46 protein-coding genes and 1 rRNA gene (1 of these 47 running past the window's edge) are annotated in these 57671 nt (G+C 31.4%); 37 read left to right on the top strand and 10 right to left on the bottom strand.

Annotated elements, in window-relative coordinates:
* The 5 genes from JHL18_RS16130 to JHL18_RS16110 all read left to right on the top strand — a co-directional run.
* Positions 1–526, top strand: the 3' portion of a protein-coding gene (locus JHL18_RS16130; protein WP_200271039.1) for a bifunctional 4-hydroxy-2-oxoglutarate aldolase/2-dehydro-3-deoxy-phosphogluconate aldolase. The gene continues 119 nt to the left of window position 1, outside the view; only the last 526 of its 645 coding nucleotides appear in the window; its start codon lies off the left edge, out of view; it ends in the stop codon at positions 524–526.
* 4 nt (positions 527–530) lie between these two features.
* Positions 531–1535: a sugar kinase gene (locus JHL18_RS16125; protein WP_200271038.1), complete on the top strand. Its 1005-nt coding sequence runs from the start codon at positions 531–533 to the stop codon at positions 1533–1535.
* Between the two features lie 372 nt (positions 1536–1907).
* The gene (locus tag JHL18_RS16120) at positions 1908–2810 is read left to right on the top strand and encodes a glycyl-radical enzyme activating protein (RefSeq protein WP_200271036.1); all 903 of its coding nucleotides are present in this window, start codon (positions 1908–1910) and stop codon (positions 2808–2810) included.
* 5 nt (positions 2811–2815) lie between these two features.
* Positions 2816–5221 (top strand): glycyl radical protein, encoded by a 2406-nt coding sequence (locus JHL18_RS16115; protein ID WP_200271034.1) that lies wholly within the window; start codon positions 2816–2818, stop codon positions 5219–5221.
* A 77-nt stretch (positions 5222–5298) separates the two neighbouring features.
* Complete coding sequence (locus JHL18_RS16110) at positions 5299–5976, top strand: fructose-6-phosphate aldolase (protein WP_200271032.1); 678 nt, start codon at positions 5299–5301, stop codon at positions 5974–5976.
* A gap of 172 nt (positions 5977–6148) precedes the next feature.
* On the opposite strand, the gene JHL18_RS16105 is transcribed toward JHL18_RS16110, so the two are convergent.
* On the bottom strand, positions 6149–6382 hold the full coding sequence (locus JHL18_RS16105) for a hypothetical protein (protein ID WP_200271030.1): 234 nt from the start codon (positions 6380–6382) through the stop codon (positions 6149–6151).
* A 342-nt stretch (positions 6383–6724) separates the two neighbouring features.
* On the opposite strand from JHL18_RS16105, the gene JHL18_RS16100 reads away from it, so the two are divergent.
* Positions 6725–7552: a DUF5700 domain-containing putative Zn-dependent protease gene (locus JHL18_RS16100; protein WP_200271028.1), complete on the top strand. Its 828-nt coding sequence runs from the start codon at positions 6725–6727 to the stop codon at positions 7550–7552.
* A 151-nt stretch (positions 7553–7703) separates the two neighbouring features.
* Here JHL18_RS16100 and JHL18_RS16095 read toward each other — a convergent pair whose 3' ends face one another.
* The gene (locus JHL18_RS16095) at positions 7704–8765 is read right to left on the bottom strand and encodes an oxidoreductase (protein ID WP_200271026.1); all 1062 of its coding nucleotides are present in this window, start codon (positions 8763–8765) and stop codon (positions 7704–7706) included.
* A 128-nt stretch (positions 8766–8893) separates the two neighbouring features.
* Here JHL18_RS16095 and JHL18_RS16090 point away from each other — a divergent pair, with 128 nt between their 5' ends.
* On the top strand, positions 8894–9277 hold the full coding sequence (locus tag JHL18_RS16090; protein WP_200271024.1) for a winged helix-turn-helix transcriptional regulator: 384 nt from the start codon (positions 8894–8896) through the stop codon (positions 9275–9277).
* Between the two features lie 36 nt (positions 9278–9313).
* Here the strand turns inward: JHL18_RS16090 and JHL18_RS16085 are convergent, their stop codons facing one another.
* On the bottom strand, positions 9314–10159 hold the full coding sequence (locus JHL18_RS16085; RefSeq protein ID WP_200271023.1) for a type II CAAX endopeptidase family protein: 846 nt from the start codon (positions 10157–10159) through the stop codon (positions 9314–9316).
* 453 nt (positions 10160–10612) lie between these two features.
* On the opposite strand from JHL18_RS16085, the gene JHL18_RS16080 reads away from it, so the two are divergent.
* From JHL18_RS16080 to JHL18_RS16045, 8 genes are all read left to right on the top strand, one after another.
* Complete coding sequence (locus JHL18_RS16080) at positions 10613–11311, top strand: NAD(P)H-dependent oxidoreductase (RefSeq protein ID WP_200271022.1); 699 nt, start codon at positions 10613–10615, stop codon at positions 11309–11311.
* A gap of 24 nt (positions 11312–11335) precedes the next feature.
* Complete coding sequence (locus JHL18_RS16075) at positions 11336–11815, top strand: WapI family immunity protein (RefSeq protein ID WP_200271021.1); 480 nt, start codon at positions 11336–11338, stop codon at positions 11813–11815.
* Positions 11816–12266: 451 nt separating this feature from the next.
* A complete protein-coding gene (locus tag JHL18_RS16070; RefSeq protein WP_200271020.1) occupies positions 12267–12800 on the top strand; it encodes a GNAT family N-acetyltransferase in 534 nt (177 codons plus the stop codon).
* A gap of 231 nt (positions 12801–13031) precedes the next feature.
* Positions 13032–14105, top strand: a complete 1074-nt coding sequence (locus JHL18_RS16065; RefSeq protein ID WP_200271019.1) for a hypothetical protein — start codon at positions 13032–13034, stop codon at positions 14103–14105.
* A 228-nt stretch (positions 14106–14333) separates the two neighbouring features.
* On the top strand, positions 14334–15398 hold the full coding sequence (locus JHL18_RS16060; protein WP_200271018.1) for an ROK family protein: 1065 nt from the start codon (positions 14334–14336) through the stop codon (positions 15396–15398).
* 551 nt (positions 15399–15949) lie between these two features.
* A complete protein-coding gene (locus JHL18_RS16055; RefSeq protein WP_200271016.1) occupies positions 15950–16717 on the top strand; it encodes a prolipoprotein diacylglyceryl transferase in 768 nt (255 codons plus the stop codon).
* A gap of 103 nt (positions 16718–16820) precedes the next feature.
* Positions 16821–17414, top strand: coding sequence for a hypothetical protein (locus JHL18_RS16050; protein WP_200271014.1), 594 nt, complete (start codon positions 16821–16823; stop codon positions 17412–17414).
* 67 nt (positions 17415–17481) lie between these two features.
* A complete protein-coding gene (locus JHL18_RS16045) occupies positions 17482–17928 on the top strand; it encodes a GNAT family N-acetyltransferase (RefSeq protein ID WP_200271012.1) in 447 nt (148 codons plus the stop codon).
* A 154-nt stretch (positions 17929–18082) separates the two neighbouring features.
* Here JHL18_RS16045 and JHL18_RS16040 read toward each other — a convergent pair whose 3' ends face one another.
* Positions 18083–18562 carry an NUDIX domain-containing protein gene (locus JHL18_RS16040; RefSeq protein ID WP_200271010.1) on the bottom strand — a complete coding sequence of 160 codons (480 nt, stop codon included), beginning with the start codon at positions 18560–18562 and terminating at the stop codon, positions 18083–18085.
* Positions 18563–18976: 414 nt separating this feature from the next.
* Between JHL18_RS16040 and JHL18_RS16035 the strand changes: the two genes are divergently transcribed.
* The 8 genes from JHL18_RS16035 (at position 18977) to JHL18_RS16000 (ending at position 26966) form a co-directional block, all read left to right on the top strand.
* Positions 18977–19246, top strand: coding sequence for a CD3324 family protein (locus JHL18_RS16035; RefSeq protein ID WP_200271008.1), 270 nt, complete (start codon positions 18977–18979; stop codon positions 19244–19246).
* A 230-nt stretch (positions 19247–19476) separates the two neighbouring features.
* Complete coding sequence (locus JHL18_RS16030) at positions 19477–20565, top strand: nucleotidyltransferase domain-containing protein (protein ID WP_200271006.1); 1089 nt, start codon at positions 19477–19479, stop codon at positions 20563–20565.
* 162 nt (positions 20566–20727) lie between these two features.
* On the top strand, positions 20728–21186 hold the full coding sequence (locus JHL18_RS16025) for a GNAT family N-acetyltransferase (RefSeq protein ID WP_200271004.1): 459 nt from the start codon (positions 20728–20730) through the stop codon (positions 21184–21186).
* Positions 21187–21391: 205 nt separating this feature from the next.
* Positions 21392–22246, top strand: coding sequence for an Hsp33 family molecular chaperone HslO (locus JHL18_RS16020; protein ID WP_200271002.1), 855 nt, complete (start codon positions 21392–21394; stop codon positions 22244–22246).
* A gap of 40 nt (positions 22247–22286) precedes the next feature.
* Entirely contained in the window at positions 22287–23027 is a 741-nt protein-coding gene (locus tag JHL18_RS16015; protein ID WP_200271000.1) for a MerR family transcriptional regulator, read from the top strand.
* 227 nt (positions 23028–23254) lie between these two features.
* A complete protein-coding gene (locus JHL18_RS16010; RefSeq protein ID WP_200270998.1) occupies positions 23255–23515 on the top strand; it encodes a YkuS family protein in 261 nt (86 codons plus the stop codon).
* A 381-nt stretch (positions 23516–23896) separates the two neighbouring features.
* Complete coding sequence (locus JHL18_RS16005) at positions 23897–25534, top strand: hypothetical protein (protein WP_200270996.1); 1638 nt, start codon at positions 23897–23899, stop codon at positions 25532–25534.
* A gap of 148 nt (positions 25535–25682) precedes the next feature.
* Positions 25683–26966, top strand: a complete 1284-nt coding sequence (locus JHL18_RS16000) for an MFS transporter (protein WP_200270994.1) — start codon at positions 25683–25685, stop codon at positions 26964–26966.
* A gap of 89 nt (positions 26967–27055) precedes the next feature.
* Here JHL18_RS16000 and JHL18_RS15995 read toward each other — a convergent pair whose 3' ends face one another.
* Together JHL18_RS15995 and JHL18_RS15990 are read right to left on the bottom strand one after the other, a co-directional pair.
* Positions 27056–28147 carry a YncE family protein gene (locus JHL18_RS15995; protein ID WP_200270992.1) on the bottom strand — a complete coding sequence of 364 codons (1092 nt, stop codon included), beginning with the start codon at positions 28145–28147 and terminating at the stop codon, positions 27056–27058.
* Between the two features lie 153 nt (positions 28148–28300).
* On the bottom strand, positions 28301–29047 hold the full coding sequence (locus tag JHL18_RS15990; protein ID WP_200270990.1) for a YiiX/YebB-like N1pC/P60 family cysteine hydrolase: 747 nt from the start codon (positions 29045–29047) through the stop codon (positions 28301–28303).
* A gap of 424 nt (positions 29048–29471) precedes the next feature.
* Between JHL18_RS15990 and JHL18_RS15985 the strand changes: the two genes are divergently transcribed.
* Complete coding sequence (locus JHL18_RS15985) at positions 29472–32477, top strand: carbohydrate-binding protein (RefSeq protein WP_200270988.1); 3006 nt, start codon at positions 29472–29474, stop codon at positions 32475–32477.
* A gap of 149 nt (positions 32478–32626) precedes the next feature.
* On the opposite strand, the gene JHL18_RS15980 is transcribed toward JHL18_RS15985, so the two are convergent.
* Positions 32627–32773 (bottom strand): hypothetical protein, encoded by a 147-nt coding sequence (locus JHL18_RS15980; RefSeq protein WP_200270986.1) that lies wholly within the window; start codon positions 32771–32773, stop codon positions 32627–32629.
* Between the two features lie 63 nt (positions 32774–32836).
* The gene (locus JHL18_RS15975) at positions 32837–33727 is read right to left on the bottom strand and encodes a helix-turn-helix domain-containing protein (protein WP_200270984.1); all 891 of its coding nucleotides are present in this window, start codon (positions 33725–33727) and stop codon (positions 32837–32839) included.
* Positions 33728–33797: 70 nt separating this feature from the next.
* Here JHL18_RS15975 and JHL18_RS15970 point away from each other — a divergent pair, with 70 nt between their 5' ends.
* Positions 33798–34769: a type 2 periplasmic-binding domain-containing protein gene (locus JHL18_RS15970; protein ID WP_243277898.1), complete on the top strand. Its 972-nt coding sequence runs from the start codon at positions 33798–33800 to the stop codon at positions 34767–34769.
* 62 nt (positions 34770–34831) lie between these two features.
* The gene (gene uvrA, locus JHL18_RS15965) at positions 34832–37699 is read left to right on the top strand and encodes an excinuclease ABC subunit UvrA (RefSeq protein ID WP_200270982.1); all 2868 of its coding nucleotides are present in this window, start codon (positions 34832–34834) and stop codon (positions 37697–37699) included.
* 111 nt (positions 37700–37810) lie between these two features.
* On the opposite strand, the gene JHL18_RS15960 is transcribed toward uvrA, so the two are convergent.
* On the bottom strand, positions 37811–38440 hold the full coding sequence (locus tag JHL18_RS15960; protein WP_200270980.1) for a hypothetical protein: 630 nt from the start codon (positions 38438–38440) through the stop codon (positions 37811–37813).
* Positions 38441–38704: 264 nt separating this feature from the next.
* Positions 38705–39442 (bottom strand): AraC family transcriptional regulator, encoded by a 738-nt coding sequence (locus JHL18_RS15955; RefSeq protein ID WP_200270978.1) that lies wholly within the window; start codon positions 39440–39442, stop codon positions 38705–38707.
* Positions 39443–39830: 388 nt separating this feature from the next.
* Here JHL18_RS15955 and JHL18_RS15950 point away from each other — a divergent pair, with 388 nt between their 5' ends.
* From JHL18_RS15950 to JHL18_RS15900, 11 genes are all read left to right on the top strand, one after another.
* The gene (locus JHL18_RS15950; protein WP_200270976.1) at positions 39831–42110 is read left to right on the top strand and encodes a glycoside hydrolase family 65 protein; all 2280 of its coding nucleotides are present in this window, start codon (positions 39831–39833) and stop codon (positions 42108–42110) included.
* Between the two features lie 254 nt (positions 42111–42364).
* Entirely contained in the window at positions 42365–45856 is a 3492-nt protein-coding gene (locus tag JHL18_RS15945; protein ID WP_200270974.1) for a PAS domain S-box protein, read from the top strand.
* Positions 45857–46009: 153 nt separating this feature from the next.
* Positions 46010–47413: a M24 family metallopeptidase gene (locus tag JHL18_RS15940; RefSeq protein WP_200270972.1), complete on the top strand. Its 1404-nt coding sequence runs from the start codon at positions 46010–46012 to the stop codon at positions 47411–47413.
* Between the two features lie 354 nt (positions 47414–47767).
* Positions 47768–49270: a xylulokinase gene (gene xylB, locus JHL18_RS15935; protein ID WP_200270970.1), complete on the top strand. Its 1503-nt coding sequence runs from the start codon at positions 47768–47770 to the stop codon at positions 49268–49270.
* A gap of 541 nt (positions 49271–49811) precedes the next feature.
* Positions 49812–50960, top strand: coding sequence for an ROK family transcriptional regulator (locus JHL18_RS15930; RefSeq protein WP_200270968.1), 1149 nt, complete (start codon positions 49812–49814; stop codon positions 50958–50960).
* Between the two features lie 204 nt (positions 50961–51164).
* Entirely contained in the window at positions 51165–51812 is a 648-nt protein-coding gene (gene fsa / locus JHL18_RS15925; RefSeq protein ID WP_200270966.1) for a fructose-6-phosphate aldolase, read from the top strand.
* Positions 51813–51821: 9 nt separating this feature from the next.
* A complete protein-coding gene (gene tkt, locus JHL18_RS15920; RefSeq protein WP_200270964.1) occupies positions 51822–53837 on the top strand; it encodes a transketolase in 2016 nt (671 codons plus the stop codon).
* A gap of 140 nt (positions 53838–53977) precedes the next feature.
* Positions 53978–54601: a DUF4867 family protein gene (locus JHL18_RS15915; protein WP_200270962.1), complete on the top strand. Its 624-nt coding sequence runs from the start codon at positions 53978–53980 to the stop codon at positions 54599–54601.
* Positions 54602–54650: 49 nt separating this feature from the next.
* The gene (locus JHL18_RS15910) at positions 54651–56123 is read left to right on the top strand and encodes an L-fucose/L-arabinose isomerase family protein (protein ID WP_200270960.1); all 1473 of its coding nucleotides are present in this window, start codon (positions 54651–54653) and stop codon (positions 56121–56123) included.
* A gap of 647 nt (positions 56124–56770) precedes the next feature.
* On the top strand, positions 56771–56965 hold the full coding sequence (locus JHL18_RS15905; RefSeq protein WP_200270958.1) for a hypothetical protein: 195 nt from the start codon (positions 56771–56773) through the stop codon (positions 56963–56965).
* A 504-nt stretch (positions 56966–57469) separates the two neighbouring features.
* Positions 57470–57671 (top strand): 16S ribosomal RNA (locus tag JHL18_RS15900); the annotation flags it as partial.

The following is a 57671-nucleotide window of genomic DNA, read 5'->3' as shown; positions in this document are numbered from 1 at the left end:
AGCTATAGAAGTAGCATATACCAATAAATTTGCTAATGATATTATAAAAGAATTGTCTGATAAGTATAAGAATGATGATGAAGTAGTAATAGGGGCTGGAACGGTTTTAGATCCAGAAACAGCAAGACTTGCAATTTTATCAGGAGCAAAATACATTGTATCTCCATCCTTCAATGAAGATACAGCAATACTTTGCAATAGATATAAGGTTCCATACATACCAGGAGTTATGACAATAAATGAAATAGTTAAAGCTCATGAAATTGGTGTGGATGTAGTTAAAGTATTCCCTGGTAATGCTTTTGGACCATCATATATAGGAGCTATAAAAGGACCGCTTCCATATGCAAACATTATGGTAACTGGTGGAGTAAATTTAGACAATATAGATGTATGGAAGAAAGCCGGTGTTGATTTAGTTGGTATCGGTGGAGAGCTAAATAAGCTTGGCGAAGACGGAAAGTTCGATGAAATAACAGAGCTTTGCAGTAGATACGTGGATAAGTTTAATGAGGTGAGAGGTTAGTCTTATGAGAATAGCTGGTTTTGGAGAGATAATGCTGAGATTATCTACAAATAAGGGTATGATGATTACTAGTTCTAATTCCTTCAATGCTCATTACGGTGGAGGAGAAGCAAATGTACTTATTTCATTATCTAAATTAGGTGTTGATTCAAGGTATATATCTAAAGTTTCAGATGATTCTATAGGTGATGCAATAATTAGTTATCTAAATAGTCATAGAGTTGAAACTAGTTTTGTTACTAAGGGAAAAGATAGAACAGGTATTTACTTTTTAGAAGTAGGAAGTGGAAACAGAAGCTCAAAGGTAATATATGATCGTAGTAATTCGGCTTTTAGTAAAATAAAGTTTCATGAAATAGATATTAAAGCAGCCTTAAAAGACGTAGATGTATTTCATTTTTCAGGTATAACCTTAGCTCTTTCAGAAGAATTAAGAAAGTTAACCTTGGAAATATTAAAACACTGCAAAGAAAATAACATATTAGTAAGCTATGATTCTAATTATAGGGCAAAGCTTTGGAGTTTAGAAGAAGCAAGTAAAGCAACCTTCGAGGTACTACCTTATATTAATATATTGTCTGCTGGAATATTAGATGCCGAAAATATTTTGAACATGAACTGTGAATATAAAGATAAATATGAGAAATTAAAGTATTACTATGATGAAATAACTGAGAGATATCCAAATATAAAACATATCTTCTCTTCAGTTAGAGAAATGCAGTCAGTGTCAGTTAATTCACTTCAGTGTAATTACTATACTAATAAAACACTTTATTCATCAAAGGTACACACTATAGACGATATAGTAGATAGAGTTGGTGGTGGTGATGCATTAACTGCAGGTATGCTTTACTGCATATTAAATGATAAAGAACCAAAGTATGCAGCAGAATTTGCTACCTGTGCTTCAGTTTTGAAACATAGCATACATGGTGATGCTAATCTGGTCTCAAGGATAGATATAGAAGGATTAATGGACAAGGGAATAGGTAGAATAGAGCGTTAGTTATTTAGGATTTTTGGAATGAAGTTATTAATAAACCATCATAATTTTTTTGAATTGTGATGGTTTGTTTTTTTATTTTTTATGAATTCTTTTTGAAAAAAGAATTTATAACATTAAAATGAGTAAATACAAACAATAATGAATGATAATAAAATTTTAGAGGTGTCTAAATATAGTTATACACGAAAAGAAAACGATTGTAGTTCGGTAATAAGCAAAGATATTTATACAAAAATATTATTGACTATTACAGTGTGATAATATAAAATGAAGTTAAACAATAACAAATAATAATAAATGATAAAGATATGATAATGTAATAAATATAACTATGTTTTTACCAAAAGACCAGTGAGAGGGGGACTTACTACTATGATAAAAACTACCGTGTGTGAGATTGAACATTATGCAGTTCATGATGGACCAGGAATTAGAACTGTTGTATTTTTGAAAGGATGTCCACTAAAATGCTTATGGTGCAGCAATCCTGAAACTCAAAAAAGAGAAAATGAACTTTATTATAATAATTCAACTTGTGTTTTGTGCAAAAAATGTATACATGCCTGTGACTACGAGGCTTTAAGTTCTGATGAAAAAGCTATAGTTATAGATAGGAATAGATGTATAGCTTGCGGAAAGTGTACAGATGTGTGCCCTACAAACTCTCTTAGACTTGTGGGTAAAAACATGGAAGTAGAAGAAGTGTTTAAGGAAGTATTAAAGGATGTTTTATTTTATAGACAATCTGGCGGTGGAGTAACAGTATCTGGTGGAGAAGTTCTCATGAATGCTGACTTTGCAATTGAGTTATTTAAACTCTGCAAAGATGAGTTCATACACACTGCCATAGAGACTACTGGTTATGGAAGCTTTGAAAAACTTAAGGAGTTAAGTGACTACACTGACCTCATTCTTTTTGATGTGAAACATTCAGATGATAGAGTTCATAAAGAGCTCACGGGAGTTGGAAATGTTTTAATACAAGAAAACTTAAACAAATTATCAAAGCTTGGCAAAGAAATCATTATAAGAATACCTTTAATCCCAGGACTTAATGATGAGGAGGAAAATATTAAAAATACTGTTGAAATAGCTAAAGCTAACGGTATTAGAGAAATTCATATTCTTCCATATCACACCTTAGGATTAGATAAATATAGAAGACTTAAAAAAGATTATAAATTGACTGATATAAAAAAGCATGAACCTGAATATTTAGAAAGCTTAAGGAAGCTTGTAGAAAATTCGTCAATAAAATGTATTATAGGGGGATAACATTTATGAAAAATTTTGTACTTCAAAGTGAAAGAATTAAGAAGCTTAGAGAATCAGTGCTTTCTCAAACACCAAGTGTATGTATAGAAAGAGCAAGGTATATAACTGAAGCATATAAGGAAAACGAGGCACAGCCTGTTTATATAAAGAGAGCTAAAGCAGTGGAAAAGATTTTAGAAAACATGAGTATTTATATTAAAGCTGGTGAACTAATAGTAGGAAATCAGGCTTGTGAAGAAAGAACTGCTCCAGTATTTCCGGAGTATGCAGTAGATTGGATAGAAGATGAACTTTTAGAAAAAGGTAATTTTAATAAAAGAGATGGGGACAACTTCTATCTTCCAGAAAAGCATAGAGATGAACTTTTAGAAATAACAAAGTACTGGAAGGGCAAGACTTTAAAAGATAAATGTATGGCAGTAGTACCTGAAGAAGTTAAGACAGGTTTCGAGGTTAAGGTTATACATGGAGAAGGAAATATGACTTCAGGTGATGGTCATATTGTTCCAGACTTTGAAAAAGTAATTAAACTTGGTCTTAATGGAGTTATAAAGGAAGCAGAAGATAGACTTAAAAGAATAGATATAAGTGAAAATGATGCTTTAAAAGAAAAAGCATTTCTTGAAGCTATAATTATAACAAATAAAAGCGTAATAGCCTTTGGGAAAAGATATTCTGAGCTTGCGAAAGAATTAAGCTTATCAGAAAAAGATGAAAGCAGAAAGGCAGAGCTTTTAAAAATTGCGAAAGTATGTGAAAGAGTACCTGCTGAGCCTCCAACAAGTTTCTATGAAGCTGTTCAGATGGTATGGTTTATTCACTTGGCTATTCAAATAGAAAGTAATGGACACTCTGCATCATTAGGAAGAACAGATCAGTATCTACATTATTTCTATAAAAATGATATATCGAATGGAATTATTACGAGAGATTTTGCTAAAGAATTATTACAATGTTTATGGATAAAGCTTTACTCTATATTAAAGATAAGATCCACCTCACACTCAGGTTATGGTGCTGGTTATCCAACTTACCAAAACGTTACGATAGGTGGTTCAAATGCTGATTATTCAGATGCCGTAAATGATTTAAGTTTCTTAATTCTTGAAAGTGTTGGGGAGGCAAAGCTTACTCAGCCAAATCTTTCAGCAAGAGTTCATACTAACACTTCTGAAAAATTCATAAGACAATGTGCAGAAGTTGTAGCTACAGGCTTTGGAATGCCAGCGCTTCATAACGATGAGATAATAATTCCAGCACTTCTTGCAAAAGGTGTAGAGTATAAGGATGCTTTTAACTATACAATGGTTGGATGCGTGGAAGTAGCAGTGCCAGGAAAATGGGGCTATAGATGTACTGGAATGACCTTCTTAAATTTAATTAAAGCTTTCGAACTTACTTTAAATGATGGTTATGATAAGAGAACAGGACATACTATGCTTTCTGGTAATGGGTCACTAAAAGATTTTAAGACTTATGAGGACTTGTGGAAAGCATGGGAGAAAAATATTGAGTATTATACAAAGTTATCTATTGTTTCAGATAAAGTTGCAGATACCAATCTTTTAGAATTCCCAGATATATTATGTTCATCTTTGATTGACGATTGTATTGAACGCTGCAAAACTGCAAAAGAAGGGGGAGCTGTTTACGATATAGTAGCAGGTCTTCAAGTTGGACTTGCAAATGCAGCTAACAGCTTTGCAGCTTTGAAAAAAGCGGTTTATGAAGATAAGCTTCTTACACTAGAACAGATTATAGAAGTACTAGATAATAACTTTGAAGGTGAAGAAGGAGAAGGAATTAGAAAGCTTCTAGAGAATATAGCTAAGTATGGAAATGATGAAGATTATACAGATAATATAGCTGTAGAAGTTTATAATACTTATATTAAAGAAATTAATAAGTACAAGAACACTAGATTTGGTAAAGGTCCAATAGGCGGTAATTACGGATTGTCTACTTCAGGTATCTCGTCAAATGTTCCAATGGGATGTGTTACAGGAGCAACTCCAGATGGAAGAAAAGCTTGGACTCCAGCAGCAGAAGGATGTTCTCCAGTTCAAGGCACAGACTTTAAAGGACCAACTGCAGTACTAAAGACTGTATCAAAGCTTCCTAATATATTAATGACCGGTGGGCAATTATTAAATGTAAAGTTCTCTCCAGATCTAATAAACAATGAAGTAGGATTTCAAAAGTTTGTTATGCTAATAAAGAGTTTTATTGCTATAAAGGGCTGGCATATTCAGTTTAATATAATATCTGTTGAAACCCTAAAGAAAGCTAAAAAAAATCCAGAAGAATATAGAGATATCATTGTAAGGGTCGCTGGATATTGTGCACAATTTGTAACCTTGGATCCGACTACTCAAGATGATATAATAAGTAGGACAGAACAAAAGTTTTAATGCAATTTAAAATTTCTGAAAATATCAACCTAAAATATTTAAGTAACATCAAATAAATTTAACGGAGGAATAAGAATATGAAATTCATAATAGACTTTGCAAACTTAGATCAAATTAAGGAAATGTACGAATATTATCCATTAGAAGGGGTTACAACTAATCCTTCAATATTAGCAAAGGAAGGTAAAAATCCTTACGAAGTATTAAAGGCTATAAGAGAATTTATAGGAACAGAGGCAGAACTACATGTTCAAGTGGTTTCTTTAGATGCAGAAGGCATGATTGAAGAGGCACATAGAATTCAAAAAGAATTAGGTGCGAATACTTATGTTAAGATACCAGTATCAAGAGAAGGCTTAAAAGCAATAAAAGCCCTTTCAGCTGAAGGTGCAAATATAACAGCAACAGCTATATACACACAAATGCAGGCTTATCTTGCAGGAAAAGCAGGCGCTCACTACGCAGCACCTTATGTAAATAGAATCGATAATTTAGGTGCAGATGGAGTGAAGGTTGCAAAAGACATTCACGATATATTTAAGAAAAACGGATTAAAGACAGAAGTTCTTGCAGCAAGCTTTAAAAACTCACAACAAGTTTTAGAACTTGCAAGATACGGAGTTGGAGCAGCAACAGTAGCTCCAGATGTTATAGAAGGCTTAGTAAAGTTGGACTCTGTAACAGCTGCAGTAGCTGCATTTACAAAAGACTTTGAAGGTTTATGCGGTGAAGGAAAGACAATGGTAGATTGTTAATATCTTTTGTGAGATTGAAGTGTTAAGTTAAATTAGATTTATATATCAGATGCTATAATTATGATACTGTATGATATTTAGCAACTCAGAATACTTAAGAGAATAAATTTATATAAAGAAATCCACCTGGCTTTGCATTTACTTAACAGGTGGATCTTTTCAATGATTAAGACTAATTTTTCATTTTTTTTGCAAATAATGTAGTAGAAATAGTGGCCAATATTAAGGTAGGTATAATATTAATAGAAAAAGTCCTTATATAATACTCTCTAAGTTTGTCGGAAAACATTGCGTTTTCATCCCAATGAATTTGAACAAAAACATTATTTGATATGTATCCAACAATTAGATATGTAACAATAGAAGTAATGATGAAAGTTAAAAGAATTCGTATTTGTTTATTCATTTTACTCACCTCTAAATATAATTTCCTCGATGAATCTAAAATGTAAATCTTATTATAGTATATAAGCTTCTGGAATAATTTACAAGTGTATTTTTTGCAGTTTTGTCCTACGAAACTATGTGGAAAATATAGTTTTTCATTGCATTAAATGGTATGATATGTACTTAGGTATTATTTTGAGTCTAAGGATTGAAGTGGTCTGCCTGATTTGATGAATAGATATTCTATTTCCATTATAAAAATCACATAAATAATCTACTTAACTATTAATAGTATCTTATTTGGAACTGGTATATATATTTTAGTGAAAAATTAATGAAATTTTGGTTTTGGGGGTAAAAAATGAAACTGAATACAGAAATTGTTGATTGCTACTTAGCAGGTAATAATATAGAAAAGTTTAAAGAACATTGGATTTATAAGAGTATTGGTAAGGGAGAGTTTAAGGGGAAAAATATTTTTGTAAAGCCTGATTTAGAAAATAGTGAAAAGATTAAAAGAATATATGATGAAATAAAGCAATGTTTGATGCAGTTCGAGCCATTTAATAGGGAACTCTGGGATAAGCTCTTTAAGAGTTGGAACTCAATTTTAGAAAGTGTAGAAGTATATTTAATTGTTGGCTTGCCTGAGCCTAACGATGCTACAGTTATTAAGAATCCAGATGGAAATAATGTTGTAGTTTTAGATTTGGGTTGCTGGGCTAAGTACATAGGCAAATATGATATAACACAGTTAGTTAGAAACTTACTTACCCATGAATGTGGACATATTTGTATACAGGCAGAAAAGCCAATTATAGATATGGATTATGAAAGTGGGGATTATTTAAAGAAGCTTAATTCATTAATATTTAATGAGGGATTAGCACACCTATTATCCTTTTGTGAAGATATTAATAGTTATGATTGGAATAATGTAAGAATAAGTGAAGTAAAAGCAAAAAGCTTATCAAAACTAAAGCAAGCTATACAGGAAGTAGAGAAGGAAAAACAAGAGTTATATATATATGATGCTGAATTTGGAGATTATTATGAAAAATTTGGTTGTATGATTGGGATGTGTTATTTCATAGATATCTATAAAAGTGGGACAATTGGTGATTTGGTAAAGGATTATATTGATGGACATAAAACTATTATTTCGAAGATACTAGATTTCTATATATAAGCAAGTAATTGGGAAAGCATTATATCTATACTATAATATTCAATTATTATATGAAATTGAATATAAGTCTATTTTGAGGTTTTCAAATAAAATAAACACAATCATACTAAAAACTCTGCTAAAAAAAGCAGAGCTTTTAAAATTAATTGTATTATTTTTGTTCTTTATTTCTATCGAATAGAACTTTTCCAGGACAAACTTGAGACTGGCCAAAATACTTGCATTTTGCACAGCTCAAACAAGCTCCAGTATCGTTTCCTTCTTTAGCGTCATTTGCCCAGTTAGGGTTTATAAGCACACCTCTACCGATATCTATTATATCAACATTAGTTTCATTAAGTATATCTTCAGCTAGAGCAGGAGACTTAATGCTATTAACTGCGAAAACTGGAACTGAAACCACTTCTTTTATTTTCTCTGCAGCATATACCGTATGAGCATATTTATATCCTTCAGCTATATTTACAATCTGCTCGCTCATAAATCCGAAAGAAACATCAAGGAAGTCTATTCCGTTAGCATCTAGAATTTTAGCGTAGTGTAATCCGTCTTCTAGAGCTGGTTCGAAACCTGCTAAACGAATTCCAATAACAAATTCTTTTGGAGTAACATTTCTGATTCCATTTATGATTTCTAGTACAAACTTTTCAGGATTGATACCATATTCGTCAGTTCTCTTATTCACATTTTTATTTAAGAACTGGCTTATTAAGTAGCCATGACAACCGTGAAGTTCAATACCATCGTATCCAGCTTTATAAGCTCTTGCTGCAGCTTCAATGAAATCCTTTTGAATAGATTTTATATCTTCTGTAGTCATTTCACGGCCTATAACAGTTCTAAAAGGTCCTTTATATTCGCAGGCACTTGGACATATAGGATTTTCTGATATTGAGGTTACTCCTGCATGATGAATTTGGATAAATATTTTACTTCCTTCTTCATGAACTGCATTAACAATTTCTTTTAGTCCTTCAATTTGTTCATCTTTCCAGATTCCAAGTTGTTTTTCCATTAGTCTGCCATCTATGTTAACACAAGTAGCTTCTTGAATTATTAGTCCTGCGCCACCATTAGCTAATTCTCTATAGCGTTCTATATTTCCTGAGGTTACATATCCATCTTCTGCTAGTCCAATAACCATTGGAGGAACAGCAATACGATTCTTTAGTTTTACGTCTTTAATACTAAACTCTGAGAATAACTTAGTCATTAATCCACACTCCTATCTAACTATTCATTTACAGTTAATATATTATTTGATATGCTACTATTATATTTTACTAAGGAACAAAATAACAAGTACGCACATTTTTGTGCCTTAGCTTAGGGGTGGTAACTATGAAGGATTGTTTAAAAGAAATATCAGTTGTAGATCATGAGGAGTGCCCAGTTCTTCAAGCGCTTGAAATCATAGGTGGGAAATGGAGATTACCTATAATATGGGTGATTTCTGCTGAAAAAAGCATCAGATATAATGAACTTAAGCGAAAAATACCAGGAATCACTAATATTATGCTTACTCGTTCATTGCAAGCACTAGAAGAATATGGGCTCGTAAAAAGGATAGAATATAACAAAATTCCTCCACACGTGGAATACTCTTTGACAGAAGCTTGCTATGAACTTTTGCCTGCTTTAGTAATTATAAATCAGTGGGGGAAAAAGATGTTGCCCACATTTAATAAAGCCAATGAGGATAAGAAAATATCAGTAAGTAAGTAGCCTAAAATGTATTTGAATTTTAGGCTTAAACGGAACTTAATTTTGAAGAGTCTTTGGCATGCTTTTTGTCTTTAAAAAATAAAATAAAATAAAAAGTAAGAGTAAATATGCTACTGAAACTAATATAAAAAGGCTTTGTGTTAAATAATCTAGATCAAATTTTGAACTGATTTCGAAAGTAAAAACACTAGGCTGGCTTTTGGGACCTACAAGATTCATAAAAAAGTCTGTGGCAAAGTGTAATCCAATTGACATATATAAGGATTTTGTTTTCATATAAAGGTACCCTAAGGCAATGCCTCCAAGAAGTACAGAAGACAATTGGTAAAGGCTATTATACCTAGTGCAATGGAAAATCATAAAAATTAAAGAGCTTGCTAAAAGACCGAACATTTTTCCTTTATATCTTCCTAAATAATTAAGTAAAACTCCTCTGAAAAACACTTCTTCGCATACTGCTGCAAAAAGTGCTCTAATACACATGCTTATTACAAAAAATAAAACTATTTTTGAATCATAGTATTTGAAACTGGTGCCTTCAAAAAAAGCAATTTTAAGCAAAAATATCAATGAGTATATTAGCAAAGTTCCTATAAAGCCTATTAATACTCCTTTAAATACAGATCTACCAATAGCTCTATCTGCACCGAGCCCTATAGAACTAAAGACAACACCTTTACTATATTTTCTAAGGATTATAAGTTGAACAATAAATATTGTAGCTTCCAAAAGCACATTTCCAAGTAAACTATCGTTTAGTATATTTAATCCCAGACTTCTCATTAATGACAGTACTAATTCTAAAGCGACTATGGCTATAATTGTAAGTACTAATGATTTTATGACAATGCTCAAGTTTTGATTAACTTTTATCTTCTTCATCTCTACTACCTTTCGTAATATATATTTGCCATTTCGTAATGAAATTTATATTTTTAAACTCTTGCAGCACTTCACAACCACTTAATTTAAACAATATTTTTATACATAGTTTGTAATCAAAGCTTCTTAAAATTAAAAGATTATAAAATTATAAGAATTTATAGGAAAAATGCAGGTTTGCAGATTGTAGTGCAAATTGGAGTTTAAACAAATGCAATTTTAATTATAATATTAGAATTCTAATATTAGCTATAAAAATATGATGAAATGACTAATTATATATCTATGTTGAGCATTTTAAATTTTTCAATCGTAAATTGATAACTATTCCAATAATATGGTGATTATTCCTATAGTTGGTGTGATATAATGCTTATATATTTAATCGGAGTAGTAAATTAGCTTTTAAATAGAAATATATACAAAATAAATTAAAGATTAGGGGATAGTAGTGTGAAAATAGTAGTTTTACATGGGCAGATGCATAAGGGCAGCACGTATAACACCACAAAACTTTTTTTAGACAAACTTTCGGATAATAACTCTGAGATAGCAGAATTTTTTATGCCAAAACATACACCAGGTTTCTGCATAGGTTGTTTTAATTGTTTCACTAAAGGAGAGGATACATGTCCTCATACTGAAACGGTACAACCTGTTGTAAAGAAAATGGAAGAAGCAGATTTAATAATTTTAGAATCCCCTTGCTATGTATTTGGAATGAGCGGTCAACTTAAGACATTCCTTGACCATATGGGATATCGATGGATGTCTCACCGCCCCCATGAAAAGATGTTTAGTAAAATTGGATTAGTTATTTCAACTGCAGCTGGTGCAGGCGCAAAAAAGGTTACAAAAGATCTAAAAAACAATTTATTTTATTGGGGAGTACCTAAAACCTATTGTTATGCTAAAACTGTTGGAGCTTCAAGTTGGGAAGCTGTAAAAACAGATAAAAAGAAGCAAATAGAAAGTGAAGTTACAAAGTTAGCTGAAAAGATATCGCGTGAAGTTTGCAATGTAAAGCCAGGAATAAAGACAAAGGCTATGTTTAAAATAATGAAAATGAGCCAAAAGTCAAATGATTGGAATGCTACTGATAAAGAGTATTGGATAAAAAAAGGCTGGATTAATGGAAAGAACCCTTGGTAGGGGAGAAGTGGAGCTGTAATTAGTATGGTTAAACTAGAAGAAATATATAGGAAATCTCCGTTTGCTGAGTTAAAAGCAAGTGATGGATCTTCAAAAATAGTAATCTATACGTACGGATATCAATATCCTAAAGCTACAACTAAGTGGGATGGAGACTGGTATATGAACTATATTTTGTTAGTCATCAATGGAGTTACTGCCGAGCTTGATAAACCAATAATTGAAGGTAGAGTTTTAACTAATCTATTAAATGAACTTATTAGATTTAAAAAGTTTGAAATTATTGATGTTTTTTCATCATTTACAGAGCCTGAATTCAGTTTTTGTTTATCTAATGATTTATTAATAGATAAAAGTATTTTGGTATCAGGAGAACTAATTGAATATAAAGTTAATACAAATAAGGTAAAGATTAAGTTTGAGTTTAAAACTAATTTGGATTTACTTGAGGAGTTTATAATTGGAATACAGCGAATTCTAGCTGTGTTTCCATCAAAATATTAATTATAATTGAAAGCGGTGTAAGGATGAAAAAATTGTAGAGCATATTTTTTGTATGCAGTAGTATTTTTCCGTTACATCGCACTAAGCAATAAGTTATTAATATCTATTGATAAAGAAAAGTAGATGACGTATCAAATCATGCCAGTGATTTTGTTTATAATATCATAAAAGTTGTAGGAAGCACTGAATTATTCAGAAATGAATTTATAGTGTTTTCTTTGCTTCTAAATACAAAAGGTTTATTAACCATTCGATTATCTCAGATTTATTGTACTGTTAATCTTCTTTGAAAGCTCAATTGTTAAGCAAATAATTATATATAAAAATACGTAGTAAAGCATTGGTTTATGGAAAATACTGCAATTAAATAGTATAATTGTAAGTAGTAGATAAAGAATGTTGATAGCTGTGTAGTAATACACAATACATGCCATGTATTGGAGGGATAATATTGTCGGAGTTTTTAAAAGAAAATCAAAACCTTGTGATTAGAAGTGCACGTACTGAAGATGCAGTAGAATTAAATGAATTTTACAGAAACATAATTTTAGAAACTGATCATTTCGGTTATGAAGTTGACGAGTTTCAAATTACCGATGAACAACAAGAATATACTATAAATATGTTTAATCAAGCAGATAATGCAATTCTACTAGTAGCAACTTTAGATGATAAAATTGTAGGGGATTTATCTTTCAGAGCAGGTGCTTCAAGGAAGTTTCAGCATGTTGGTGAATTTGGTATACAAGTTTTAAAAGATTATTGGAACTTAGGGATTGGAAAGGAACTTATTAAATGTTTAATAAATTGGGCAAAAGAAAATGAAACTATTTATAAAATAAGTTTAAGGGTAAGAGCTGATAATCAAAATGCAATACATCTATATAAAACATTAGGATTTATGGAAGAAGGTATTTTAAAAGGAGAAATGAATTGCAATGGAATACTTTATGATTTGATATATATGGGGATTGTAGTAGATTAATCATGTATTTTACAGTAAATCAAGCCATATAAGTTAAGATGAATAGTTAACAAGATTAAAATGAGATACTAAATTGTTTTAAAATATAAGAAGTACTAAATAAAGGGTTAATTATATACTAATTTCATAATTTGTTATAATCTAATTTATCTGGAAGTTAATAAAATTGCGAAATACTTGTACATAAGCTAAAATATTAATTATCATTAAATATAATAACAGGGAGAACTCATGAAAAAGAAGAAGATTAAAATTATTGTAGTTTCACTAATCTTAGTAGCTTTGGCTGTTCCTACTTCTGTATATGGATATAATTATCATTCATATGAGGTAAATTTGAAAAATGCAGAAACATTATTAGCTGATGAAAAATATGATGAATCAGTGAAAGCTTTTCAAAATTTGAAATCAAGTAAATTCTCTAATCGCGATGCTTCACTTATTGAAACCAAGGTTAAATTAATTTTAGAATTAAAACAATCAAAAGAGGTTTTTGATTCGGCTGTAAAGCTTTTAGATGAAAATAAGTATATAGAAGCCATTAATAGTTTTAAAAATGTAAAACAATCAGACAAAAACAGATATGATAAGGCCCAAGAAAAAGTTAAAGAGGCCACTAATCTTTACATAACTGACAATCTATCAAAAGCTAAAACAGAAGCGGATAAAAAGCTATATGATAAGGCTATCACATTTATTAATACTGTGTTAAGCATTGAACCGAAAAATGAAGAAGCAAGTGATTTAAAAGTTACTTATAATAAAGAACTTCAAAGTATAAAAGAAGTTGAGGCTAGTAAACAAGCCGTGGTTCAGGCTTCCAAAATACAGCCAGTAAATACAAAAGAAAGTGATGGAACAAAAAGTAGTTCAGTAAATTCTACATCTTCAAACAAAAGTTCATCTAGCAGTAATTCTCAAAATACCACTACCTCAAAACCAACAAGTAACACTACAACTTCTACAGATAAGTCAGGGTATACCGTAACCTATAATGATAGTTGGTTTAGAGTTCATTTAAATTCTGGTGTTGCAACTCCAGAAGGTTTTGGAATTCAGATTATCCAAGAAAGTTCACAAGTTGCAGGTATATACTACAACTTTCTGGGAAACAATGTAAAGTATCAAATAACGTTTCATTTGCCAAAAGGTGATTTTAAAGTTAGTGGTATATCATCTGGTGAGTTTCACTTAATTCCATCTGATGAGGCTGGTCTCACTAAGGGGCAGACCTTAACTGGTGATATAAGTGCTGTTTATAAGGGAAAAACATATACTGGATCTTTTTCAAGAGTTATTAACTAGTATATATGAATAATAAATTCAAGAACGAGAGCTAATATTTAACACCGAGATACCTAGAAATAGGGACTCGGTATTTTTTTTATATTAGAGTTTCATATATTTGAAAATAGTTTTCAGATTGAAGAGATACATCTTTATTAAAGCTGATTGAAATATAATAAGAAAAGAGTTACACTTATATCAGATACTTTTATAAGTATCTGATATAAGTGTAATGGAGATGATTTTATGGGAAGTATTACAGGGAAACCAACTACAATGAAAGAAATTAATATAGGTTTAATTAAGAAAGCGCTTAAAGATATAGGAGCAGCAACAAGAGCTGAGCTATCAGAAAACACTGGAATAAGTCAAACCACGGTGAGATCATTATTAGAAGAACTGCTGGATAGTAATGAAGTAATTAGATTAGGATTAGATAAATCTAGTGGGGGAAGAAGAGCTGAAAGATACGCCTTAAATTTGAATGAAAGTTTAGTGTTATCCTTTTATATAAGAGATAAACATATTGATTACGTTGTATCAAATACATCTCGTGAGATTATTAAAGATGAATGCATCGATATAGAAAGTACAAATTACCTTTCTGAGATTGAAAAAATCATTGAGAACATTATAAAAAGTGATATGGCTATTAAGGCAATAGGAATTGCTGTGCCTGGGGTAGTAGATATAGATAAGCGAAAGTATTTTTATGGTAAGAAACTATCAGGCTGGGAAGAAAGTAATATTGGAGAATATATAGAGGATAAATATAATATTCCTGTAGTACTTGAAAATGACTTGAATGCAATTGTATATGGATATGGAGTTCAGCTCATCGACAAACTTCATGTAGATGATTTAGACATATTAAATATGATATATATACATTTCACAAACGCAGGTGTGGGATCTGGGATTATCGTAAATGGTGAACTTGTACACGGAGGTAATAATTTTGCTGGTGAACTAGGTTTTATTCCTATAGGTAATGATGGTCAATATCTACAAGCACTAATTGAAAGCAATCCAGAAGATATTAAATATGTAGATGCCGTTTCTCGACTAATTGCAACCGTGAACTGTGTTATAAATCCTGATATAGTAGTTATAGGTGGAGAAGACTTTAGAAATGACCTTACTAATTCAATAATAGAAAATAGCAAAAAGTATATTGCTAATAATATTATTCCAGAAATTTTCTTAGCAGAAAATAGTAGAAGAGATTGTATTACTGGTATCGTTGAACTTACTATAAAACTAATGTATTCAGGTATTAGGCTCATTGATAATGGGAGAAAAAATAGATAAGTATGTATAACTTAATAATCCATTAAATCTATATGACAAAGAGTATATTGGATATATTAAAGAGCTGAAACTTTAGTAATATTAACAGACTTTTATTTATTTAAAAAGATCAATGAAGCACATTTGTAGGATACTTCAAGAAAATCAGCATTTATGATTGTTCTGAAGAGAAAACGAGAGAAAATACTGTATTCCTGATGAGTTAGCCAATAAAATGGACAAATTATTACTTTCTTTGTGATATTCACCTGCAAGTTTCCTCATGTAAACTTGGAAAGGCAGATGCGCAAAAATCTCACTGAAAAAAATGCTTAAGTGAGATTTTTTGTATCTTTAAAAAGCAATAAAAGTATGGTATTGCTAATAAAGTTTAATATAGAAAATTATGGTATAATAATATGAAATGAGTTGATTAAGTTGATTTTTATGTTATCTAACCTAACGTATGACTATGAAGTGAAATATAAACTACGACGTTTTTATCAATCATATTGAATTAATTGAACAAGACATGATATTAATAACAGGAAAAGTGTGGAGGAAGAAAAGTTATGTACAACGAACTAATAAAATTTGGACCAATCACGATTTATGGATATGGTCTGATGATTGGAATTGGTATTTTAGCTGCTTATATTGTAACTGATTATAGAGCTAAGAAAATGAATATTGATAGAGAACCTATCTTTAATATAGCTATTTGGGGTGTGATAGGAGGGATACTTGGAGCAAAACTCTTATATTACATCACTATAATAAATGAAATTATATCTAACCCGAAGCTTCTTCTTAATATATCTGATGGATTTGTCGTTTATGGAGGTATAATTGGTGGAATCTTATCAGCGTTTGTATACTGCAGAAAATCTAAGATAAAATTCTTAACATATTTCGATTTAATTATACCATCTGTGGCTTTAGCTCAAGGTTTTGGTAGAATTGGTTGCTTCTTAGCTGGATGTTGCTATGGTGAGGAAACTACAAGCAATATTAATATAATTTTCAAACACTCTAATTTTGCTCCAAACAACGTGAGATTGGTTCCTACACAATTAATCTCAAGTGGATTGGACTTTCTTAATTTTGCTGTGCTAATCTTTATCGCTAAATACAAGAAGGCAGATGGCGTAGTTGCAGGGTGTTATTTGGTATTCTATAGTGCTGGAAGGTTTATTCTTGAATTTTACAGGGGAGATCTAGTACGTGGAAGTGTTGGAAGTTTATCCACCTCTCAGTTTATTTCTATATTTATGTTCATTATTGGGTTGGGGATAGTATATGGAAAATCAAATGGAAAAATAGATAAAGCAGAGAACTAAAAGAAAACCTAGGCTTTATATTACTTAAAGTGGAGGATATATTATTACATAAGCTATAATGAAAATTTAAAAATATTTAAGATAAGGAATGGAGAGGAATTTAATGAAGAAAAAAGTGATGTTAGTATCTTTTGTTCTTATACTTGCTATTATATCGATTTTTTGTATACTAAACTATCGTAGTGCTGCAAGAGATATTAATCAAGCTATAAATAGACCTGGTTTACTGCCAGTAAACATCATTTATGAACAAAAAGTCAGTAAGGGAAGCATGGTCTTTGGTATTACATCAGATGGTAATGCCAAAGGATTGTTTGCTGCTGCTGTAAAAAAGAATATCTTCGGATATACAGCTATCTATAGTGGTGTTCAAGGCGATATTAAGACTACAATTGATAAAGTTGGTTTGACTGAATCTTATTTTCCTAGCATAAACAAACTAACATCTCCAATGTTTTATGGTATAATAGGCAACTCTGAAATTAAAAAGGTAAAGATAATTGAAAAGAAAAGGAATATTGAAGCAGAAGCGAAGATTATTGATGCAAATGGCTATAGACTATGGCTTATGAATATGGACAAATTTCAAGGTTCACAATTTGATATTATTGGACTAACAGCTGATGATAAAGAAATTAGTCATAGAAAAGATAATATAGCTCCCTGGACTGTAGAACAAAAGCCTTTTAAAATGTAGTATAAAAGATTCGTAAAGTAATTCATTAAAATTAAAACTTATAGATTTTATATACTTGGAGGACAAAATGATATATCGTAAAGCAAATATCAGTGAAATAAAACAATTAAGTGAGTTGAGAAAGAAACAACTAGTTGATGAAGGTATAGAACCTAATATAGATATTGATGAAGAGCTAAAAAACTTTTTTTATAATAAGTTAAATGATGGTTCTTTAATCCAGTGGGTAGTAGAAGAAAATGATGAAATTATCGCTACTGCTGCAATTGTATTTTATGAATTTCCACCTACATATACAAACAAGACCGGTAAAAAGGGATATGTTACAAATGTATATACCAAAGGCAATTATCGAGGCAGGGGAATTGCAACTACATTACTAGATAAGTTAGCAGAGGAAGCTAAAATAGCCGGAGTGACGAAATTATGGCTCGGTGCCTCAAAGTTAGGCAGACCAGTATACAAAAAATTTGGCTTTAAGGAAAATGATTCGTGGTTAGAACTAAATTTATAGTGCTTAAGGTTCTTTGATGTACAATAATTAATTATAAATTGGTATATTTATTCGTAAATAGAAAAATAATAAAGCAGATAGTTTAAAACTGAACTACCTGCTTTATTAAATATCATTGTAATTGAATTTGTAAATTCTGCAAATATAATTAGCATTAACCATGGTTATATTGTATACGCTCTGCACCCAAAAACAGAGGTATATCACTGTTAATCATTTTTTCAATATTATCATTTAATACAGTAGGCAGTAGACGAATCTTATCTAAGTGTTTTATTTCAACCCATTCACTGCTGAGCTGCATATCATCAACTTCTGTTGGAGGTTTTACAATATCATTAACTAATTCACATAGAAAAATGTGATACATCTTATGAATATATTCTGGATATAATTCTCTTGTTATGGGATTATCGCAGATCTCTTCACATAATGCTGTAAATCTCTTTGGAATAACTGAATATCCAGTCTCCTCAAGACATTCTCTAATTACTGCTTCATGCAGTGTCTCATATGTATGTTGACCACCACCAGGTAAGGAGTAATATTCACCATGATGTTCATCAAAACATTTGTTTAATAACACTTTATCTTTATTAATAATGATTGCTTTCGCAGTACTTCTAATACTCATTTTGAACTCCTTTGCAGTAAATATAACTTAGTTGTAATATATCAATTACATATTATACCATAATTATGTGTGTATAAAGTATTGCTGTTTCAGAATTTAACTAAAAGATCATTAAAAAATAGATGTTTATTGGATAAATATGTTATAATTGTAATCGATAAAGAAGCAAAATACTTCTTTAAATAAGTAAGTGATTTATTGACTAAAGTAAATTGATTTTAATGAGAGGTGTTACTATGAATTATAATATAATGTATAAAGAATTGCTCAAAATTCTCTGTGCAAAGTCTGTTAGTATGACTTTTAGCGACAATTTGCACAGAGATAAATTTAAGTCGCTTTTATAAAATAGAATCATGCATATACAGGCTTTGCTTCCTTAGTTTTAATAGTAAATTTAAGGAGCTGAGCGTTATGAAATATGTAAGAGTTGATAGTGTTTTGCCAGAGGATTTAATTAAGGAGATTCAAAAATATATCCAAGGTGAATATATATACATTCCATCCTGTCCTGAAAACAGGAAAAAGTGGGGAGAGAAATCTAATAACAGAGATTATCTAAAGAATAGAAATGCTGAAATATATAAAAAGTATATAGATGGTCAAACTATTAGCAGTTTAGCTGAAGAGTTTTATCTTTCTGATAGCAGTATTAAAAAGATTATATATAAAAAAGAACGATAGTTTGAAGCTACTACTCACATGATGGGTGGTAGCTTTTTACTGTATAGGAAAGTGTAAAACCTCAATATAATTTAAGTATAAATGTTCTAATAGATTTAGAAGTTATATATAAAGAATAATATAGAAAAAACTATTCTCTTTTATTTTCATTATAAGAGATATTAAAATTTATACATAGATATAAGTAATTAGGATTTAAACAGCTACTGAAGCTGAGGAGAGGTGTAAGAATGAATGAAGTGATGATAAATAAACTAAAGCAGAAGAATAAAGAGTTGATAAATATATTAATACAGAAGGTCCGTAATGAATATGAAAATGATATTGATTTAATTGGCATCTGTGGATCATTTTTTACCGGTGATTTTTATGAAAAATCAGATTTGGATCTTTTAGTAGTTTTAAATAATGATAGGGGCTGGGGATTTTCAAAGTGTTTCATATTAGATGATATAGGATATGATTTCTATGGATCCACGTGGACAAAACTCGAGGACATGGCAAAGTTTGACAACACCTTTGCATCTCACGCTATAGATGTTGATATAGTTTATTCAAGGAATAATGAATGTGTAGAAAGATTTATGAAATTAAGAGAAAAGGCATTGAATATTATTAATGGTTCAATGAATCCAGAAATGCTTAAAAAAACGAAAAAACATCTAGATGATTCAATACTTTCATATGGGCAAATGATGCTAGAAGATGAAATAGGGATTGTTAGAAAGTTATCTGGAGATGTTATAAATAACTTGACTAATACTGTGTGCTATCTCAACCATAATTATTTTAAACTTGGAGTAAAGCGTCAACTAGAAGAGCTTATGGTGATGGAGAGAGTGCCTAAGGATTTTGAAAGATATTTCAATAATGTAATCTTAGCAAAATCAGTATTTGAAATTAAACAAGCTACAGCAATACTTATTAAGATCGTTAGGGATTTATATGATGAGATAGCAGAAGAAATCATTGATAAGCCAGTTCCTACAAAAGATAATCTTAAGGGAACCTATGAAGAAGTTTGGTCAAACTGGAGAAACAAAATACAATATGCACTGGAGAATAATGATAAATTTTTGGCATTCTCCTCAGGCGTCAGTTGTCATAATTTTTATAACGAAATGCATATTAGTAGAGGAACAGCCTTAATTAATCTGATGAAAGATTTTCAGGCTGAAAATTTAGAGGAATTCTCAAATGCATTCTCTGAAGCTATGGAAATTTATAGACATGAGTATGACAAATTAGGTATGCAGGTGGTTATATATGATTCAATTGATAAATTCAAAGTAGATTATCTTGGAGAGTATAATCTTTAGCTATATTAGTGAAAGTATAGTATACTTTAAAAGGTGGACTTAAAGGGTGGAACTTTAGGTAAGTAATAATCAGATATTGTTTCATATCAACGATTTCAGTATATATGAGATTTTGTTATCACATGATAGAGAAATAGTGGGAATTAAAATGGAGGAGTAATATTGAACAATGCAAATATTAAGATAATAGAATACAGCGAAATATACGCAGAAGACACCGTTAGTATATGGAGGAAAAGCAAAGAAAGAGCAATAGGTCAAAAAGAAATGCATTCCTTTGAAAATCATGTGAATTTCTTAAATAATATACTGAATATAGATAATGAAATATATATTGCAATTGATATTAATACAAACAGAGTGATAGGCATATTAGCCTTTAACGAAAATGAAATAAATCAACTATATATTCATATAGGTTATCAAGGAAAAGGGCTAGGTAAAAAGTTTGTTGATATTGCAAAAAACAAATCTAAAGGCAGATTAACTTTGTTCACTTTTGAAGTCAATGAGAAAGCACAAAGATTCTATGAGAATAATGGATTTAAGATAATAGAAAAAGGAAATGACAATGAAGAAAATCTAAATGACATAAAATATGAGTGGATTCGTAGTACTTAAAATAATATATAGATTTTTATATTCTCTCGGTTTAGTTAGCTGAGAGAAATTTTTTTTGGCTTAAAAAAAAATCTTGCACCTCACCTTACGTTAGGTTGTATAGTTTGTTTAACAGCTATTAGAACCTTACGTAAGGGTAGAAGTATAGTGAAAAGACTAAAGCTATTTTTATAGTTGAATAAGTTAAGAAAGGATCTATTTAGAAATGAAAGAATACATTGTAAAGACCTTAGCATATAACAAGCAAGTTAGAATCTTATTTATGGACAATACTAATATGATAAAAGAAGTCTGTAACAATAAAAATATTAGTAAGTTATTAAAAACTGCACTTGGGAAAACTCTAACAATTACAGCCTTAATATCAGGAATTCTAAAGGGTAATCAGAGAATAAGTATAAAAGTTAATGCAAGTAATAGAAATTATAAAGTTTTTGCTGACTGTGATTCTTATGGTAATGTTCGTGGCTTTATTAATGATCAATTATTAAACTCAGATTTACATAAAATTGAACAAATGTCTATAAAACAATTAATAGGTGATAAAGGGTGTATTCAAGTACTTAAAGATTTGGGTATGAATAGCATATTTACTGGTATAACAGATATGCCTTATGGAAATATTGTTGATGATTTTTCCTATTATTTTAATCAAAGTGAGCAGACTGATACATTTTTCTCAGTAAATTTATTATATAATGAAAACAATGAAATTATTCTATGTAGAGGTATAATGGTACAGCTTCTTCCTGAGGCTTCAGAAGGAATTATTGATAGTGTAAAAGAAATTATAAAAGAAAATCAGCACGTTCTGTTAGAAAAGAATGAGGATCTTAATAAAATTCTAATTTCCCTATTTGAAGATATTGAAGTTATGGAAACTAATGAAGTTAGGTTCTTCTGTGGATGCTCAAAGGAAATGTTTTATCCAATGCTATATTCATTAGATAAGGAAGAAATTATGGATGCACTTAACCAAGGTAAGTCAATGGAGATAGTATGCAATGTTTGCGGAAAAAAACACAGCTTTAATTCTGATGATTTAAAGCCTTTGATTTAATATATTAAATTAAATATTTAATCTGTAGAAAGAAAGAGAAGTGATAACAGTGCAGGATAAAAATTGGAAGGTTGGAGAGTTGTCTAAACTTACTGGTCTTACTATTAGAACTCTTCATCATTATGATGAAATTGGACTACTTTCTCCTAGTTTTCGCAATGATGCGGGGCATCGTCTTTATTCAGAAGGAGATATAATTAAACTTCAGCAGATTATGTCACTTAAACAATTGGATTTTTCTTTGGATGAAATAAAACAGTTTCTTGAAAATCCAAAGTATAATCCAATTGATGTCATAGAGATGCAGCTTAAAAGATTAGAAGAGGAGATAAGGCTCAAGGACCAACTAAGAAGTGAGCTTAGTGAATTGCTAGATGTATTTAAGTCATGGCAGAGACCTTCCTTAGTGCAATTCATAAATTCAATAGAATTAATTAGAAATCAAAAAAAATATTTTACTAAAGAACAACAGCTTAAACTTAAGAAACAATATGATATACTAAATCAAAATAACGGTAGCGAGACTTTTGAAAGTTGGAGTAATATTATAAGTTCTTTTCAAGCTGAAATGGATAATGGTACACCAGTTGATGATGTAAAAGTAATTAAACTTGCAAAGCAGTGGCAAGAAGGAATTAACTTTTTTACTGGAGGAGACTCCGAAATTATACACTCAGCAGAGCTTTATTATATGGATAATCCACAAGCTGCAAAAGGGAATGGAATGAGCAGTGAACTTTACGAGTATATTAAAAAGGCATTGGCAAATATTGAGGGATGAATAAAGTTGTTGGAGCAATTTTCTGTATAATAGGACTAATATTTATCAATAAAATATAACGGTTTTTTATTTAATATATGGAGTGAAATTAATGTTGACTTAATTTAATTCATTGTAGTGATTTATGTTTATTATAAGAAGAAAAAACTTTTACAAAAATAAACATGTATACTCACATCTTTTAGAGGGGAAAATGAGTAGGAAAAATGAAGAAGAGGTGAAAACATATGAAAAAGATTGGTGTAGAACAAGGTTTATCTATGATTGCTGACTATTTAAGTGGTCAAGGATTTTCAGTAGAAATTTTAGGCGGAGATTTTAAGAACAATGTATCTAAGTGTGATAGCTACGATGCGCTTGTTACATCAGACTATAACACAGATATGATGGGATTTAGTGATACTTCAACAAGTGTTCCGGTTATTAACGCAAGTGGCTTGACACCAGAAGAAGTAAAGAACGCAATTCAGCAAAGAACAACTAAATAATAATTAATAAGTGATTTCTTTAAAGAAACACTAATTAGGACTCATCTATTTATAGTAATCCAAAAGTATCAAAATAAAGGATTATCTATTAATAGATGAGTCTATTTTGGCTTTATAATGGTAATGGCAAATTAATTGGGAAAGATTTTATACAAAATGTAGCGTCAGTGGTGTTGTAGTAGTTTGAGTAAATATGAAAATATGTTAAAATTTACATTGTAAAAACCATATTAAAGATATATAAGCTGTGTTAAAGATTATCCTAAAATATTTTAAGCTTTGAATAAAGAAATTAAGTTTATGCTGCACATACAGATTACTTTAAAAGGAGTAATCTTATATATAAGTTAAAGTATTATTTTAAAAGGTGAGGAATTAGAGATGAGTAAATTAGAAGAATATAATCTTACAATTAATCAGCAAAAAATAAGCAATCCTAAGAAACCGCTGAACTATTTAGAATTTAAAAATCTAATTAGAAAGATAAGGAAAAACTTAATAACTGGTATATTTCCGAATATAGAGGTTGGACAATTCAAGGTTTCGTTACAAGCTGGAAGCAGAAAAAATTGTTTTTGTTCAAGAGACGAAGAAGGTACGCTAGCTGAGTACTTTAATTTTGACTTTTCAGTGTATGATGAAAATGGCAAAATAAATATATATTTGGATGATAGATTTAAAAACATACCATATAAAGAATTTTATTTCTATAAAGATAAATCCAATGAAAAATTAATAATTGAAAGATATGAAGTTTTCGAGATCTTATTTTATATAGAACAAATGGATGTTTGCAGAGATAGTTATAGAAATAAGAAATACTATATTAGAATCGATAATCACTTGAAAACGGTTGAAATAATTGAAAGCACTGACTTAGAGGTTGGAGAGTTTACTAATACATACAAGCCTAATTTAATTGAAATGAAAAGAGAAAAGTTTGTAGGATTATATGCAGAAGATAAAAATAAATTTATAGTTGTAAAAAGGGAATATAGATATGAAGATAAGTATAATTATTGTGCCTTATATCCTAAGGAAATAGAAGACTTAATACGCTTAAATGATAAATGTAAATTATTTGAGCAAGAAGTAAGTGCAGAAATAATAAGAAGTTGGATAGTGGTAAACAAATCCAGTGCTATAATTTATGAAGAAAACTTTAATACCTGGGAAAATGAAATGGAGGGGCAGTTGTTTGATTGTAGTGCAAATAAAGCCAAGCTAGATGATTGGATATCGAAAAACAAGGGACTACCGTTAGCTTTGTATATTACTGAGAGAGGTAGAGTGGAAGAAATATATGGAAACAAGGATACCTTCCTTACACGTCTTAATACCATGGAACAAAATTTTATTCAGGTTTTGGATATTTGTAATGGAAGAAAATATATCCTTCAGCATTATAACTGGACACCTAATGCTAAGTATATAAATAAATTTTTAGGAAATGGAAAGTTTATAGTATATGGCGATGCGATATTAATGTGTGAAGAAAATAATATATCTGTTTCAATAAACTCAAAGGATATACAGAATTTATTTGAACTTAAATATCTTGATGAAAGTTTAAAAAAACACTTATTGTCACAAATAAATACTGATTCTTTAAATATAAAAGGTAATACAGAAAAACAAAAATACAGAAGAAATAGAAGAGAACAGGTTATAGAAGCTGCGAAGCTTTTGGATTTAGCGGATGGGATATTTAAAATATATTCATTCAATAAAAAGCTTTGGAGTGGTGATGAACCCAAGATTGATATTTATGAAGTGTTCTGTAACGAGCCTAAAGAATTAATTGATCATTGGATTAAAAGAATAGAGAAGTTATTTAGAGAAAATTTTAGAGTTGGAGACAAATTATTGACTATAAGTAGCGGCACAGATAAAAAAGATTCTTATGATAAAACAAAAGAATATGATAAAGTATATTCAGACTTTATAAATAGTAATCCAGGGTTTAGTGATGGGACTTATGCTGATGCAGTCAGTCTAGGTATGCAGGATGCTAGATAGGAGAAGTATATAATTTGTAGATATTTAGAAGTCGGCTTTGATATTACATTCAAGCTGGCTTTCATTGTATAATAACAAAAAGTGTAAAAACAGTGAATTTGGTGTATAATTAAAATACATTTTTGAGCAACAAAAGGAGGACATTTTCTTGGATATAAAAAGACATTTGTCAGTATACAAAGGGTTACCTAAGGATATATATGTACTTTTCATTTCAACTATAATAAATAAAATGGGTAGTTTCATAGTTCCACTAATGACCTTGATTTTAACCCAAAAGATAGGATTTTCAAAGTATGAAGCGGGATTATTTACCACAATAGCAATATTATCGCAAGCTCCATTTTTAGTTGTAGGTGGTAGCTTAGTCGATAGATTTGGAAGCAAGAGAATAATTGTAATATTTCAATCTTTAGGATCAATTCTTTACTTAACTTGTGGATTTATGAAACCTACAGTTGCAGTTGCTGTACTTATAGTAATAGCTTCAAACCTGTATGCACTAGCAACGCCAGCATTTAATGCTGTGGTACCATCAATTACTCCAAAACCATTAATGAAAAATGCTTATTCGTTGATGTATCTAGGTTCAAATCTAGGTTTGGCAATAGGTCCTATGATAGGAGGTATTCTGTTTAGTAGTAACTATTTGAACATCCTATTTATATTAGATGCAGCAAGCACAATGATATCTACAATGATGGTTTTCTTTTTTGTTAGAGGAAAGGTTAAGCCTAATTTATCATTAGCTAAAAATGAAATTCCAGACGCAAAAGCTGATAGTAGTGGCTCTATATTTTCATTCATTATCAAGAACCCAGTAATAGTAGTATTTTCTCTAATTATGTTAGTATACTATTTTTGCTATGTTCAATGGAACTTCTTGCTCCCTTTACAAACTGTGGAGGTATTTGGTAAAGGTGGAGTAGGTGTTTTTTCTTCTTTGTTTAGCATTAATGCAATAACAGTGATAGTTCTTACACCAATACTAACATCCATAACAGAAAAAACTTATCCTTTGAAAAGCATGTTTGTGGGTGGTATCTTATACTTTATAGCATTTGGAATGTTTGCTGTTAATAGATATATATCGATTTTCGTTGCAGCAATAATTATAATGACTATTGGAGAGATTTTAGTAACTATAAATTCAAATAACTATATAGCTGAGCGTACTCCTAAACAGTACCTTGGTAGAGTAAACTCACTATTTTTTCTTTTTATGGGTGCTGGTTTTGCCACCGGACCGCTGGTAATGGGAAGTGTAATTACTTTTGTTAATTTTCAGTATGCTTGGATTATGGTGGCTGCTCTTATGTTATTTGGTTCATTATCAATGTACTTTCTTAAAAAGGTGGAGAAAAAGGAGAGAGTTGAAAGCAAAAGCAATGTTTCTAGTGAATGTGAGGAAAGAATAAACAGGGACGCTTAAGATAAGTAGCTGAAGCCACCTTGTTTAGTTAAATAAAAAAGAGTTTGTAGGTAACATTGGATAAGTACCTTCAAACTCGTGCTATAAGACTAGTTTACAAAGAATCCACCAATGTAAAAACGTGATTGATAAGATTTTCTATCTTTATTTATATCTACTTTCTTTATTAAATTAAGATTTTTTATATCATAAACATATAGGTTCTGCATATCTTGACTATACAAATAATCCTTGTATTTTATGGTTTGAACCATAACGCTTTTCATTTCAATCAACTTCTTACTGCCAGTCTTAGGATCGAAAATAGTAATTTTATTGAGATTAGCGGAGTAAGGATTGCAATGAGTGATATAAAGTTTATCATCGTACTCAATTATCTGATTTGGATTAAATTCGTCAAGCTCTATATTTTCTAATTTTTCAGTTTTAACATTGAATTTACTTAAAATTTTTGACTGGTCATTTCCTTTAATATCTAGATTGTTCGTAAAGTAAATATCGTTGCCAACCTTATAAGAATCAAGCTGCTGTGTGCCACATCCATTTAAAGGAATTTGTTTTAATAACTTTAATTCTTTAGTGTCGAAAACAAATAGATATGGAGTATTAAGGTTATTTTTACTGATGGTGGCCCATGCATATAAAATATCGTCATAGCATTTTAGCGAAGAGATTATAACTCCTTCCTTTTGCCATTCGTAAAGTTTACCAGTTGTAGTATCGCATTTAGTTATGTGTCCGATAAAATTGAGTGTATTGGTAGTGTATACATCACTATTATTTACTGTAAACATTAAGACTGCTGGCTGACTTATATTGAAGGACTTGTATTTTCCAGTATTCAAATCAAATTTGACAATAGTTTTTAAATCCTTTTTATTGCCAAGGCCAAGAGGAACTATATAAAAATTATTGTTACTTAAATAAGGAACTCTTGTCTGATCCCCCATATCTCCAAAGGGGAGCTTTTTCTCGTCTAAAAAATTGAGTTTTTCATCGTAAAAAGAAATATATCCTATATTTTCATTTTGGGTACTTTGGACAACACCTATATGTATATCTGATATTTTCCTTTGCTTAATATAACGGTTCGAATTGTAATTATAAAATAAATAAAAAATGCCACTTATGATTAGTATGACTATTATTATACTAAAAATTACTTTAAAGTATTTAGACATCAAATCACCTCGATTCTCAAAAATGTGCACAATAAAATGTACAATTAAGAAGCACAAATCACTTATGCATGTACATTTTATTGGCAGGAAGTAATTTATTTTAATTTAGGTAGATAACTATAGCTAAACTTCTTAATTATAAGTAATGTTATATTAATTAACGTCCCAATTATTTCTATAGGTAACAGCTACGTTATCATTAGTCAGTAGCTCTGTAGGATGAATTGCTGATGCAGTTAGGCCAAAAACACTAATATCGTATGAACTAGTATTTAGGTCAATACCATAATTATCTTTAAAGCTAGCCCAAACAAGTTGTGAGCAGTAGAACTTTGATCTTGTAGACATGTTATAGTAATCATAGTTATAAGGTGTACCTACCTTACTTTTACACCATTCAGCAGCAGCAGCATCCTGATCTACAGTTGTTGATGTCACCGTACCTGCAGCACATGCATTTCTTGTTGTATCCCAGTTGTTTTTTCCAATAACAACTCCAGTATTTAAAGCTTCTACAACTTCTGAAGCTGAGTAAACTATTGCTCCATGTCCAAGAGGAATAATACCAGAATATTTATCATCAGTAACTAGTATTACACCCTTTCTTGTGGGATAAGTACCACTTGAAATTGCTGATAATGAAGATATTTGTGATGCCAGTGATTTAGCTGTGCTTGTTTTAGGGTCATTAACTACTTTTTTATTAGCTAAGGTTTTATTTAGTTCCTTCAATGTTTCTGAAGAAGGAGTAGATTTTGCTTTTTCCAAAGCTTTATCCATAGTTTGTTGTGATAAAGGTGTATGATTTGAAGTGGTAGTTGCTGCGAATGCTTGTACAGATAAACCTAATGTTAAAATAGATGAAATAACTACTGTGTAAAACAATTTTCTCTTTTTCATGTTAAGATCCCCCTTGATTTTAATTTATTTGTTTAATTATAGGTGTAAGTAGAAAAATAAATGAATTATTGTAATAATATTACAATAGTTGTATTGTAACATTTGTATATGAAAGGTGCAATTTATTTTTGCAAAGAATAAAACATTAGGATATAAAGTTAACTTTGGAGCTTTATTTTTGATACTGATTTGCTGAGTTATTAAATTCATTTCATTATGATTTCGGACGAATTAAAACCTGAGATTCTAGCTTGTATGGTGTAAATATCCACTAGGAGAAAAAAGAATTTGTAGATATATAAAGTTGAAGTGCAAAAATAAGGTCACTAAATATAAAATTTTGAGTTCACTAATTGAAGTAATTGACAATTAGTAAACAAAATGTAAAAATATAAGTGAATATTAAATGTGAAGAGGTGGCCAAATGTCAACAAAAAAATGCTTTAAAAGAATTTTGACGGCATTGTTAATTGCATTCATGACTATTACCTTACTTCCCACAGCTAAAGTTTTTGCAGCAGCTTCTGGGATTCCAGGAGTACCAGTATTGTCCTCAAATCAAAGTGGAGGAGATTACGATGGAAACTACGACATCTCAGTTAATCTTTGGTATGGAAACAATGGGACAAGTTATAAACTATATGAAAGATTAGGAATCAGTGGGGATTACAAGGTTGTAAGCCAGGGAGCCTTACAAGATAATTCTCCAAATCCTCAAAGTTTTGTTATACCAATACGTAATAGATCAGCAATTGGAACCTATAATTATTATGTGCAGCTAATCAATAGTTATGGAACTAGCACTAGCTCTACGTTAGGTGTCCAAGTAGGAAAAGACGGAGGAACAAAAATACTTATCGATGGAATTGACAACGATGGTGTTAAACTGCAATATACCATACCTCAAGGCTCAAAAGATTATAAGATTACAAATTCTAATAACTCAAGCAGTAGTTTTAAAGTGATTTCAAGTAATTCTGCTTCAGTAAAAGCAACTATGATAAGCGGAAATACAGTGAGGTTTGAAGGACTAGCTGCTGGTAGAAGCGGAATAAAAATAGTAGATCAAGTTACAGGAGAGGTTAGACAGTTTGGAATAAGAGTTAAAAAAGCTGATGGAACTTTACCTGGAATGCCTGACTATGTATCTGTTGGACAAGTTTCTGAAGATACTGACAGCGACCTAAACTTCTGGAAAGATACTAGTACTGATGATAAAAACAAACGTTCAGACATTAGATATATCTATATAAATGGAGGACCTACAAACGGCTGGAGGACATGGTCTACTGAAGAAGGAGCAAGAGCTAAGAGTTATATAACCGAAAGCTTAAAGCTTGGAATGATTCCTTTCTTTGTGTACTATAATATACCGGATGGTAGTGAAAGCTATGATGTAGATAAAGCTCATATCAATGATAAAGCCTACATGGAAGCATATTTCAAAGACCTAAAGTTTTTATTAGACATCTGTGCGCAATATGGCGGAGATGAAACTATAGGACTTCTTTTCGAACCAGATTTCCTTGGATATATGATGCAGCAATCAGGTACAACTCCTGATAAGATTTCTGCAGTAGTAGATGCAGCTTATTCTTCAGGAATATTAGATAAAACAAAAGATCCTACCTTTGGGAATAATGTAAACGGACTAGTTCAAGCAATTAATTATACTGTAAGAAAATACTATAAAACAGCGTATTTTGGATGGCAGTTTAATATATGGTCTTATAGTGGACAAGTTCCTTCTAAAGGGCTTTTACACAAAACTGAAGATGTGGGATGGGATGCTGGAAGACAGTTTATAAAACAGGCAGCAACAGAAACAGCTAATTTCTATATGGCAGCAGGAATAACTTCTAACGGAGCTGATTTTATATCAATAGATAAATATGGGCTTGATGGAGCGGCTGAAAGTGGAGCTAAGGACAATCCACAGGCTTCAACCTGGTTTTGGAATTCAGATATTTGGAACAACTATTTATTGTATGTTAAAACTTTAAATGAACAAACTAAAAAGCCAGCAATACTATGGCAGCTTCCTGTAGGAAGGATAAATAGTACTCTTGAGGCTAACCCGTATAACGGTGGAAGCTTCGCAGATCTTACAGATGCAATAGGAAGCTATGAAGACTCGGCTTCAACTTATTTCTTTGGAGATAGCTTTAAACCTGGAGCTGGAAATAGAGCTACTTACTTTGGGAAAAGTGATGCCAAAGACCCTAAGATAACCATTAGTGGAGATACTGTAACTTGGGGTGCTCATATGCAGGAAGCGAAGGATGCTGGAATAATATCCTTGCTTTTTGGAGCCGGGGTTGGTCCAAGTACTCATGCTACTGGCTCACCAGCGCCTGACGGATACTGGTGGATAACTAAGGCTCAAAGATATTTGAAAAACCCAATAAAATTAAATAGTACCAATGTAAATACCTTAAAGGCAGCATCCTTATCTGCTGGGACAGTATCAAACGGAAGTTATACCTTAACAGCAGTAGTACCAGCATATAATACAGCTACTTCGTATAAAATATTTGAAGGTGCAGCACAGATAGCAAGTGGTACTTTGACAGCAGGAAATACTTCGACAGTAACTTTAACAAAGCAAATAACTGGTAAGAGTACTGGAAGCTATGATTACACTGTAGTAGTATATGATTCTTTAAGTTTATCAGCAACTTCAAATAAAGTTACAGTAACGGTTGGAGCTTCGAATACCTTAAAGGCGGCGAGTTTAGCAGTAGGGACAGTAACTAACGGAAGTTATGCTCTAACAGCAGTAATACCAGCAAATAATACTGCAACCTCATACAAACTATTTGAAGGAACGAACCAAATAGCTACTGGTACTCTAACAGCTGGAAACTCTTCATCAGTAACTTTAACAAATCAGGTTACTGGTAAGAGTGCAGGAAACTATGATTATACTTTTGTGGTGTACGATGCATCAAATCTATCAGCAATTTCAAATAAAATAACAGTAACAGTTGGAAATTCTAATACCTTAAAGGCAGCAACTTTATCTGCTAGTACTGTTACAAGTGGTGCATACACTCTAACAGCAGTAGTATCAGCAAATAATACTGCAACTAGCTATAAGTTCTTTGAAGGAGCAAACCAAATAGCAACAGGTACTTTAACTGCAGGCAATACCTCCTCCGTGACACTAACAACACAGATTAGCAATAAGGCTGCAGGAAGTTATAGCTATACAATAGTCTTATATGACGCTGCAGGAAAATCAATTACTTCAAACACAGTAACTGTAACCGTAGCAAGTCAAGGTTATCCAGCATGGACAGCGGGAGCTACGTATAAGACAGGGGACATAGTTTCTTATAACGGAGTTAACTATATATGTCTTCAAGGTCATACTGCACTGGCTGGTTGGGAACCACCAGTAGTTGCAGCTTTGTGGAAAGCAGTTTAATATAAGATTAATTATAAAAAGACCTGTGGCATTATTAACGAGTTTAATTTAGAGGTGCAAAACAAATAATTGCTGTCATTTTAACAAGAAAATTTACAATAAAAAACCTATGCTTAAATTCAGTTTTAGCATAGGTTTTTGTATTTGATTTATACTTTCCCATATGCCTTTTTTAAAACTAAATCCACCACAAGTTCAAGATCTTTATGATATTTCGGTATTTCCATTGCCTTTCCACCAATTAGCAGAGGCTTATGAATAAATTTATGTTGTATTATTCCTAAATTTAGTTCCATTTATTAATTTCCTCACTTTCTTGATTAACCAATTAATTTAAATACAGTGATTTGACAGCACCTTTATAAAAATGATATAGGAAAATATAAATCACATTCGCAGTAGTTTTTATTACACTTTGCATAGTTTATATACTCAAATCTAAATTTTTCCCTTAAATCAAATTGGATTGTAGGCATCCAGGTGTTAAAAACATGATCCCATATTTCAGCTAAATTCTTTGAGGATATTTCTTCAGGACGATGAAGCCCCATATAAGTAAAGACGCCATATTTGTGAGGAATAACATGTTTTACTTTCATGTCTTCTGGTACAATACTGTTTTCACATATCTGTATGGAAGGTTGGTAGAAGGTATAGCTTGTTAATTCATCTGGAATTGTAGTAAAACCTATATACACATCCTTTTGTATTGGATTAAAAACTCTTAATCGATGATTGTAGAAAAAATCTAGACCGTATTTATTTGCTATTTGTGATCTTTTATTTTCTTCAATATCCACCATATATTCATGTCCTGCAATTGAGAAAGCAGGAAAGACTGTTATTGAGCGAAAGAAAATAAGACCTTCTCCTGAACAATTCATAAAATTTGCGTTAAACTTGTCTAAAATTTCTAGTGGGCATGGATTTCTACGCCATTTTGCAGGGGTGATGTTAAACTCTTCCTTGAAAACTCTGTTATAGGTTCTTTCAGAGCCAAAGGAGTATTTTGAAGAAATGAATTCGATATTGCTTCGTTCGTGGATTAGATCACTTAGAGATAAAGCAATTCTCCTTCTTCGAACATATTCCATCAAACCTGTGGAGGTTGCACCCTTCCATATTCTGAGTAAATGAAATTTTGAAATATTAACATTTTCAGATATGCTGTCAAGAGTTAAAGGCTCTAAAAGATTATCTTCAATATATTCAGTTGTACTCAGTATTATTTCTAATAAATAATTATCCATTATTCTCAACTCCAGCAATTTTTGTCCTGTATTGATAAAAAAAGACAAGTATAATTGTATCATAAGCTAAATGGTAACAACAAATGTTTCTTTAATTAATGGAACGAAAGGATTTGAGATTATGGATGATATACTTCAGGCAGAGTTAAAAGATAGATATAATGCTGCAGTAAATAGCTTTGTCAGTAAAGTTAAGGATGATCCTAATGTTATTGCAGTTATTGTCTGTGGCAGCGTGGCTTATGATGTTGTTTGGGAAAAAAGTGATATTGACATGACCTTAGTTGTCAGAGATCAGAGTCTTAAAAGCACATCTTATTGCATAGTGGAAGATGGTATAACTATCAATGTTGACCTTATGTTAAGAAGTTCATTTAAAAGAGGCCTAGAAAGAAACCTCGGAGGAACTTTTTCTCAATCCTATTTCTCAAAGGGTAAGATTGTGTATACCAACGACGATAGTCTCTATGAGTATTTTGAGGATATGAAAATCATAGGGAGTGATGATATTGCGCTATCAACTTTTTATAGAGCCTGTATTCTTGTTGGCATATATGATAAATGTCAGAAGTGGCTCATTGCTAGGAAAGATCTTCTTTATGCACAGTATTATCTTTTAAAGGCTGCAGAAGTTATAGCAGATATGGAACTATGCTTAAATGGTGAGCCAACCTCTCGAGAGGCTATACAAAAGGTTCTTAAACTGAATCCAGAAGTAATTACTAGCTTCTATCAGGATGCAATGTCTCATCACTTTAGTGAAGAAGAAGTTTCGAAAGCCATAGATAAACTTGATCAGTACCTAATGAAGCATCTTGATATTATAAAAAAGCCTGTAATTGAATATATGTCAGATGAACAAATAAAGACCAGTACACTTATTTCTAAGCATTTTCATGTGGAAAGCCATTTTCTTATTGGGATATTTGAGTATCTCGCTGACAAAGGTGTTATTGAAAAAGTATCACAAACAATTCGTATAACACCTAAAAGCAAGCTTGCAGTGGAAGAACTGGGCTTTTTGTGGATACCAGACGTTTAAACTTTGAATTTTTTAATATTTAATAAATATCTATACTTTGAAAATAAGAGAGGGGTTGGAATATGTCTATAAGAACAAGTATTGAGGTATCAGGAGCTAAGCAAAATAATTTGAAAAATATATCTGTAGAGATTCCTAGGGATAAACTTACCGTCATCACTGGGGTATCAGGTTCTGGTAAATCCTCTTTAGCCTTCGATGTTATATATGGAGAAGGACAGAGGAGATTTCTTGATTCTATATCAAACTTTGCTAAAAGCCGTATAAGCCAGCTAAAGAAAGCTAATGTAGACTATGTGAGAGGATTGTCCCCTGTTATAGCCATCGAGCAGAAAAAAAGTAACAACAATCCACGTTCAACGGTAGGTACAGTTACAGACATAAATGATTATATGAGGCTTTTGTTTTCTACAGCAGGAGTAGGCACTTGCCCAGAGTGTGGAAAGCCTCTAAAGCAATTATCTGCAGCTCAGATAGCCGAACATATCTCAACACTTCCAATAGGTACAGTTGTTGAACTTAGAGCACCAATATATAAAATATTTGGAGAAGACTATGAGTATACCTTTCATCTGATAAGAGAAAAGGGGTATAGAAACTTGTTGATAGATGGAGAACCTTTTTCTTTAGCCGAAAAAAGGGAACTTGATGAAAATAAAGATTATAAAATAGAATTGGTAATAGATCGCTTTACCTTAAGACAAGACACTTATATTCAGCTTACAAAATCCATTGAGGCTGCAATGGTAGCACTAGATGAAGATATTATGATTAAAGTAGAGGTTATTGGAGCGGTGGATCCTTCATTTTACAAAGATTTTGGTTGCTTAGAGCATCACTATATTCTATGTGAGATGCAGCCTTTTCACTTTTCCTTCAATTCTCCTACAAGTTCATGTCATACTTGTTTAGGAGTAGGAATGTCCTATGTTGTGGAGCCAAGATTTTTAATTGTTGCACCTGAAAAAAGCATAAACAAAGGGGCCCTTAAAAGCTCCGTGTTCAGTCCAGCTGGAAGGGATAGTTACAGGACGGTGATAATGTATAGTCTTTCGCAGAAATATGACTTTAGTCTTGATACCCCTTTTAAAGACCTTCCAAAGCATATTCATGACATACTGTTTTATGGAACTAAGGGAGAAGTTGTAGAAATGCTGCAACCACCTTTTTCAGAAAAGAAAAACTGGATAACTGGTAGGGCTAGACCTTTTAAAGGATTTGTATACGAGTTGGAGAGCTGGTACAAGAATTATATAAGAAAGTCATCTACTACCGAGGCTTTTGAACCAAGTTTCATTAAAGATTGTATGATAGAAAAAGTCTGTCCAGAGTGTCACGGTGCAAGACTAAAAACTCAAAGACTCCAGGTTACCGTTGGTGGAGAGAATATAGATAAGTTAAGCAGAATGCAATTACCAGAACTATTGAACTTTTTACAGAAATTAAACTTTGAGAAAGATATTGAGGAAGTTGCAAATACTATTATTAGTGAAATTAGTTCAAGGCTAAAGCTCCTTATAGACATTGGGCTTCACTATATAAATCTTGGAAGAAGAAGTGACAGCATTTCAGGTGGTGAGATGCAAAGAATTAAGATGTCTACACAAATAAGTAGTGAGCTTATGGGGATGTTATATGTAATGGATGAACCAAGTATCGGACTCCATCCAAGAGATTCTATGAGAGTCATAGATACAATGAAAAAACTTAGAGATATAGGAAATACAGTTATTGTGGTAGAACATGATATAGATACCATAAGAAGTGCTGATTATATTATTGAAATAGGCCCAGGACCTGGTGTTCATGGTGGCAATATAGTGGCTTCAGGTACAGTTGAAGATATCATGAGAGAACCTCAGTCAATAACAGGGCAGTATTTAGCCGGTACAGCACATATACCTGTACCTAAGCAGAGAAGAAATCTAGATGATAACTTCTTGTCAATCCAAGGTGCAAGAGAGAACAACCTTAAAAATGTAGATCTTGATATACCTCTTGGTGTTTTTATCTGTGTTACCGGAGTGTCTGGTTCTGGAAAAAGTTCTTTAATCAATGAGATACTTTATAAGCAGCTTAAGGTTAATAAAACTGGAGCTAGAATAGTCTCAGGAGAACATGATTTTGTTTTTGGGGCAGAACTAGTAAACAATGTGATAAATATTGATCAGACTCCTATTGGTAGAAATAGCAAGTCAAATCCTGCAACTTATATAGGTGTCTATGATAAGATACGTCAGATTTTTGCTATGCAGCCTGAAGCAGTAGAAAGAGGATATAAAGAAATTGATTTCAGCTTAACCCATGCCAATGGAACTAGATGTGAACATTGTGGTGGAGATGGAATTCTTGTAACAAACCTCCAGTTCATGGCTGACATTGAAACAATATGTCCTGTATGTAAGGGAATGCGCTTTTCTGATGAAGGTCTTGAGATTAAATATAAGGGAAAAACCATTGCAGATGTACTTGAAATGACGGTAGAAGAAGCACTTGAGTTTTTTAAAGATCATAGGTATCTAAAACATAAATTAGAAATAGTTAACGAACTTGGATTAGGATATATGAGACTAGGCCAAAGCTCAACAACTCTATCTGGTGGGGAAGCGCAAAGAGTGAAACTAGCTTATGAGCTTTCAAAGATAAAGAGAGGAGCACACAATCTTTATATATTAGATGAGCCAACAACTGGTCTTCATCTTTCAGATATTCAAAAGTTAATTTACTCTTTAGGAAAACTTGTTGATAAAGGGCATACAGTGCTTGTGATAGAGCATCATTTAGATGTGATAAAGTCTGCTGATTACATCATCGATATGGGACCAGAAGGTGGAACTGGAGGAGGATATGTGGTAGCAGAAGGTACACCAGAACAGATAGCAAAGATTGAAACTTCCCACACAGGAAGATTTCTTAGAGCAGTACTTTAATAGTAGACTGTGTTTAATTCAAAGAAATTACTTAAACATTTAGTTTTCTATAATAGTTAAAGTGGAGGACATTAAATAGATTTGGATGATTAAATCTATCTAATGTCCTTTTTACTTTAAATTTAATTGCTCTTGAATATCTATATCCGTAATCTTAAAAGTTTTATCTCCTTTAACATTATGAGCTAGAGTTAATTTTACTTTATCAATCTTATTGATCCCATTTTCAGTGTAGTTTACAATTATAGTTTGATTGCTGCCATAATAGGTTTTAGAACCATCTTTTGAGGTAACGAAGATTCCTATTTCAGATTTATCGATATGATAGCTTATAAGTTTTTGTGTATAATTCTTCATAGAATTTCTAAAAGTATCAGTTCTATCTCCAAAGGCAGCTCCATTGTTAAAACCAGAATATGTACTCATTTTATCAAAAGCTTGTTCTAATGTAGAAGGCGTACAGTTATATAATGCTTGAATAAAGCCAGCTATAATCGGATTAATCATCTCTTGAACTTTAGTATTATCAGATAGTTCTTGGATCTCTTTTTCAGTGAATGCTTGTACATTAGAATCCGTAGAAATATTATTAGAGTTATTTGATTTATTGTTTTGAAGTTGCTCTTTTTTATTAACTACGACTTTTCTTGAGGTTTCAGCTCTATTGCTACAACCGACCGCCGTTATTGTGGCAAACATAACAATTAAAAGTATAGAAGCAAATCTTTTTATAATACCCATCCCCTTAATTAACTCTATATACGGTTCCAACTTTAAATATGAATTTATACATGTTAAAAGTCATAGGTGCATGATCTCTAAACAAGTATAAATTAAGTTTTCGAAGCGGAACCCTATAATTAAAGATTAAAGAGTGAAAGTTATTACAGCAACCATCAATTTTTACCAATTGTGCACTTCAACAAAGCCCAAATTAATAAGGCCGGAGAGTTATGATATCTACAGCCTTAATTTATTGAATAAATAGATGTGGTTTTTTATAATTTATACATGAGCATTAGAAAGTAATGCTTGTCTTCTATAATCTTTAGGCGTTACCCCCATATGCTTTTTACAGAAACGAGAAAAATAAGTTATGTGGCTAAAATTAAATATTTGACTTATCTCGGTTACGCTTAAATTAGTATTGTTTAAGTAAAGCTGGATAGCTGAGATCTTTACTTCGCTAATGTACTCAGATAAGGTTTTGCCAACCTCTTTTTTAAAAGCGGCTGAAAGATAATTTGGATGTACGCTCACGATAGAAGAAATTTCTTGAAGTGTTAAAGGATTTTCAATATTCTTCTTGATGTATTCAATCACACGATTTATAAGAGGATTGTAGAAGTACTGTTTGTACCTTTTTGAAACACCAATGAAATCATTTAACATAAAGTACTCCAAGTTTTCTAGAGTGTTAATATTAGCTGCCTCATCAATGAGATTAATATAATAATCACTTAATATAAATGCAGTTTCTGTATCTAAACCTGCTTCAATCACTGCTCTAGTAAAAATTGTACAGGATCCTATAATAGAATATTTAAGAGAAGTAAGAGGATGTTTGGATAATTGTGCTCTTTCAAGTGAATTGATCTTCTTCAAGATATTAGTTGCAGCATCAGTATCCAGTTGTTGAATACTATGTACGAGTTTTGATTCAAGTTCATAAGGAGGATGAATATAAGAGGCATATCTATTTTTAGTCATAGTGTACTCAATTTTTTTATATATGCTCTGCATTTTTTGTATCACCTCAAAAAGTAATCTTAATAAAGTGTAAATTTTATTAACATTGTATAAAAAATTATAGTTTTTCTTGTATATAATGTCAATATAGTGATTAAAAAGTTAAGGGAAAAACAGCGCTGATATATGTAAAGGATTCCTTGGCTTTCAAACATAAAATTATTTTAGCTTCACAGATAAATATCTAAAAGGACTTATATAATAAAAGTTAAAACTATATTTGAATTGTAAAAATAATAGTTTGTTAGATTCGATTGTAAACGTTTATATTTTGATGTTATTTTGAAGTTTTACAGAAAACTAGATATAGCTTTGAAATAAATTTGATACAAAGGGTACATTAAAAAAATAAAACAACTAAAACAGAAAGAGAGTATTAAATATGGAGAATGAATGGATTATAAGTGATAATAGCTTAGAAGAAAAGGACCTTTTGAAGAATGAAAGTCTTTTCAATGTATCAAATGGTTATTTAGGTGTTAGAGGTAATTTTGAAGAAAAGTACCCTGGGAATTATAAAACCATAAGAGGAACTTATATAAATGCATTTTATGAAGATGCCCCTATTCAGTATGGTGAGAAGGCGTATGCTTTTCCTGAAACAATGCAGAAAACTGTAAATGTCACTGATTCTCAGGATATTGATATAATAATAAATGGTCAAAAGTTTTCAGCCTTCCAAGGAACTATTAAAGATTTCAATAGGTATGTAGATATAAAAAAGGGATGTTACATAAGAGAGCTACACTGGGTTTCACCACTGGGAGAAGAACTTAAGATTAAAATAACGAGGATGGCATCGTTAAAGTATCTAGAACTGTTTGTTATTAATTATGAAATTGAAAAAGTAAACTTTGATGAAGATATTATCATTCAGTCATCAATTAATGGAGATGTGGCAAACTTTACCGACGAAAATGATCCTAGAGTAGGGACTGATCATGCAAAGATACTGTCTATAAAATCAATTACAGCAGAAAAAGGTGTTATGCAAATAGTATCTGAAACAGCAAACTCAAAAAATATTGTTGCAGTGACCACCAGACATCAATATGATACTGAAAATGAAATAACTGTTGAAAAGACAGAAAAAAGTGTCCATACAATTTTTAAAATTGGAACTGGAAGCAAGATAATAAATTTCACAAAGTATAATGTATATACTGATTCAAGACGACATAAAAATGTTGAAAATAGCGGTTTTGAAATATCAGAAAGACTAAGTTTTATATCTTTTGAAAGTTTACTAGAAACACAAGCAGAATACTTAAATAAATTCTGGGGGTTAGCTGATATAGATATTGAAGGTGATGAAAAACTTCACCAAGGACTTAAATATAATTTGTATCAACTACTTCAAGCAGTAGGGAAAGATGAAAAAAGTAACATAACCGCTAAAGGCTTAAGTGGGGAAGGGTATGAAGGACATTATTTCTGGGATACTGAAATATATATTCTCCCGTTTTTTACCTTATGCTACCCTCAATTAGCAAAGAGTTTATTAAGATATCGTTATAATATTTTAGATGCAGCCAGAGAGAGAGCCTTAGAAATGGGACATAAAAAGGGGGCTGCTTATCCATGGAGAACCATAATAGGTAAGGAGTGCTCTTCATACTTTCCAGCCGGAACTGCTCAGTATCATATTAATGGAGATATAGCTTATTCCTATGTGCAATACTATTTAGCAACAGGGGATTTTGATTTTGTAAAAGAATTTGGTGCAGAAGTGATTTTTGAGACAGCAAGGATTTGGCTTGAAATTGGTCATTTTCACAAAGGTTTATTTAAGATAGACGCAGTAACAGGTCCTGATGAGTATACAGCTATAGTAAATAATAATTACTATACAAATGTTATGGCAAAGTATAATTTAAAATGGGCAGTGAAATTTTATAATGAATTAAAATTCAAAGATGAGAAGATATTTAAAAGTTTAAGTGATAAGATAGGAATTACAGAAGAAGAAGTTGAAAACTTTGAAAATGCATATAAAAATATGTATTTGCCATACAATGAAGAGTTAGAGATAAATGCTCAAGATGATACATTTTTAAGTAAGGCAGTGTGGGACTTCGAAAACACGCCAAAAGAAAACTATCCTTTGCTCCTAAACTATCATCCACTAACAATCTATAGGTATCAAGTTTTAAAGCAGGCAGATACTGTGCTAGCTCATTTTCTTGTAGAAGATGAAGCAGATGTTAGTACTATCAAAAATTCATATGATTATTATGAAAAGATTACAACTCATGATTCGTCCTTATCTTGTGCAGCCTACAGTATTATGGCTTCTAAAGTAGGATATCCAAACCTTGCATATAAATATTTTATCGAAACTGCAAGATTAGACCTAGACGATACGCATGGAAATACTAAAGATGGCATACACACAGCAAATATGGGTGGAACTTGGATGGCTATAGTGTATGGATTTGCTGGATTAAGAATAAAAGAAGATTATATTTCATTATCTCCAAAATTGCCTAAAGCTTGGAATGAACTAAGTTTTGGATTTTCATATAAAGGTAATTATATCAAAGTTTATATGAAAAATGATAAAACAGAGATAGTAAGTGAAGGTAATTCTTTGATTATTTTGAAGTTGAACAAAACATTATATGAAATTACAGGAGATAAAAAGATTGAGATATTAAATTAGCACGATGAACCGAGTAATATGCTTAAAGCATGCATACTCGGTTCAATTTTATAGTTGATACTATGATCTAAACCTCTGCATAATAAGTTAACATAATTAACACTAAATATACATTATTTAAATAAAATTTAACATAAATTAGTATCTAATTGGTAAAAGTACAGGAAAAATTTAGTAGAAATTAGTAAAATATGATGTTATAATAACAGCGTAATATTGCAAAAGATTAACCTATTGGGAAACGGGGGATTTTTATGGGTAAACTAACTTTCTTAAAAGGCATAAAGGAAATTCCTTTTATTGTTGTGAATGATGGTCTTGTAGTTGAATTAAGCAAATCATTTGTTGAAATGACTAGCTTTAGTATTGAAGATTTTTTAAATAAAAAGATAACAGATGTATTAAGAATTTTAAGAGTCGGGCCAGGAGTCAACTATGATGATATAGATGACACTACCGACTATTTTTTCTTTACAAAATCATTAGAAGTTAAATTTGTAAATATACAGGTAATCGAGGATATATACTTTTTTTCAGAAAATCCAAATTCAAATTTTAGTGTAAAGATACCACTTGCCAATGCATTAAGTAAAGAAAATTACTTTGGTACTGCCATATATAGTATTCCAGATATGACACTTCTTAAAGCCAATGATAAATATGTAAGTTTTTTTGATGCAGGATTTGATAAAAGAGATAAATGTATTGGAAGACATATATCAGAATTTACTACAGGATTTAAAGATAGTAGTTATGAAGATATATGGATTAATGTTATTAAGACTGGTAAAGCGTATAACAATCCAGAATACAAGTATGAAGGTCTCAACCGTGGAATCACATATTGGAATTTATCAATCAATCCAATTTATTTAGAGGGTAACCTTAGATATTGTGTTGTGATAGAAACAGAAGTAACTGAACAAGTCTTTGCTAGAAAAAAAGTTGAAGAACAAGCAGATATAATAAGAGAACAAAACAAAATTTTAAAATGGCAAGCAGGTCTGATAAATCTTTCGAAAGATGCTATTTTTGCGTGGGAATTAGATGGAAGAATATTGTATTGGAATAAAGGGGCTGAACTAAAATATGGATATACCAGTGAGGAAGCTGTAGGTTGTGTTAGTCATGAGTTACTTAGGACAATTCACAAAGAGAATTTTAAAAACGTTAAAGAATCTTTGATTAATGATGAATTATGGAATGGAGAGGTAGAACACACTAGAAAAGATGGGACAAAACTTATAGTAGAAAGCAGTCATCAAATAATTGTAGATGAAGATGGACGTAAGATTATTCTTGAGACGAACCGAGATATTACTATGAGAAAGAAGATGGAAATTGATTTAAGAAATAAAAAAGATGAATTAGAAGAAATAATCCAAAGTATAGATGATGCAATTTTTATTTATGATGGTGATAAAAATTATTATATCACAAATAATTCTGCAAAGAAGTACTATCCAGATGCAGTGCTTAATAAATTCGGGGATGCTTACAATAGTAGTAAGCATTATGATTTAGATGGTAATGAACTTAAATTGGAAGATATGCCGTTCCAAAGGATATTCCAGGGCGATATTATTACAAACGACAGAGTTCTTATAAGAAATGATAAAAACTATAGATATGTAAGTATAAATGGAAGGCCTATTTATGATAAAGAAGGAAACTTTAAATTTGCAGTTATTTGTTGCCGGGATATAACTAAAGACATTGAAGATCATAAGATAATCGAACAGCAAAAAGAAGAGTTAGATATGATTTTAGATAATATGAATGATGGATTTGCTATTATAGATGGAAATGGAAACTATGTACGTGTTAACAAGAAAGTTAAACAGTGGTCGAAAATTGCTAATATTGGTCCAATAGGTGCTACCTTAGAAAGTACTAAGTACTACGATGTTAATGGAAGAGAGATTACTTATGAAGACTTACCAGCTACACGTATTCTGAAAGGTGAGATAATAAATCAGTATCAGATGCTTATGAAAGGTAATGGCATAAATAAATATTTTAGTGTTAGTGGGATTCCTATATATGATGAACAAGGTAACTTTAGCATGGGGGTTATCAATACACGTGATATAACAGAAATGATAAATCAGTCAAAAATGATTATGGAACAAAAAGAGCAATTAGAGGCAATAATTGATAATATTTCAGAAGAGTTGTATATAATTGACAAAGAGAGAAATTATTTAATGCTAAATAGTATTGCAAAAGATAGATATAACACCTTTAAGTTTAATAACTCAGAAGAATATACAAATAAAAATAAATTGTATGATCTCGAAGGAAATGAAATTGACTTTAATTCTACTCCTATTGCTAGATTGGCAAAAGGAGAGTATATAAAGAATGAAACAATTATAGTGAGTGATCCATACAAAAGATATATATCCATAAATGCAAAACCAATATTTGATAGTAAGGGACAGTTCGGTATTGGAGTAATGTTAACTAGAGATATAACAGAAAGAGTTCTGCAAGAGCAAAAGATTAAGCATCAGAATGATCAGTTAAATGCAATTATCGATAGTATGCAAGATGGATTAGGGCTTGTAAATAATAAAATGCAGATTAAATTCTTAAACCAATCAGCAAGAGGTTTTTTTTATGAAACTAGTGATGAAATAAAAGTTAGAAACACCTTGAATTGTTGCAAATACTACTATGGGATTGATGGTGATGAAATCCCGCTAGAAGACTTACCTGCCTATAGAGTCTTAAGTAAAGGTAGTTTTCAAAACTATATTCTCACAATAGATAGGCCTGATAAAAAGATTTATGCCAGTATAAACGGAAGTACTATTAATGATGGTGCCGATACTTTAAATGAAGGGATATTATCAATTAGAGACATAACTGAACAAGTAATGAAGGATAAGATAATAAATCAGCAACATCAGGCAGTACTACAGGCTGAAATAGAAAAAAGTAAAACTCTTCAGCAAGCAATTGAGATGAAAGATGAGTTCTTGTCATTAATATCCCATGAATTTAGAACTCCTCTTAATGTTATAAATGCAGCTGTACAAGCTTTGAATTTACTTTGTGGCGATGAATTATCAGAGAGATCCAAAAGATATATCAATACAATAAGACAAAATACTTTTAGACAGCTAAGACTTGTAAATAATCTTTTAGATATTACACGTGCTGATGCAGGTAGAATAAAAATTCATAAAAGAAATTTAGACATAGTGTTCTTAACAAAGTCTATTGTAGAGTCTGTAAAGTCTTATGCTTCACAAAAAGGAGTGACAGTAGCTTTTTCATCATCTGTGGAAAAGAAGATAATAGGAATGGATGACGAAAAATACGAAAGGATATTCTTAAATCTTCTTTCGAATGCCATTAAGTTTACACCAGAAGGTAAGAAAATACAAATTAAATTACGCACTATAAAAAATAATATACGTATTGATGTGAAAGATAACGGGATTGGAATACCACAGGATAAGGTAGATGTAATATTTGAGAGATTCGGGCAAGTTGATAGTTGTTTATCGAGGCAGGCAGAAGGATCAGGCATTGGGTTGTCGCTAGTTAAAAAATTAGTAGATGTTTTAGATGGAAGTATCTCAGTTAAGAGTAAAGTTGGTAAAGGAAGTACCTTTACTGTTTTATTTCCGATTGAAAAAGTAGAAGAGGAACACAATGAGATTTCAATGGGGGATTTACTAGATAACAGACTTGTACAAGTTACTACTGTAGAATTTTCAGATATATATTTATAAATGAGACTCCTTTGCAAAAATAAATAATAGCTTTTCTTATTATGAATAATAGCTCTAGACTGATATAATAATGAGCATAGAAATAAAAAATGTATCTTGTATGAACAAGTCATTTAATCATTATATTTATTTAGCGAGTTTTAGGAGGAAAAAATGAGAGACTATAGATATTCAAATGTTTATTTAACTGAAATAGATGTACCAGAATGTGATAACGATGGTATTCCGGTAATATTATCTGATAGAACAATGGAGGAAAGGAAAAATAAAGTTCTTTCTATTATGAAAAAGCAAGGCTTAGATTCTATTATTATATATAATGATCTTGAGCATGGGGCAAATTTTGAGTACTTAACTGGGTTCCTTACTAGATTTGAAGAAGGACTTCTAGTATTACATAGTGATGGGAAAGCCTATTTAATTCTTGGAAATGAAAATACTAAGATGGTTAATTACTCAAGAATACCAGCAAAATTAATTCATACCCCATATTTTTCTCTTCCTAATCAACCTATGGAGAATGAAGTAAGTATGAAACAAGTGTTTGTAAATGCAGGCATCAAGGTAGGTTTGCAAGTTGGATTAGTTGGATGGAAGAACTTTACGAGCAATCTTTATGATAATAGAACTTTTTTTGACTTGCCTTATTTTATTGTAGATGCAATTAAGGATATTGCAGGAGAACAACATATATGTAATGCAACACATATGTTCATAAATGCTGATTATGGAGTAAGAGCAACTAATAATGCTAACGAAATAGCTCATTATGAATTTGGTTCATCCTTAGCTTCAGATTGTATACTTAATGCTATGAATGCATTGGAAGTGGGAAAAACAGAGATGGAGATAGGAAACTATTTGAAGGTATATGGACAGCAAACTAATGTGGTTGCTATAAGTTCAACAGGGAATCGCTTTGAAAATGCTAATTTATATCCCTTAAACAAAAAGATAGAGCTTGGAGATAAGATTTCGCTAACCACTGGATATAAAGGTGGACTATCTAGTAGAGCAGGATATGCAGTAAGTAGTGATTCACAACTTCCTGAAGCAGTTAAGGACTATGTTGACGTAATTGCAGCACCATATTTTACAGCTATTGTAGCATGGCTTGAAAATATACATATAGGCATGAGTGGAAGTGATATGTATGACCTTATTGAAAAAGTTTTGCCAAAAGAAAAATATCACTGGTCATTGAATCCTGGGCACCTAACTGCAGATGAAGAGTGGATGTCATCACCAATTTACCCTAAATCTAAAGAAGCCTTGAAAAGTGGGATGCTATTACAAATTGATATAATACCTTCAATGCCAGGCTATGGTGGTGTTGGGGCAGAAAACGGTATAGCGTTAGCAGATGAAGGACTAAGAGAGGGCATAAAGAGTCAGTATCCAGAGGTATGGTCACGTATTGAAAAAAGAAGAAGATATATCAAAACTGTTTTGGGTATACAGTTAAGTGAAGAAGTGTTACCTCTATCAAGTACAGTAGCATATCTTAGACCTTATCTATTAAATAAGAAAAGTGCTTTTATATATAGAGAAAAGTAATAAAAAGGATATATGGTATAGGTTCTAATTATAAAAGTCTTTATGAATTGCTAATCACATTTAATTGTGATTAGCAATTTTTTTTTTGAAATTGAAGAAAATATCTTTAGCAAAGTTTTATGGAAAAGTTTACAAAATGTATTGACTAAGAAGAAAAGTGGCAGTACAATAAACTTATTAAATAACATTTAAAAAGTTATTTTAAATGCAGATTAAAAAGAATAAATTTCACAAGAGTATGAAAGTAAAGAGATATAGTTCAAATCCAATAATGTTTATAGAAGATGGTAAATTAAGGAGAAGAAACTAAATAATATGTAAGAAAAACTAATTATTAAGATTGGAGAGTAGAATATGAGATATCTATTAGGTTTGGACATTGGAACATCAGGAACTAAAACAGCTTTATTTGATGAAGAGGGAAACACTATAAAGACTGCAACCTATGAATACGAGTTGTTTCAACCACAAGTAGGCTGGGCAGAACAAAATCCTGAAGATTGGTGGGAAGCATGTGTTAAAGGTATCAGAGATGTAATAGAAAAAAGTGGTGTACAAACTGATGATATAAAGGGAATTGGCTTAAGTGGTCAAATGCATGGACTTGTTTTAGTAGATAAGGACAATGAGGTTATAAGAAATTCTATAATATGGTGTGATCAAAGAACAGAAAAAGAATGTGATTACATGACTGAAGTTATAGGAAAAGAAAGATTGATCAAGATAACAGGAAATCCAGCTTTAACTGGATTTACACTTTCCAAGTTATTGTGGGTTAGGAACAATGAACCTGATAATTATGAAAAGATATATAAGATTCTTCTTCCAAAAGATTATATAAGATTTAAGCTAACAAATGTATTTGCTACGGAAGTTTCAGATGCAAGTGGTATGCAGATGCTAGATATTAATACAAGAAATTGGAGTGAAGAACTTCTTAAAGATTTAAGTATAGATAAGAACATATTAGCAGATGTGTATGAATCAATAGTCGTAAGTGGACATGTTTCGGAGGATGCGGCAAAATTAACTAATTTAGCACAAGGTACACCTGTGGTTGGTGGAGCAGGAGATCAAGCTGCTGGAGCAATAGGAAATGGAATAGTGAGTGAAGGAACAATATCAACAACAATAGGTACATCAGGAGTTGTTTTTGCAGCAACAGATTCACCTAGGTTTGATAAGGAAGGAAGAGTTCATACTTTATGCCATGCAGTACCTAATAAGTGGCATATAATGGGGGTTACTCAAGGTGCTGGACTGTCCTTAAACTGGTTTAAGAGAACTTTCTGTGCAAAAGAAGTAGAAGATAGCGAAAAATTAGGAGTTAATATATATGATTTATTAACTGAAAAAGCATCGAAATCAAATCCAGGATCTAATGGCATAGTTTATCTGCCATATCTTATGGGTGAAAGAACACCACATATAGATCCTAATGTAAAAGGTGCATTTTTAGGAGTATCACTTATAAATAATCATGAAGATTTTGTTAGAAGTATCATAGAAGGTGTAAGTTTCAGTCTTAAAAATTGCCTCGATCTAATAGAAGACATGGATGTAAAAATAGATGAAATTAGAGTAAGTGGTGGTGGAGCAGAAAGTAGTGTGTGGAGACAGATATTAGCTGATATTTTCCAATATTCATTAAATACAGTTAAGGCTTCAGAAGGTGGAGCTTTAGGTGTAGCAATATTAGCAGGTGTTGGAGTTGGAATATACGATTCAGTAGAAGATGCATGTAGGAAAATTGTAAAGAGTAATTCAAAAGTAGAACCTAATTTAGATTTAAAAGAAATATACACAAAGGTATATCAAGCATATAATTCAGCTTATCCTAGAATAAAGGGATTTTAAATATATAGATATTTCGGTTCTATGTTATAAAACTAGCTGCAAATCTGTTAACTATTGACGTTAAATCAATTATCAATTTAGATTTGATATGGAACTGTTATATTTATAATTACTTAAATTTAAAAATATAAATACTTTATTAAAGTAGTACATCAAGAGATCATATGTACTAAGAGAATTAGAGACATCTTCAAATAATATAACTAAGTTTAAGGATAGTTTTTAGCTCTAATACTGAAATAGCATGTTTTATAATGTCTAAAACACTTGATTTTTGATGATTTTTAAGCAAAAATGAATTAAAGATGAACCACTTCGATCCGAAATCTATTTTTAAAACTCTCACAGATTCTGGTGAGAGAATTTAGAAATAATAAATTTTATTACGAAGTGATTCATCTATAATGGATGTTTAGTTATTATAGTAAATGAATAGCAGAATTTATAATCCATAAGTTGCAACAATTTAACAACGTAGAACAGTGTTATTTTTCTTAAACTACCATTGTTTATATGTTATTTGAGAGGAGTATTTTCAGATTTGATAGAAGTGAACCATAGTAAAATTAAAGAGACAAACAGAAAAAAGATAATTGGGCTATTATTAGAAAGAAATGAAATCACAAAACTTGATATTTCAAGGATATTAGATATAAGTATAACTACAGTTTCTACAAATATAACAGAATTAAAAAGTGAAGGTATTGTAGAAGATGTAAGATCTTTAGAGTCAACTGGTGGAAGAAAGGCAATTGCTATTAAGCTAAACGAAAATTGCAGATATTCTATTGGAGTTGCATTAACACCAAATCACATTAAGATATCTTTAGTTAATTTAAAAAGAGAGATTATTGATAATATAAGAATCAGACATAAAAACAGTGGAATGGAAGAACTTATTGCCATAATCAAAGAAAACTTAGAGTTTATTATGAAAAAATATGAGCTTAATGATAAAAAATTGTTAGGTATAGTATTTTCAGTCCCGGGAACTGTAGATTTTGAGAAGGGGATTATTAAATATGCGTACCTTCTAGAAGCAAAGGACTTCAACTTAAAGGAGAAATTTTTGTATTTGAATGTTCCTATTTATGTAGATAATGAAGCAAATCTATCAGCTTATTATGAATTTTTGAATAGAAAAGATATGCTAAAAAATCTACTTTATGTTTCAATAACAGATGGATTAGGCCTCGGCATAGTAATTGATAGGAAAATATATAGAGGTGACAACAATTCATCTGGAGAACTAGGACATATTAAAATATCTATTAACGGTAAAAAATGCAAGTGTGGTGCAAATGGATGTCTTGAAGCCTATACATCAATGAATTCTTTAATTGAGAATTATAATGAAATAGCTGAAACACCTATTTATGACATATATGAGTTTGAAGAAGAATATAGTCAACATAATGAACTTGCAATAAAAGTTTTAGAAGAATATTTAGGCATTCTAGGAATTGGTATTTCAAGCTTAATTATGATATTAGATCCTAGCTGCATAGTAGTAGGTGGAGATATAAATAGTTTACTGAAAGATAAGATGGCTATACTAAGAGAAAGCGCGTATAAAGACAATTCCTTTACCAATGAAAATAATTGTAATATTAAATTAGCTAATTTTAAAGAATCTTACCTTTTGGGAGCAGCAATGATGCCAATAGAGGAATTCTTGTTAATTAAATAATTGAAAAGTTAATATACAAACGGGTTTCTATATAGAAATTAGGTTTATATAAATATTATATTTAGTATATATTTCAAGGCAAGAACAATATTTATAAATCCTATTTCAGTTGGAAGCCCAGTATTTTGAAAACTTATTAAATAAATTTTAAAAAGTAGTTGAAGAAGTTTTGTAGTGAAAAGATACGAGGAGGAGAGATTAAAAATGAAGTTTTATTTAGACACAGCAAATGTAGAGCATATTAAGCAGGCAAATAGAATGGGAGTAATTTGCGGAGTTACGACAAACCCATCGCTTATAGCAAAAGAAGGAAGAGACTTCACTGAGGTTATAAAAGAGATTACTGAAATAGTTGAAGGACCAATAAGCGGAGAAGTAGTTAGTGAAGATGCAGAAGGTATGGTAAGAGAAGGTAGAGAAATAGCTGCAATTCATAAAAATATGATAGTAAAGATTCCAATGACGGAAGAAGGGCTAGCAGCAACGAAGGTTTTAGCAAGTGAAGATATAAAAACAAATGTGACTTTAATATTCTCGGTAACCCAAGCCTTACTTGCAGCAAATGCAGGAGCAACTTATGTAAGTCCTTTCCTTGGAAGAATAGATGATATATCAATGGATGGAATGGAACTTGTTAGAGATATAGCAGAAATATTTGATATTCATTGTATAGATACAAAGATAATTGCGGCAAGTGTTAGAAATCCAATTCATGTTATACAAGCTGCAAAGGCAGGTGCACATATAGCAACTGTTCCTCACAGTTTAGTACTTCAGATGGTCAAGCATCCATTAACAGATCAAGGGTTAGAAAAATTTAAAGCAGACTGGGCAGCAGCTTTCGGAAAGTAGGAGGATATAATGAATAGAGAATTAGATAAGTTATCAATCAATGCAATAAGAGTGCTTTCGGCAGATGCAATAGAAAAATCAAAATCAGGGCATCCTGGACTTCCTTTAGGCGCAGCTACCATGGCATTTACTTTATGGACAAAGATGAATCATAATGGGAAAAATCCAAGATGGGATAATAGAGATAGATTTGTATTATCGGCAGGCCACGGTTCAATGTTAGAGTATTCTCTACTTCACCTATTTGGCTATGGAATAACAATTGAAGATATTAAAAATTTTAGACAAGTAGGAAGCTTAACTCCAGGTCATCCTGAATATGGTCATACAAAAGGTGTTGAGATAACAACAGGACCACTTGGACAAGGCGTATGCAATGCAGTAGGAATGGCTATAGCAGAAGCACACCTTGCAGAAAAGTTTAATAAACCTGGATTTAATGTAGTGGATCATTATACCTATGCCATAGCAGGAGATGGATGTCTAATGGAAGGCATCTCTGGAGAAGCATCTTCTCTTGCAGGTACTCTAGGTCTAGGCAAGCTAATAGTATTATATGATTCAAATAACATATCAATAGAAGGGAATACAGATATAGCCTTTAAAGAAGACGTAGCTAAAAGATATGAATCTTATGGATGGCAAGTACTACATGTTACTGATGGAAATGACATTGATTCAATTGAAAAGGCTATTGATATAGCAAGAGCTGAAGTTTCAAGACCATCGATAATAATAGTTAAAAATCAAATAGGATTTGGCTGTCCGGCTAAGCAAGGAAAAGCATCAGCTCACGGTGAGCCTCTAGGTACTGAGAATGTACTAGCAATGAAAGAAAACTTAGGTTGGAATACTGAAACTCCATTCTATGTCCCAGCTGAAGTATATTCAAATATGAATGCACATATAGAGAAGGGCATAGCTAAAGAAGAGGGTTGGAATGAATTGTTCAGGGAGTATTCTGTAGTATATCCAGAACTAGCAGAAGAGTATATGAGATGGATCAGTGATGAAATTAATAAAGAAGAATTGTTAAATAACGAAGATTTTTGGAGCTTTAATAAAGCCATGGCTACTAGAGAATCTTCAGGAATTCTTATAAATAGATTAGCAAATTTAATTCCTAATTTTATAGGAGGTTCAGCAGATCTTGCGCCTTCAAATAAAACATATATGGCAGGTAAAGGCGATTTTTCAGCAGAACATAGAAGTGGCAAAAACCTTCACTTTGGAGTAAGAGAACATGCTATGGCGGCTATTGTAAATGGTATATATGCTCATGGTGGACTTAAAGTATTCTGTGCAACCTTCTTTGTATTCAGTGATTATATGAAGGGAGCTATGAGATTATCTTCTTTGATGAAGCTTCCAATAGCATATGTATTAACTCATGACAGTATAGGAGTTGGAGAAGATGGACCAACACATCAGCCAATTGAACAATTAGCAAGTCTTAGAAGTATGCCAAACATGACAGTATATAGACCAGCAGACTCAAAAGAAACAGCTGCAGCTTGGTATTATGCTGTAACTAATGGTACTACTCCAACATCACTAGTATTAACTAGACAGAAATTACCACTATATGATGGCTGTGCAAAGAGAGCCTTAAAGGGTGGATATATACTTAAAGATTCTAAAAATTCTGTTCCAGATGTGCTTCTAATGGCTTCTGGATCAGAGGTAGAACTTATATTTAAAGCTGCAGAAGAATTAGAGGCAAAAGGTATAGATGCAAGAGTTATAAGTATACCAAGCTTTGAAGTTTTTGAAGCTCAAGGTGAAGAATATAAAGAATCAGTTATGCCAACATCAGTTAGAGCTAGAGTTGCAGTTGAAGCATTAACTTCTTTTGGTTGGCATAAATACGTAGGAATAGATGGAGAAATTATCTCTCTTGATACTTTCGGAGCATCAGGAAATCCTGAGACTTTATTTAAGCAATTTGGATTTACTGTAGAAAATGTGGTTAATAAGGCAGTAAAAGTAGTAAATAAAGGAGTAAAGGTCCAATTTAAAGTTTAAAAAATGTGATCCCTTGTTGAAATTGAGGTGTGACTCAATTTACCCGTTTACAAAATATTAATTGTAGAAGTACCTCAGTTTCGACATTAATATAAAAAATAATAAATCTTAATAAATATATAAATGAAAGGAATAACTATATGATTATTAAAAGTGTAAATGATAAAGAATTTAAGAAATATGGACAAATATTAAAGAATTATGATTGCAAAGAAATACTTGATAAAATGCAAAATACACCACTTCCAAAAGATGTAATCTATGAGCCATCTGTTAAAGAACTAGAGGCACTAACAATAGCAGAAGAACTAAAACAAAGAGAATTTGGAGAATTACCAATACAAATAGGTTTCTGCAACGGCAATAACTATATGCTAAATGCAGTAGAATACCATCGCACATCAGAAATAAACATAGCTGTAACAGATCTTGTACTTTTAATAGGAAGTCAGCAGGATATTGAAGACGATTACTCCTATGATACATCTAAAATAGAAGCATTTTTAGTTCCAGCAGGAACAGCTATAGAGGTATATGGAACCACACTACACTACGCACCTTGTAATGCTAAGGAAGATGGATTTAGATGTGTTGTTGTATTGCCAAAAGATACTAATCTACCTTTAGAACGCAAGATAGAAAAAGTGAATGAAGATGCCTTGTTATTTGCAAGAAATAAGTGGCTTATTGGACATAAGGATACTGATTTAGGTGAACTGGGAGCCTTTATAGGTCTTGTTGGAGAAAATATTTCAATAAAATGATAGTAAGAAAATTTAATATAATAAATTAAATAAAATGGAGGATTTAAAAATGAATAATACACCAAAAGTAAAGTTAGGAATTGTTGCAGTAAGTAGAGATTGTTTCCCAATGGAACTTTCAGCTAATAGAAGAAAGGCAGTAGTAGAAGCATTTAATGGAGAAATTTTTGAGTGTCAAACAACTGTAGAAAATGAAAAAGATATGAGAAAAGCTTTAACAGAAGTTAAAGAAGCAGGCGTAAATGCTTTAGTTGTTTTTCTTGGAAACTTTGGGCCAGAAACTTCAGAAACTTTACTTGCAAAAGAATTTGGAGGCCCAGTTATGTTTGCTGCTGCCTCTGAAGAAAGTGGAGATAACCTTGTAGGTGGCCGTGGAGATGCATATTGTGGAATGTTAAATGCAAGCTACAATTTAGCGCTTCGTAACATAAAAGCCTATATACCTGAATATCCAGTTGGTACTGCAGAAGATGTTGCAGAAATGATTTCCGAATTTGTTCCAGTAGCTAATACATTACTTGGATTAAATAACTTGAAAATAATATCATTTGGTCCAAGACCTCAAGACTTTTTAGCTTGCAATGCACCTATTAAGCAACTATACAATTTGGGTGTTGAAATAGAAGAAAATTCAGAACTGGATTTATTTGCAGCCTATAATGCTCATGCAAATGACTCAAGAATACCAGAAGTTATAGCTAGTATGGAAAAAGAACTTGGAGAAGGTAATAAAATGCCTGGTATCCTTCCAAAGCTTGCTCAATATGAAATTACATTATTAGACTGGATGGAAGAACATAAAGGATCAAGGGAATATGTTGTATTTGCAAATAAATGTTGGCCTTCTTTCCAAACTCAATTTGGTTTTGTGCCATGCTATGTAAACAGCCGTTTAACCGCTATGGGTATTCCTGTATCTTGTGAAGTTGATATTTATGGAGCTTTAAGCGAATATATAGGAACTTGTATAAGTCAAGATGTTGTAACTCTACTTGATATAAATAATACAGTTCCTGCGGATATGTATGAATCAGAAATAAAAGGGAAGTTTGATTACACATTAAAGGACACATTTATGGCATTCCACTGTGGAAATACAGCTGCTTGCAAATTAACTTGTGGAACTATGAAAAATCAAATGATAATGGCAAGAGCTTTAGAACCAAATCAAGAACCAAACATAACAAGAGGAACTTTAGAAGGAGATATAATACCTGGCGACATTACTTTCTTCCGTCTACAAAGCAATGCAGATGCAGAGCTAACAGCTTATGTAGCAGAGGGCGAAGTTCTACCTGTTGCAACTCGTTCTTTTGGAGCTATAGGGGTGTTCGCAATTCCTGAAATGGGAAGATTCTATAGACATGTATTAATACAAGGAAGATACCCACATCATGGAGCAGTTGCTTTTGGACATTTTGGAAAAGCAATATACAACTTATTTAGATATTTAGGCGTTAAAGAAGTAGGATTTAACCAACCTAAGGCAATGCTATATAAGACAGAAAATCCTTATAAATAGAAAACAGAGAATTATCAATATAATACAGTACAGAAGAATATGCATAATTAACAATGATTAGATTAAAAGTGAGTGGGAGATCTATAAATTACCACTCACTTATTTTGCTGTAAATTTTCTCATGCACGTTTAGAAAAGCAAATCTGTAAAAAAGTGCTTGCGATAATGTATTGATTTTATAACAAATATAAAAAATTAAATATTGTTATACTTTTTAATTTTTATATTTTTAAAAATATAAAAATTTATAGGAAAAATGCGCGGTTAGGGCTCGTGAACAAGTTTTGCTGTTGTTGAAAAAATTGATTAAGAAGTTTTTAGTATATTACTTTAAGGATGTACCACTTCGAACCGAAATCTATTTTTAAATTCTCTCACGGCTTCTGGTGAGAGGATTTTAATATAACAAGTTTTATCACGAAGTGATGACTCCGTAAAACTATGAAGTAAGAAAAATTTATCATAAGGTAAACATTTTATAAATAAATGAAGCGTATACTTAACTAGATATATTGGAACGATCAAGGGGATATATTTTAAATTAAAAGTTATAAGGATATATCGGATGCTCCTAAAAAGATTCACGATATAATGGATGTAATAATAAATGAAGAATATCACTTAAGTAGAAATTTTTGTTCTAATAAATGCTACAATTTGTTTTTTGGAAGAATGTAGTATTACGAAGTTCTTTATATAATGTGATTGAAAGTGAAGCAATGGGATGTCTTTTGATAACAACTTCAGATAAAATACCAGCGGCTATCTTGAAAGAAGTAATTTTAGAAGATTTAGAAAAATATGTTGAACAGAAAATTACATATATAGAAGATAATTTGTAAAAAAAGAAAATGTGTCGCCTGCCAAATTTTTTTTCATATTCATTCGGAAATGCAGATGCATAAAAAATATGTTTACATAGATTAAAGCTAGTAAGTTATATTATTTATGGACTATGTTACGGTGTAACAGTTCCGGGCGTGTCAATTTGTGGAATAAGGTGAAATACTGAGGAATATTAAACAATGGACAAGTAGTCTTGTCTAACAGTGTTTTATGCCTTATATATAATAAAACCATATGTTATTATAAGTTATGTCGCTGCAATGCAGAAAGACAAACACACAAAAATGAAAGTTTGTTTTTAGAAAATAAATTTTTAAAATGAGTGTTGACAAAAAAATCTTACGATGGTAAGATATAGAAGCTGTAAGATAAGCAGCAAAGTAAACTTGGTCTTTGAAAATTAAACAGAGAAGATAAACAAAGTCTAAAATTAGACTTAAACTAAACCAGCAATTCTTTTGAAAAAAGACTTACTAAGTAAGTAAGCTATGATTAAACTTTAAATTGAGAGTTTGATCCTGGCTCAGGACGAACGCTGGCGGCGTGCCTAACACATGCAAGTCGAGCGGAGAAAGCTCTTCGGAACTTTCTCAGCGGCGGACGGGTGAGTAACACGTGGGTAACCTGCCTTATAGAGGGGGATAGCCTTCCGAAAGGAAGATTAATACCGCATAACATTTTCGTTTCGCATGAAATGAAAAT

It is taken from the genome of Clostridium yunnanense, from assembly GCF_016595795.1.
GTDB classification, from domain to species: Bacteria; Bacillota; Clostridia; order Clostridiales; family Clostridiaceae; genus Clostridium_AR; species Clostridium_AR yunnanense.
Note: the sequence above shows the minus strand (reverse complement) of the source record. Positions and strands in the feature narration are given on the sequence as shown.

What these genes read in the sequence shown, in the direction of transcription:
- JHL18_RS16125 (WP_200271038.1), top strand. Translation starts at nt 531, where the DNA reads ATGAGAATAGCTGGTTTTGGAGAGATAATGCTGAGATTATCTACAAAT.
- JHL18_RS16120 (WP_200271036.1), top strand. Translation starts at nt 1,908, where the DNA reads ATGATAAAAACTACCGTGTGTGAGATTGAACATTATGCAGTTCATGAT.
- JHL18_RS16115 (WP_200271034.1), top strand. Translation starts at nt 2,816, where the DNA reads ATGAAAAATTTTGTACTTCAAAGTGAAAGAATTAAGAAGCTTAGAGAA.
- JHL18_RS16110 (WP_200271032.1), top strand. Translation starts at nt 5,299, where the DNA reads ATGAAATTCATAATAGACTTTGCAAACTTAGATCAAATTAAGGAAATG.
- JHL18_RS16105 (WP_200271030.1), bottom strand. Translation starts at nt 6,382, where the DNA reads ATGAATAAACAAATACGAATTCTTTTAACTTTCATCATTACTTCTATT.
- JHL18_RS16100 (WP_200271028.1), top strand. Translation starts at nt 6,725, where the DNA reads ATGAAACTGAATACAGAAATTGTTGATTGCTACTTAGCAGGTAATAAT.
- JHL18_RS16095 (WP_200271026.1), bottom strand. Translation starts at nt 8,765, where the DNA reads ATGACTAAGTTATTCTCAGAGTTTAGTATTAAAGACGTAAAACTAAAG.
- JHL18_RS16090 (WP_200271024.1), top strand. Translation starts at nt 8,894, where the DNA reads ATGAAGGATTGTTTAAAAGAAATATCAGTTGTAGATCATGAGGAGTGC.
- JHL18_RS16085 (WP_200271023.1), bottom strand. Translation starts at nt 10,159, where the DNA reads ATGAAGAAGATAAAAGTTAATCAAAACTTGAGCATTGTCATAAAATCA.
- JHL18_RS16075 (WP_200271021.1), top strand. Translation starts at nt 11,336, where the DNA reads ATGGTTAAACTAGAAGAAATATATAGGAAATCTCCGTTTGCTGAGTTA.
- JHL18_RS16065 (WP_200271019.1), top strand. Translation starts at nt 13,032, where the DNA reads ATGAAAAAGAAGAAGATTAAAATTATTGTAGTTTCACTAATCTTAGTA.
- JHL18_RS16060 (WP_200271018.1), top strand. Translation starts at nt 14,334, where the DNA reads ATGGGAAGTATTACAGGGAAACCAACTACAATGAAAGAAATTAATATA.
- JHL18_RS16055 (WP_200271016.1), top strand. Translation starts at nt 15,950, where the DNA reads ATGTACAACGAACTAATAAAATTTGGACCAATCACGATTTATGGATAT.
- JHL18_RS16050 (WP_200271014.1), top strand. Translation starts at nt 16,821, where the DNA reads ATGAAGAAAAAAGTGATGTTAGTATCTTTTGTTCTTATACTTGCTATT.
- JHL18_RS16045 (WP_200271012.1), top strand. Translation starts at nt 17,482, where the DNA reads ATGATATATCGTAAAGCAAATATCAGTGAAATAAAACAATTAAGTGAG.
- JHL18_RS16040 (WP_200271010.1), bottom strand. Translation starts at nt 18,562, where the DNA reads ATGAGTATTAGAAGTACTGCGAAAGCAATCATTATTAATAAAGATAAA.
- JHL18_RS16035 (WP_200271008.1), top strand. Translation starts at nt 18,977, where the DNA reads ATGAAATATGTAAGAGTTGATAGTGTTTTGCCAGAGGATTTAATTAAG.
- JHL18_RS16030 (WP_200271006.1), top strand. Translation starts at nt 19,477, where the DNA reads ATGAATGAAGTGATGATAAATAAACTAAAGCAGAAGAATAAAGAGTTG.
- JHL18_RS16020 (WP_200271002.1), top strand. Translation starts at nt 21,392, where the DNA reads ATGAAAGAATACATTGTAAAGACCTTAGCATATAACAAGCAAGTTAGA.
- JHL18_RS16010 (WP_200270998.1), top strand. Translation starts at nt 23,255, where the DNA reads ATGAAAAAGATTGGTGTAGAACAAGGTTTATCTATGATTGCTGACTAT.
- JHL18_RS16005 (WP_200270996.1), top strand. Translation starts at nt 23,897, where the DNA reads ATGAGTAAATTAGAAGAATATAATCTTACAATTAATCAGCAAAAAATA.
- JHL18_RS15995 (WP_200270992.1), bottom strand. Translation starts at nt 28,147, where the DNA reads ATGTCTAAATACTTTAAAGTAATTTTTAGTATAATAATAGTCATACTA.
- JHL18_RS15990 (WP_200270990.1), bottom strand. Translation starts at nt 29,047, where the DNA reads ATGAAAAAGAGAAAATTGTTTTACACAGTAGTTATTTCATCTATTTTA.
- JHL18_RS15985 (WP_200270988.1), top strand. Translation starts at nt 29,472, where the DNA reads ATGTCAACAAAAAAATGCTTTAAAAGAATTTTGACGGCATTGTTAATT.
- JHL18_RS15980 (WP_200270986.1), bottom strand. Translation starts at nt 32,773, where the DNA reads ATGGAACTAAATTTAGGAATAATACAACATAAATTTATTCATAAGCCT.
- JHL18_RS15975 (WP_200270984.1), bottom strand. Translation starts at nt 33,727, where the DNA reads ATGGATAATTATTTATTAGAAATAATACTGAGTACAACTGAATATATT.
- JHL18_RS15970 (WP_243277898.1), top strand. Translation starts at nt 33,798, where the DNA reads ATGGTAACAACAAATGTTTCTTTAATTAATGGAACGAAAGGATTTGAG.
- uvrA (WP_200270982.1), top strand. Translation starts at nt 34,832, where the DNA reads ATGTCTATAAGAACAAGTATTGAGGTATCAGGAGCTAAGCAAAATAAT.
- JHL18_RS15960 (WP_200270980.1), bottom strand. Translation starts at nt 38,440, where the DNA reads ATGGGTATTATAAAAAGATTTGCTTCTATACTTTTAATTGTTATGTTT.
- JHL18_RS15955 (WP_200270978.1), bottom strand. Translation starts at nt 39,442, where the DNA reads ATGCAGAGCATATATAAAAAAATTGAGTACACTATGACTAAAAATAGA.
- JHL18_RS15950 (WP_200270976.1), top strand. Translation starts at nt 39,831, where the DNA reads ATGGAGAATGAATGGATTATAAGTGATAATAGCTTAGAAGAAAAGGAC.
- JHL18_RS15945 (WP_200270974.1), top strand. Translation starts at nt 42,365, where the DNA reads ATGGGTAAACTAACTTTCTTAAAAGGCATAAAGGAAATTCCTTTTATT.
- JHL18_RS15940 (WP_200270972.1), top strand. Translation starts at nt 46,010, where the DNA reads ATGAGAGACTATAGATATTCAAATGTTTATTTAACTGAAATAGATGTA.
- xylB (WP_200270970.1), top strand. Translation starts at nt 47,768, where the DNA reads ATGAGATATCTATTAGGTTTGGACATTGGAACATCAGGAACTAAAACA.
- fsa (WP_200270966.1), top strand. Translation starts at nt 51,165, where the DNA reads ATGAAGTTTTATTTAGACACAGCAAATGTAGAGCATATTAAGCAGGCA.
- tkt (WP_200270964.1), top strand. Translation starts at nt 51,822, where the DNA reads ATGAATAGAGAATTAGATAAGTTATCAATCAATGCAATAAGAGTGCTT.
- JHL18_RS15915 (WP_200270962.1), top strand. Translation starts at nt 53,978, where the DNA reads ATGATTATTAAAAGTGTAAATGATAAAGAATTTAAGAAATATGGACAA.
- JHL18_RS15910 (WP_200270960.1), top strand. Translation starts at nt 54,651, where the DNA reads ATGAATAATACACCAAAAGTAAAGTTAGGAATTGTTGCAGTAAGTAGA.
- JHL18_RS15905 (WP_200270958.1), top strand. Translation starts at nt 56,771, where the DNA reads ATGCTACAATTTGTTTTTTGGAAGAATGTAGTATTACGAAGTTCTTTA.